This is a genomic window from Vasconcelosia minhoensis LEGE 07310 (assembly GCF_015207255.1).
In the GTDB taxonomy this organism is placed as follows: domain Bacteria; phylum Cyanobacteriota; class Cyanobacteriia; order Phormidesmidales; family Phormidesmidaceae; genus Vasconcelosia; species Vasconcelosia minhoensis.
On the sequence record NZ_JADEXG010000034.1, the window covers coordinates 1 to 51,781 of the forward strand.

The window sequence follows — 51,781 nt, forward strand, 5'->3', positions numbered from 1 at the left end:
CAGGAGCTTGGCAATTTCGCTGACATGAGCTTGCAGCTGCTGGTTTTGCTCGGGGGTCATGGCATCTATTCTCTGCGTCCTACTCCTCTATAGTGGTTTTTCTCTCGCTAAATGATGACGCACTCCCACTATCGTTCCTAGCAGTTTCATCGCCCTGCTTGCCTCGAAAAACTAAAAGCGTATCAATATAAAGACTCCTATCTTCAAGAATGGTATCTCTTTCTTCCAAAACCTCTTCTATCTCTAGCAGTACAGGCGGGGTGTGATTATCTAGCTGGGGCTGCGTTATCTCTCCGGAGTAGTTAGTCGCGTATGGTTGCGATGCCCCTGGTCGCTGACCTGCGCTCAGCACCGTAAAGGCAGTCAAGCCCACCAGCTTTGCCAGATCACGCATAGATATACTCCAGTCCTGTAATGCAATTAGCATATAGTGCTAGGTGGGGCGAAGTTATTCAGGTTTATGTAAATTTTATGAAAAAGGAGTAGTTAAAGCCCCAGCGCTTCTGCTTATGGCCATTATCGACCACGATCGCTTATTCAAAGAGCTGCTCTCGACCTTCTTCGTCGAATTTCTGGCCCTGTTTCTGCCAGAGATGATGCAGTACCTCGAACCCGAGTCCGTCACCTTCCTTGACAAAGAAGTCTTCACCGACGTCACCGCAGGTAGCCGCTACGAAACCGACCTGCTCGCCCAGGTGCAGTTCCAGGGTCAGCCTTCCTTCTTTCTGATTCATGTCGAGAATCAGGCGACTGCCCAGGCCGAGTTCGGCAAGCGGATGTTTCGCTACTTCGCCCGGCTCTACGAAAAGTATGACTATCCCGTCTATCCCATCGTCGTCTTTTCCTACGACCAGCCCAGAGCACCCGCCCCTAGCGAGTTCACAGTTGCGTTCCCAGACTTCGCCGTCCTCAGCTTCAGCTACCGGGTGATTCAGCTCAACCAGCTGCACTGGCGCGACTTTCTCAGCCAGCCCAACCCGGTCGCCACTGCCCTGATGGCCAAGATGCAGATTGCCCCAGCAGAGCGTCCCCGAGTCAAGGCAGAATGTCTGCGTCTTTTGGTCACGCTAAGGCTAGACCCGGCTCGGATGCAGCTGATTTCTGGGTTCGTCGATACTTATCTGAAACTGACGCCAGAGGAGGAGACAGCGTTTACCCTAGAAGTAGGTCAAATTGAACCGGCAGCACAGGAGCAGGTGATGGAGATTGTAACCAGCTGGATGGAAAGGGGCATTGAGCAGGGCCTAGAGCGGGGCCGCCGAGAAGGTGAGCTGAGGCTTTTACTGCGGCTGTTGAGCCGGATAGTCGGGACGCCGTCGCCAGCAGTCGAAGCCAGAATCAGAGGGCTGACCGAAGCCCAAATTGAGCAGTTGACCGACCGTCTGCCGACGTTGAGCAGCTTAGATGAGCTAGCGGGCTGGCTCGACGAATTGGAAGCATCATAGGGCATTAGGGGAGTGCGCTTTCCTGAGCAATAGGATACGTGAGGTGCAGGAGTCCTAAATTTTGTGGATGCCAAGGCTGAGCCATCATGCTGCAACACCCTTAACCCCGCCCCGCATTAAACCCCGCCCCGCATTAAAATGACGGGGCTAACCAGTTCAAACCCGCTAAAGGGGTTAAAGCCAACGCAACGGTTGCGAACCATCCAGCCACTCCCAGTCCCTTCAGCGGACTTCCCTCCATCAGCGCTGGGTTTTCAACCCGGCGCGGGGTCGCGCCACCCATCCCAACCCTACAGGCCATTGCCGATCAGAATAAACGGTGCTCAGTGGTAGGGATGCGCTAGGGCTGAGCAACCCTGCTGCAACCCTGCCCAACACCGCCCCGCATTAAAATGACGGGGCTAACCAGTGCAAACCCACTAAAAGGGGTTAAAGCCAACGCAGCGGCTGCCACCCATCCATCCACCCCCAGTCCCTTCAGCGGACTTGCTCTCAATTAGCGCCGGGTTTTCAACCCGGCGCGGGGGCGCGCCACCCACTACAGCCCATTGCCAATCAGAATAAACGGCGCCCAATAGTAAGGATGATTCAGGCTGCCCGCCTGAATCCTCGGCTCCCCCGTCTCCGTATCGAGCACCTGTATGCCCGCCCCTCGCGGCGCGCCGACCATTGTCAGGTCGTTTGCAATCAGCGCCTGCTGGGCTAGCCGCAGCGCCTCAGACTTGGCATGGCCGTTACTTAGGGCGATGTAGAAGGCATTCATCAGCGCCTGGGTGCCACCATCATCCACCTGCCACAGCGAGGAGACCACCGCCTTTGCGCCCCGGCTTTGGAACTGATAGCCCAGCCCCAGAATCTGCTCACCGTTGTTATCAAAGCCGCCCAGCCCGGTCTCGCAGGCGCTGAGGACGACCAGGTCCACGTTTGCTAGCTGCCAGCTGGCGATATCTCTCAGGTTTTGGGTTTCGCCATTGCCAAAGAGAATAAACGACTCGCTGGGGTCGCCGGGCACAAAGGCGGCATGGGTGGCAAAGTGCAGGATGTTGAAGCTGGCAATCTCATTCTCGACCGTTTCTAGATTAAAGTCGGTGTCGAAGAAAGACGTGATGTTCGAGAGGGTATCACTCAGCAGCTCGACCTCTTGACCGGCAAAGGGCAGGCCGCTGTAGCTGGTTCCCAGGACGGCATATTCGCCGGTGACAAAGGCTCCGGCTAGGACCCGGGGGTCATTCTGCGGCAGCGTGTCGAGCTTGGTCAGCGAGCGGGCAGTGATGTTGTTGACGCGAAAGCGCTCGGCCAGCCACTGGTTGCCGTCGTGCAGGGCGGCTAGGGGTATGTAGCGCAGCGCTCCGTCGGGGGAGTAGATGATCGTGTCAACCCCGGCAGCGGCGAGGTCGGCTTCGAGCGGCTCTATCAGCCAGGCATAAAGCTGCTGGGCCGGAGCTGTGGCATCGCTAGTTGGGTTTTGCAGGGCCTGACGAAACTCGGTGATGGCGGCATTCAGCTCGGCCCGCCCGACGCCTTCGACGGTGCGGCGCAGGGGTTCTGAGGTGGCGGTGGTGATGACTAGCTCGATGCGGTCATCTAGAATCAGCGGGTAGAGCAGGGCAGCATTGAGGTTGGCCAGTTTATCGCGCAGGCCGGAGAGGTCTTCCAGGTTGACCGCCTGAGTCAGCTCAGGGCGGCTGAGCTGGTCGAGCAGGGCCTGGATGTCGGCGCTGGCGACGAAGTCGTTGAACTGAGTCGCTAGCTCTCTTTGCAGGTCAATCAGTTCCACGCGGCGGGCTTCTTCTTCTTCGGTGAGGGTGCCATTTTCTCTCTTAGCGTTGAGGGTGGCGAGCTCCTGGCCCAACTCGATCGCGGGTTCCTGAGCAGCCTGGTAGCGGGCGAGGATGGTTTGCTCGGGCTGCAAGTATTCGACGCCGCTGGCGGTTTCAGCATTGCCGCGGACGGTTTGCAGGTAGTCATCGAGCTCTTGCACTTTGAGCAGGTCGAGGACGCGCTGGGCTTCGAGGATGCGGTCTTGCTGGAGCAGCAGGTCGGCGAGAGTGCGGTAGGTGTCAGATATCGATTCAGCATAGGTACTCTGAAGGTCGGAATCAAGGGTGCGGATGCCATCGCGAATAGATTCGTAGGTGTTGACGGACTGCTTCAGGAAGACTATGGCGAGTTCCGGCTGCTGTTGATTGGATAGAACCTGGCTAATGTTGCCTAACGTAATGGCACTTGTACTACGGTCGCCAACCTCTTGAAGGATAGGTAAGGCTTTTTCATAATAGTCGAGAGCCTGGCTATAGTCACCTAGGCTATAGTAGATGCTGCCAATGTTGTTGAGCTTAGTACCTTCGCCGCTGCGGTCACCGATTTCCTGACTAATGGCTAGGGCTTGTTGGTAGTAGCCGAGGGCTTGGCTATCGTCCCCTAGATTGGAGTAGACAATGCCAATATTGTTGAGGGTTATGCTTTCACCGCTGCGGTCACCGATTTCCTGACTGATGTTTAAGGCTTGTTGGTAGTAGTCGAGGGCTTGGCTGTCATCCCCTAGATTGGAGTAGACAATGCCAATGCTGTTGAGGGTTGTGCTTTCACCGCTACGGTTGCCGATTTCCTGACTGATGTTTAAGGCTTGTTGGTAGTAGTCGAGGGCTTGGCTGTCATCCCCTAGATTGGAGTAGATGTTCCCAATATTGCTGAATATCGTACCTTCGCCGCTGCGGTCACCGATTTCCTGACTAATGTTTAAGGCTTGTTGGTAGTAGTCGAGCGCCTGGCTATAGTCTCCTAGACTATCATAGATAGAGCCAATATTGTTGAGGGTTGTGCCTTCGCCTCTTTGGTAGCCGATTCTTTGACTAATGTTTAAGGCTTGTTGGTAGTAGTCGAGCGCCTGGCTATAGTCTCCTAGACTATCATAGATAGAGCCAATATTGTTGAGGGTTGAACCTTCACCTCTTTGGTAGCCGATTTCCTGAACGATAGTTAAGGCTTGCCGGAAGTATTTAAGGGCCTGACTATAGTCCCCTAAACTAGAGTAGACATTGCCAATATTATTGAGGGTTGTGCCTTCGCCACGAAGATCGCCAATTTCTTGACGGATGCTTAGGGCTTGTTGATAGTAATCGAGAGCTTGGCTATAGTCACTAAATTTATCATAGATTCTAGCAATGTTGTTGAGGTTTGTGCCTTCGAGGCTGCGGTTACCGATTCTTTGATTAATGGTTAAGGCTTGTTGGTAGTAGTCCAGGGCTTGACTATAGTTCCCTAAACTAGAGTAGATAAAGCCAATATTGTTGAGGGTTATGCCTTCGCCACGAAGATGGCTAATTTCTTGACGGATGGCCAGAGCCTGCTGGTAGTAGTCGAGCGCCTGGTTATAGTCCCCTATAATGGAGTAGACATTGCCAATGTTGTTGAGGGTTGTGCCTTCGCCACGGCGGTCACCGATTTCTTGACGGATAGCCAGAGCTTGTTGATAGTAGTCCAGGGCTTCTGGATAGTCCGAACGATTATAGGCGGCTACACCCTGCTGGTTTAGCTGGGCTGCCTCTGTCTGTCTAAGATCTGTCTCAGTCCCGATTTGAGCAGTGAGCTGATAACTGCCAGCTTGCCCAGGAGGGGCTGCTGCTCCTATAATATAGCGTCCTGCCTCTGGTAAAATTACCGTGAGCTTCGAATTGCTACTTTCACCACTGTCATCGTTTCTGGCAATTAGCTCATTATCGCTATTTAACAAAAACAATAATGTATCGAATTCCTCGCTTTCCAAAGTTATAGAAACGATTTGCCCTGCGCTTCCTTCAAAGATGTATGTATCGAATAAAGCGCCACTATCGGTACTATGATCTCCCTCTTCCAAAACTCCATTCTGCTCGAATGGAATTTGAAGTTGCTCATCAGGTGCTTGTTTCTGACGAGATAAGCGGCTGATGGCGTTACTAAACTCAGCAGAGCGAAACTCTAGTTTCCAGCTGTGGCCTATTTCATCACTTCCTAGTAATTCAGGCTGCCACTGCTGCCGCTGTTCTAAACTCAGAAGCCGTTCACCCTCTACCATCCGCTGGGCAGCATAACCCGCCTCAGCCGTCAGCACCGATAGCAGTGCAGCCAGCGACAGTCCAAACGATTTGATCATTTTCCTAGACACTAAACCGAGGTCTACAAACCAACATTGCCTACTTCAGAGCCATCGGTAGGCAACCTACATTATTTTCCGCTCAAATCAGGCGGGCGCTAACCCACCGTCACTATGACATCCAGCCTCCCCTAAACTCAATCCTCTTTACCTAAACTTCTCAACCGCCATCGCCACTGCTTCCACCGCAGCCGTCGCATTCACCAGCCCGCGACCGTAGTAATAAGCCTCCGGCGAAATCGGGTCTAGCTCGCCCTCAATACCAGAAGGCCTCACCGTAGGAATCGCTAGTGTCGTGCCAAAGCCAACCTCGGCCTGGACCCGATATTGATTGGCGTCCGCCTGAGTCAGGGTGAGCGGGGCATAGCTCGCCGTCTCTTGCAAAATCGTCGTCAGCTGCTCGCGACTGAGCTGGCGGTCTGGGTCCTGCCCCTTCATCAGCGCCAAGACGCCCGAAACCGCCGGGGCCGAAAAAGACGTCCCCTGGACGCTCACATACTGCCCTATCGGGTCCAGCGCCAGCCCCCAGGGTTCCTCAGGCCGAGCGATGCCAGTCCAAAAGCCCTCTACCCAGGTACCGCCCGTCGTTAAAATGCCTTCCCTCAGCCGTCGGGCGACTTCACCTCCAGGAGCCACCAGATCTAGCCCGGCCCCATAGCTGCTGTAGGCAGTGCGATTGCCCTCCAGATTCGTCGCCCCCACCGCAATCACCCCCGGTATCGCCGCCGGGAAGCCCACGCCATCCAGGCTATCGTTACCCGCAGAAGCGACAATCACCAGATCAGGATGCCGGTCGAGCACGGCAAACATCTGATCGGTTAGCCCCCAGTTCGGCAGCAGCGAGCCCAGGCTGAGGTTAATCACATCCACCTCCCGGGCTGCCGCATAGCCCACTGCTTCAATCAGGGCCGCCGGAGTAATCTCGCCGCCCAGGCCAAATACCCGCACGGGTAAAAATTCAGCCTCGGGGGCAACCCCGACGATGCCCTGACCATTTTGCGGCTGGGCCGCAATCACGCCAGCCGTCCAAGTGCCATGAAACTGGCTCGAAGCATAGCTTTGAAAAGTACGGCGGAGGGCATCGGCCCGCTGCTCTGCTGTGGCATTGGGATATCTGTCTTGCAGATTTTGGTCTCGTCGGGGATAGGCCGCCAGCAGAGCAGCGTCTGAGAGCACAAAAGAATTTTGAAAATAAGGCCGGACAAAATCCAGCTCGGCATTGCTGATGCGGGTGTCCGGGTCGCCCAGGGTGCAGCTGTCGGGGTCGCCTTTGGCGCAGGTGAGATCGGTATTAGAGAAATCCCAGCCGCTGACTTCGCCCGGCAGAGGATCTTCAACCGTCGCTGGCAGCGTATAAACCGTATTCGCCAGGTCAGGATGGTCCCACTGGATCAGGCTATCGATTACCGCTACCACCACCTCCTCACCGCTGTGACCCTGCTCCCAGGCTTCCACCGCGCGGATATCGGTGCGCCGATAGGGCCGAGGCCGCAGCGGCTGGCTATTCAGGTGCCACTGCAGCGGCAGCAGCGAGCCCGGGTATGGGGTCGTCTCAGCGGAGCCGCTGAGCACCTGCTGCAAGTCAATCTCCGCCGCTGGCTCCGCCCCTAACACATCGGGCACCGCCACCCGGTAGGGCAGCGACTGGACAAAGTTCGGCGTCGCCGACTGAATGCCCGGTACCGCCGTCAGCTGGTTGGCCGCGTCTAGGACGGCCTCTCCTGCTATATTGCGCCCCCGAACCAGATAGCGGCCCTCGGTGAAGCGCAGGGGCCGGATCAGCTCCAGGTTGTACTGAGCTATGAGCGATCGCGCCTGCCCTTCTGTCGTATTCGGCTCAAAGCTGACCACAATTTCCGGCGTCACCACAATCGAGTCCTCCGCCTCCGGTCGGCTCAGCACCGGCAGCGTTGCGGCGATGTAGGGCTGCTCTAGCTGCGGTCCTAGCCGCGCTGCCGGGCTGCGGGTGCCCTCAGGCAGTTCAATCAGCGCATAGCGATTGCCCAGGGGCCGCACTTCAACCCCCGCCGCGGGCTGATCGTGCAGACCGCCGCGGGTGCCCTGAGTGGCCGCTTGCAGATCCCGCTGCAGCCGCAGATAGGCGGGTTCCTGTTCGCCGCGCGTCAGCGATGGGTTTGGGCTAAATTCAACCGCGATCTGGTTCGTCCGCTCGACCAGAGGAATCCGCTGATCGTAAAAGGTGTAGTACAGATCACCCTCATCGGCAGCAGTCTGGGCCATCGCCACGGTGCGATCAAGGGGATAGCGCACCAGGTCAATCAGCCCCACCAGGCATCCGACAGTCAGCAGAGACCAGGGCAGTAAGCGCTTCAGCATAGAGATGGACTCCTCAGAAAGTGAGTTTATAGCTCTATTTTTCTACAGCTTGGGAACTTATTCACCGGGTCAGGCGCGATCGCGGATCTCGCTCCCCATTCGCAGGGCTGCGCCACTGGTCCAACTGAATAAGTTCAGCCAAGCGAGAACTACAGTCCTACAGTAGAGAGGGCATCAGCTACTCCTCCTATGACATAGGTCTGTTTAACTAGGGCGGATGGAAAGCGATGGAAAAATTATGACAGGATAAAGAGCCGACTATTGTAGATATTGAAGATTCTGTAGAGCAGCCGTGAACAGAGAAAGAAGAGTCGTCTATAAGCTACTTTTGGGAGTTAACTCTGAGTAAATTAGGGCTAGCTACCAAAATTTAGAAACAGCATCAACCAGGCTATCCAGGTTTTTTTATCCCAGCCTTGCCCTTGGCTTTCAGTCCACAAGAACCAGTCCTAGATGAGGGCTTTTGGAGCGGGTTGAGTCTCCGATGCTCACCGGAGAACAATTCCCATTTTTTTAACTTTCGTAACCCCACTTAATCTACTTGTCCGTGAAAACTTATGCCCCCATTAGTGACTCGAGCCTACCGCAAAGGGTCGGCAAAGTTTGCCTATCAACTCAGCCGCTTAAGCTATCGTAGGTGCTTGCCTCAGCTCCAACCGACCGAGCAGAGCCTGGTCAATCAGCTTAACCAAACTGGGGTGGCCGTCACCCCTATTGATCGGCTAGACCTGCCGCTCAATCCGATGATGGGCTATCAGGCCGAGCAGCTCTGTGCTCAGCTTGCCGCTCGGCCAACGATGCCCACCGATGCCAGTCAGCAGCGCTCTTGCCTCAGCCATACGACAGCGGCCAGCCCCCTCGACATTGCTAACCGCTTTCCGGCTGTCTTTAGCTGGGGGTTTCAGCCTAGCCTAATGCGGATTGCCGATGCTTACCTACAGGTTCCTGCCTGCTGCACGGCCTACTCGTTTCGACGAGACTTTGCCGCCGCTCAAACGTTTTCCCAGGCCCAGATTGGCACCCGATACTGGCACTACGACGGTGAAGACCATCGCCTACTGAGGATGATTGTCTACCTCCACGATGTCGATAGCAGCGGCGGCCCCTTTGAATATCTTGAGCCAGCCGACTCGCCACCCTACGCCCAGTTTGCGGCAATCGACTATAAAGTGACGGATGCGGTGCTTAAACCCATCGTTCCGCAGGCGCGCTGGCAAACCTGCACCGGCAAGGCCGGTACTCTAATCCTGGCTGACCTCGCCCGCGTCTTTCACCACGGCACTATTCCCCAGCGCGATCGCTTTGCCATGTTTTACTCTTTTGTCAGTCGCTGGCCCACCCAGAAGGAGAGCTGTCGCCGAGCCCTTAGGGCGGACCGGCTGGATGTTCTTAAGCAGGCCCTCCCCCCTCACCTACATTATCGACTGGGCTGTACTTACTTTTAAAGTTCGGTAAAATTCGAGGCATTGTTTGTCAGCAAGTGCGATTTGACCTCAAGGGAGCGCAAATTTTCATTACGCGGCTGCAGTTGACCGGCCAGGACGTGATATACAGTGATGTAGGAGTTTGACAACAATTTGGGGGAAACGATGCAAAAACCCGTTCTGGCTGCAACAACACTGCTGCTGTCTTTTAGTGCGATCATCGCCGCACCCAATCCAATGGCAAAAGCGGCAACCCGCATTCAGTTTCCCTCGGGCAGCTATTGCGGCTCCTATTCAGGAGACTTTTCGGGCGGTAGAGAGTTCGTTCTGGGCCTCGGTAGAGGCCAAACTTTAACCTCTCGCAATACCGGCGGCGGTACTCAATATGCTATTTATGTTTCTGGGCCAACCGGAAACCTCAGTGGCCAACGAGCATCAGAAGGTCAGATCAACTACTACATTCCAGCCTCTGGCGATTACTACATCTATGTAGAATCCAGCATTGACTACAGCGCAATCGAGTTCTGCGCCTTCTAAGTTCCACTGATTAAAGTCTAAAATCAACGTTTAATTTTCCGCTGTGCCGGGACTGATACAGGCCGCTGGAGCCTGGGGGTTCCGGCAAATTTGCGTCGATAGCCCTCTCCTAGCGACTCTGGCAGCCGCGATCGCGCGGCGAACGTTTCATGCCCGGAACCGCTAGCCGTGAATAAGTCTAGCTCATCAAGAAATATAGGTTGGAGGCGGTCATCACTGCCAATAATCGCAACTTTACGATGAGTTATAAACTATGGCTTTTTCGGCATCTTTCAACTTAGACAATCTGGACGGCAGCAACGGCTTTACCATCAATGGCATTGACCTGGGTGATAACTTAGGTTTCTCAGCCAGCGACGCAGGAGATTTCAATGGAGACGGTATCGCCGATATCATCATTGGGGCTCCCTCCGCCGATCCCAACGGTACCAGCGTTGCGGGTGAGAGCTATGTGATATTCGGAGGTGCTGGCGTAGGCAGCAGCGGCAGCTTTGACCTTGCTTCCCTGAACGGCAATAATGGCTTTGTTCTAAACGGCATTGATGCTCGTGACCTATCTGGCTTTTCAGTTAGCGAAGCGGGAGACTTCAACAACGACGGTTTTGATGATGTCATCATCGGCGCTCCCAATGCTGACGCTCTCCCCTTTGCGGGTGAGAGCTACGTCGTTTATGGCGGCCCTAACCAGGGCTTTGGCGGTAGCCTCGACCTGGCGAATCTCGATGGCGGCAATGGCTTTGTTATTTTCGGGGTTGATAACAATGACCGCTCAGGGCTCTCGGTTAGCAGTGCTGGCGATGTCAATGGCGACGGCATTGGCGATCTGATTATCGGCGCTCCTGAAGCGAGCCCCAACGGCTTTAGCTCTGGTCAAAGCTTCGTCCTCCTTGGCGGCAGTGGGATTGGCAGCGACGGTAGCTTTAACCTAGCGAATCTAGATGGCAGCAACGGGTTTGCCATCAATGGCATCGACCAGTTTGCTGACCGTTCCGGCAGATCGGTCAGCGGGGCTGGGGATGTCAACGGTGACGGCTTCGATGACCTGATTATGGGTGCCCCGGGGGCCGATCCCAATGATGTCGCGAACGCGGGCGAGAGCTATGTCGTCTTTGGCGGCCCCAACGTCGGCAGCAGCGGTAGCCTTGAGCTGGCTAACTTGAACGGCGGCAACGGGTTTGTCCTCAACGGCTTTAGCCGCAATAATCCCGCAGGCGAAACAGTTAGCGGCATTGGCGATATCAACAATGACGGCATAGAGGACATCATTGTTACCTCTCCCTCCGCTGACCCCAATGGAGTTAGCGGCGCTGGCCAGAGCTACGTGGTATTTGGCAACCCTGATGTCGGCAGCAGCGGCAGCATCGAGCTGGCTAACTTGAACGGCAGCAATGGGTTTGTCATCAATGGAATCCGCAGCTTTACCGGTTCAGGCAAAACGGCCAGCGGGGCTGGGGACATCAACAAAGACGGCGTTGATGACCTCATCGTGGGTTCGACCAATGATAATGGCAGCTACGTTATCTATGGCCGCAGCGACATCGGCAGCGGCGGTCGCTTTAATCTTGCCGACCTGAACGGCGATAACGGCTTCTTTGTTTTTAGAGACCCTCCGAGCTTTCCGGGTCGCGTCGTGAGCGGCATTGGAGACTTCAATAACGATGGGATAGACGATCTGATTACGGCTAACCCCAACGCTGGCGGCCAGGAAGGTAGAAGCTACATCGTCTTTGGTCAGGGTTCCGGTCCGGGTCAGGACAACAATGCGCCTTTAGCGGTCGATGATGCCTTCACCACCAATGAAGATGAGGCAGTCAGCGAGAATGTGCTGACCAACGATAGCGACCCCGACAGAGATCCCCTCAGCGCGACCCTCCTCAGCGGCGTCAGCAATGGCGACCTCAGCTTTAGCAGCGACGGCAGCTTTACCTATAGGCCTAACCCTAACTTTAACGGTAGCGATCGCTTTACCTATGAAGTCAGCGATGGTGCGCTCACCGATACAGCCACGGTTTCTGTCAGCGTCGGCGCGGTCAATGACGCTCCCGTTGCGGTAAACGATCAGGTCAGCACCGCAGTAGATACCGCAGTAGCCATTGACGTACTCGACAACGATACCGATGCCGATGGGGACGCTTTGAGCGTTACCGCTGTCGGTGAGGCAGCCAATGGCAGCGCTGCGATTAACGGCGATGGCACCGTGACCTATACCCCGAATGCGGGTTTCCGTGGCGACGATCGCTTCACCTATACGGTCAGCGACGGCGACCTGACGGATATGGGAACTGTTGCTGTCTCAGTTCTCCCTGACGCTAAGGGTGAACCCACTATCGACGTTCAGCAGCGGGTTGATGCCGATGGGGATGGCCTTTTTGCCAATCGCGAAGCCGCAGTCGCAGGAGGCTTGGTCACCTTTCAAACTGAAATTACCAACACGGGTGCGGTCGCCGTTACCCTAGACGAAATTGGGGACAGCGCTTTCAGTATTGCTGGCTTAGCCAGTTTAATTGGCACAACGATTGCCGCTGGAGAGTCAGTGATCGGCACGTACCAAGCGATGCTGCCGAACCCTGGAGCGACTACGGTAGGTACCGCAGATGCAGATACCCTTGAGGGTCAGCTGCTGACTCAGACGAGTCAGGTGACCGTAACGGCTTCCGATGTGAACAGCAACCGTGCAACGGCTTCAGGCAGCGCTTTTATTGAGGTGGCCCTAAATGACCTAATCGCCGGTGCCCTTGGGGATGACACCATCCTGGGTGGGGCCGGTGACGATGTGATCAGGGGCGATCGCAATTCCCGCAGCGCCCAGGTGGGCGAACCGGGCGGTAACGACATCATCTTTGGCGGTGCGGGCAATGATCGTATCGGCGGCAAGTCCGGCAATGATACTTTGTTCGGCGAGGCTGGCGATGACGCCATCTGGGGTGACGACGGCGACGACCTGCTGCGCGGTGGCCTCGGCAACGATCGGCTCGTCGGCGATAACTTCTCCGGCGGCAGCGGTAGCGACACCTTTGTCCTAGCCGCGGGTGAGGGCACCGACTTAATTCTAGATTTTGAATTGGGCAGAGATCTAATCGGGCTGGCTGACGGCCTGAGCTTAGGTGCTTTGACCTTTGAAGGGAGCAGCATCCTTTTTGAGGATGAAACCCTAGCGGTGCTTCAAGGCGTCAACGCTTCTAGCCTGACTGAAACTAGCTTTGTCACCGTCTAGTTGCCATGGGGCCTAGTCGAGGGGGACGCGATCGCGTCCCCCTTGACCCCCGATTTACAACTCCAGCTGGCTTTGTTGCATGAATGGAAAAATAGACAGGGGATGTCCCGGTCGTTTTCTATCTTCAAAGCGGTAGCTATCCGACATCCCGAGCTGCGCCATCCGGTTGAGCGCCTTGCGGTTTTCCTTTTGGGCTAGCCGGTAGAAGTACCGCACAATGAAGTGATTATCCGCCCGACAGCAAGCGCATTCTGAGCATCAGAAGACATCTTGACATATCTACTTTGGACTGATTTTGTCTGTTAGTCTAGGGCGACTTGTGGGTTAACTATTGGGTAGTTAAAGCCGATGGCGCTTTGGCGTCTCAGCTGTTCGTCGCCCTACTATCAGCCCCTCTTCAGATTGTGAAAAAGCGATCGCGGCGGTGGCGATGGAGCCTTTGCTTCATCGTCGGTTTTTTACTTCTATCGCTTAGCAGCGTTTGGCGGCTGCATTCATCGATTGCTGAGCCGACAGTGCCAGCGCTGCCGCAGGATCGCCACGTGCAGGTGTTTTTCAACCATTCTGAAGCCAATCTCTACGAAGAGCCCTACCGTCACCTGAAGCGCTACGGGGATGATCTGGAGCAGGTGATTATTGACGCGATCGCGCAGGCCCACCAGTCCATCGACATTGCCGTTCATGAAATCAACCTGCCCCGGGTGGCCCAAGCGCTAGTGGTCCAGGCGCAGAAGGGCGTCGCGGTGCGGGTGATCGTCGAAAATCAGTACAGTACGCCCTGGAGTCTGAAGGATGGGCGGGCTTTGCCGGAGGGGCGCGATCGCAGTAAATACGAAGACCTGGTCGCCCTGGCCGACACTAACCATAACGGGCGTCTGAGCACGTCAGAAATTGAGCAGGGGGACGCCCTGCTGATGCTGCAAAGGGCGCAGATTTCCCTAATCGACGACACCGCCGACGGCTCCAAGGGCAGCGGCCTGATGCACCATAAGTTTATGGTGATTGACCAGCGGCGCGTGATCATGGGCTCAGCCAACTGGACGATTTCAGACATCCACGGCGACACCCTCGACCCGGAAAGCCGGGGCAATGCTAACGCGCTGCTGACCCTGGAAAGCCCTGACCTGGCTAACCGCTACCAGACGGAATTCAACCTGATGTGGGGCGATGGTCCTGACGGGCAGAAGGACAGTCAGTTTGGCCTGCAAAAGCGCCATCGCGGCTCGGAGACCTTTCTGATTCCCGGCAGCTCGCTCACCGTCATGTTTTCTCCCCTCTCGCCGACCCAGCCCTGGCAGCAGAGCGTCAACGGCCTGATTGCCAGCACCCTCAGCCGCGCCAGCCGCAGCATCGATCTGGCCCTTTTCGTATTCTCAGACCAGGGCATCGCCAACCAGTTGGAAGCCGAAGTCAAAACCGGTGTCGCCCTCCGCGCCCTGATCGACCCCGGCTTTGTCTATCGCAGCTACAGTGAAGCCCTCGACCTGCTGGGCGTTACTCTCCCCGACCACCGCTGCCGCATTGAGGCCAACAACCATCCCTGGTTAGCGCCGATCACCACTGTCGGCTCTCCCAAACTACCCAAGGGGGATAAACTGCACCACAAATTCGCCGTCATCGACGATGCCACCGTGATTATCGGTTCGCAAAACTGGAGCAAAGCCGCCAATACCCAAAACGACGAAAACCTGCTGGTGATCCAAAACCCTACCGTCGCCGCCCACTTCAAGCGTGAATTTGAACGGCTCAACCGCGATGCCTACACCGGCCTGACACCGCTGCTTCAAAGTAAAATCGATCGGCAAAAGCAAGCCTGTGGGTTGTAAGTGAGGTGGGGGTTTGAGTTATGATTTTGAGCCAAGCCGAATTTGATGCAATTTTGCAGGATACGTCAAAAATCATTCAGACAAATATTGTCTGGCAGAAACATCCTCAGCACGAACGATTACTCAAATTTAAGGCCGAAATTATTTCTGCATCAGCAGCCTATCAGCTATCATTGCGCGGAACTTATAACCCTATACTTCATGCTTTGAGCTACCACATCATCTGTCCGCCCTATGGTAGAATTTATGGTTTAGATATGGGAAAGGATCACAAGAACCCTGATGGTCAGCTTGTAGGAGAAAAGCATAAGCATCGCTGGAGTGAGAGCTATCGAGATAAGCAGGCTTACCTGCCACAGGATATTACTGCTGCTGAGGATGATCCGGTTGGGGTTTGGCAGCAGTTTTGTGAAGAGGCTCTCATTCGCCATAATGGGATTATGCGACCTCCGCCTCCGTTGCAGCTAGGGCTATTCTGATGACGTATATGCCTTGTCAAACCATCGCCGAAACCTTAGGCAATCTATTTACTTGCACAGAGGTCAACGGGCTTACGCGGGTTCGTACTCCCTATCTTTATCCAGATGGGGATGTAATTGATCTGTTCTTTGAGGTTTCTCAGGGTCGGCAGATCATGACGGATTTTGGGGAAACGATGCGTTGGCTACTGTCCCAAACGACCAGCGAGATTTTATCGAAAAAGCAGGAACAAGCGATCCAAGATATTTTGCTTACTCATGATGTCGAGCAATATCGGGGAGCGCTGATCGTGCGAGTTGGGGCTGAGGAGACTCTAGCGGGGGCTACGATGCGCCTGGCTCAGGCCGCGATTGCGGTGAGTAATCTTTGGTTCTTATCAAGGACCCGTGTGGCATCTTCCCTTCAAGATGAGATTGCGGAATTACTTCGAGAACGAAAAATACGTTTTGAGGCAAATGAAAAGCTTGGAGGACGATCCGGACGTTCTTGGCGAATTGATTTTCACACTTGGCATCCTCAGCATAGCTCTCTGGTACAGGTGCTGAGTACGGGAAGCCGGGCGGCGGCAAATACAAAGGCCAATAGCGTTTTGGCGGCCTGGTATGATTTGTCACAATTTAAAGTTGGGGCACAGCCTCTGCGGTTTATTTCTTTATTTGATGACACGCTAGATGTATGGAGGACTGAGACAATTCGCCAGTTAGAGGAGTTGTCAGATATCGCTTATTGGTCGGAGCCGAATCGGTTTGTGGAGATGGTAGTTTCGGCTGATCGTGATTAGGAATGTGATGATCGTGATTAGGAATGTGATGACATGGCATGGGGCGTTGCTGTTTATATTGATGCAGTTTAAGAAGATTGATTGTGGAAATTAAGACAGATGAATACTATTTTTGATGTTGGCAAGGAGATTTTACAATGACGTTACAGGAAATTATTAAATCCCTTGATGAGCTGTCTGCAGAGGAGCAGGCATCTTTAATGAATGTGCTGCGCCTGAAGTTATCGCGAATATCTAGAGAAGAACAGGGAGAAGCCGCAAAAAATGAGGGTGAGACCTTTTGGCAAGGAATTTTGAGCTTTAGAGAAGCGATTGAGAAGGAGGGAATCGTTTTTACCGATGAGGATTTTGCTGATTTGAGAGATCGCAGTCCCGGCAGAGAAATTGAGCTGTGACAATCAGGTTTTTGCTCGACGCTAATGTTCTCTCAGAACCGAGTCGGCCTCAGCCCAACAGCAATGTTCTAAATCAGCTCAATCTCTATCGTTCAGAGGTAGGGGTTGCAAGCGTTGTGGTTCATGAAATACTTTACGGCTGCTGGCGCTTACCACAGTCCAGGCGTAGGGACACGCTATGGCAGTATATTCAGGTTTCGGTGCTGGGTTTGCCTGTGTTTGACTATGACCTATAGGCGGCGCGGTGGCACACCCAGGAAAGGGCAAGACTAGCCAAGATTGGTCGAACGCCAGCATTTGCTGACGGGCAGATTGCGAGCATTGCTTTTTGTAATGGGCTGACCTTGGTGACGAATAATGTGTTCGATTTCCAGAATTTTGAAGGTCTGACGGTAGAGAACTGGTTTGTAGCTGTTGACGAAAGTGGGATTTGAGCCATGAGTGGACAGCCATTCTCGTGCGCGATGCCTATACTAGCCTGACGCCGTTGCTTCAAAGCAAGCTTAATCAGCAGAAGAAGTTTGCGTCTTATCGCCATGCCCTTTGATGATGACCGTTTTGAGCTTCGTTATTAGCTTAGCCAGTGAGAGAAAGGCTACTTAGAAGAGGTCTATAACGGCTGATTTGGAATAGCCCTTACTACCGATCAAGATTATTGTTGTCGCTATTCGCTTAAAGCATCATGAGTAAGCCGAGTGTACGCCCGACCACTGCCGCAGTCGCAAAGTTCCAAGCGCTTCACTGTCAACGGTGCATTGGGCCTCAGCGGGCCACCAGGTGTCTGCTGCTTTGAGGGCAAATTTGTCGCCATGTTTGGCGGGCCGCCCGTGCCCTGGGTAAGGCGGCGGTGGCCCGTAGACAACGCGGTTTGGGCGCAGCCGCATCAGCTTGTCACAGGCAATCTCAGCGCTCAGTTGGACGAAGCGCCCGCAGCCATATTCTGAATCCCAGAGTGACAAAGGCCGATGCTCAATCCCTTCACAGACCGTTTTGAGCTGTGCTGCTGCTTTCTCTAAGGGGGTCTCAAAACTGGTGATGCGCTCGTGCAATAGGGGCAGCGCCCAGCTCCCTTGAGGTTCCGGCACACACACTAGCGTGCTGTAGCCTTGCCCAATCGTCACCGGGGCTGCTTCGGCATAGGCGGGGGGCTGGTGTTCATAGGTTCGCTCTTGCAGCGTTGGCGACCACAGTCGTGGCCAGGCGGTGTGGTCGCCCGCTAGCACCAGTTGCCCTGCGCTGGCGGTGGGCAGTTGCTCCGCGTAGAGCCCCATCAGCTTGCGACTCGGCGGCTGGCTGCGCGCCAGGCTTTTGTACAGGCTCGACCAGGCTCGCCGAAACACTGGCGATAGCGATAGCTCCGCAAAGCTGGTGATGCTACGGCTCGTCAGGACCGCATCCATCAAGTCAAATAGCCCATCACGGCCATTCCCCATCAGCTGATAGGCGCGCTATTCTCGATTCGCTCGAAAACCTGGTAGAAACGCTCGAAGCAGGTGGCCAGTCTTTTCGAGCGCGGCTGCAAGCGAGGATGCGCTCGGCTTACGTGCATCACTACCGACAGATGCTGCCTCGTCTGCTGAAGATCTTAGACTTCCGCTGTGACAGCCCTCATCTAGCACCGTTGCTCTCAGCCATCGAGCTATTGAAGAAATATGCGGATCACCCCGGTTCCACTTACCCTACTGGCGTCGAGGTGCCGGTTGAAGGCGTGATCCGCAACGATTGGCAAACCGCCGCGCAATCAGAGAATGCTGACGGCGTAATCTCGGTGGACCGAGTAGTCTACGAGATTGGCGTACTGCGGACTCTGCGAGAGAAGCTACGTTGCTAGGAAGTCTGGGTTCCCGGTGCCAAGCGCTACCGTAACCCGGCTCATGACGTCCCCAAAGACTTCGAACAACAGCGATTCAGGAAGGGCTCAACGTGGTTGAGAACTGGAACAGCGCCAACAGCTTCATCTTCTATGGCAAGAGCGGTGAGTTTGCCACCAACCGGATGGCTATGCAGGAACTGTCGATGCTCTGCTTAGATCTGCTCCAGATCAGTTTGGTCTACGTCAACACCTTGATGATCCAGCAGGTGTTAGCCGAGCAGGTGTGGCTGGAGCGCATGGGTCAAGACGAGCTGCGGGCGCTGACGCCGTTAATCTACGCCCACGTCAATCCCTATGGGCGTTTCAGCCTCGACATGAGTACCAGACTGGAGATTGAGGCAGTAGCTCCCTGATGAAGGGAGAAGCAATAACCTAAACTTATAAATTGAGGACATTTTTTCGGGTGCTGGCACCTATCCCGGTCCTTATTGCCCCTGGTGACAGCTTCGCTTCAATTACCCCTAGATCGGCTAGATGAAGCTGACCCAGCAGATGTCTCGCGAGACACTGGAGACTGCGATGAGCATCGTTCATTGCATCGCGATCGCTTAGTTTGCCTACACGTCTATGACCGGGCCGTCTTCCAGTTCAGCATCAGCGGTCGCTGTAGTCGGCTTGCGGCTGTTCAAGTAGTCTCGCACCAGCGAGGACACTTCCGTAAGCAGAAGCGTTGCGAGCACGCCATCGTCAATCCAGCCAATGATGGGAATGAAATCGGGCGCAATGTCGATCGGGCTAACCAGATAGGCTAGCGATCCGAGAATGATTAGCCAGCGATATTTAGGATTGCGCAAGGCATTCCGGTACCAGTCGTAGAAAGCTTTGGCAGGGTTTTTCATAGCGAATTGAGCTTAGTAGACGTTATTGCTAATGTTCGCAAGCTTAGCGAAGCTTTCCCAGTGGTGATATCCCCCTGCGGTCAAGACGTTTCCCCTCTGCGGTACCCCTTTTGGAATCTTTCGGGATTACTTTCGCCAGGGCCAGCGCGTCCCCATCTCAGTCAGCGCTGAGAAAATCAGATAGCCCACCAGCAGCCCCACGCCAGCTAAAAAAGGAATCCAGTCAGAATGCATCGGCGTCATGCAAATTAAGCAGGTACTTCTATCGCCTTGCGCCCTGCCAGGTCAAAGGCCGCATGCACCGCTTTTAGGGCATTTACGCCCTGGTCTTGATCCACAACGCAGCTGATTTTAATCTCTGAAGTGGCGATCATCTGGATGTTAATCTGCTCGGCGGCGAGGGCTTTGAACATATCTGCCGCGACGCCGGGGCGGTAGATCATGCCGACGCCGACAATGCTGACTTTCGCGATCGCGGTATCTACCATTACCTCACCGCAGCCCAGCTCCGCCGCCGCCGAGCGCAGAATCTCGCGGGCCAGCTCGGCCTCGGCCTGGCTGACGGTGAAGGCTATATCCCGGGTGGTCAAACCCCGATGCAGGCGGCAGCGCTGGGACTGAATAATCATGTCTACGCTGATGCCCCGGTCGGCCAGAATCTGGAAAATTCGAGCCGCCATACCGGGCCGATCGGGCACCTGGCGAATGGCCAAGCGGGCCTGATTCAGGTCCAGCGCCGCACCGCGGACCGCTGGGGTCTGAGCGGGAACGCCTTCCCCCAGCCGGGCCGGAGAGCTGGTGACGTCAAACGCCTGGCAGAGGGTGGCAATGGCGCGATCGCAGTCCTCGGCATCGATCGTGCAGCTCACCTTCACCTCGGAAGTGGCGATCATCTGAATATTAATGCCGGCGGCGGCCAGGCTGGAGAACATCTGGGCGGCCACGCCGGGGCGGCCAATCATCCCCGCTCCGGCGATGCTGACCTTAGCGATGCGGCGAGCGATCATTACCTCGGCCTGGTCGGCGGCAGTGGGGTCGAGTCTGAGGGCGGGCGCGATCGCATCGGCGACAGACTCGGCCCGAGTGAGCGAAGTGCTGTCTACTGTGAAAGCAATGTCGTTGGAGTTGCCCTCATGGATGGACTGAATAATCAGGTCTACGTTCAGCTCCTGGCTGGCAATCTCGCCGAACAGCTGCGCCGCTACGCCGGGCCGGTCGGGCACCCGCAGCAGGGCTACTTTAGCCTGGTCGGTATCGAACTCGACCGCGTCTACCGGATGGGCAATCTCCAAACCGTCTAGCGGTCGGGGCTGGGGCACCGGCGAAACCACGACCGTACCGGGGTCGTCACTCCAGCTGGAGCGGACGGCTAGGGTAACACCATAGTTGCGAGCAATCTCCACTGCCCGGGGATGCAGGACGCTCGCCCCCAGGCTGGCCAGCTCCAGCATCTCATCGCAGGTAATCTCGCGCAGCAGCTGAGCCGTCGGCACCAGGCGGGGATCGGCGGTGAGAATGCCGGGCACGTCGGTATAGATTTCACAGCAGTCGGCCTGGAGCGCCGCCGCCAGGGCCACCGCAGAAGTATCCGAGCCGCCCCGGCCCAGGGTAGTAATTTCTAAGTCGTTAGTCTGGCTGATACCCTGGAAGCCCGCAACGACGATCACCTTGCCCTCGTTGAGGTGGCGCTGCAGCCGATCGGTGCTGATGCTGAGGATGCGGGCACGGCTGTGTTCGGCCTCAGTGACGATGCCCACCTGCATTCCGGTGAGGGAAATCGCCGCCTGACCCCGCTCCTGGAGCGCCATGCTGAGCAGCGAAATCGAGACCTGCTCGCCAGTCGAGAGCAGCATATCCATCTCGCGACGGCTGGGGCGGCTGGAAATTTCGTTGGCCAGCTGCACTAGCACGTCGGTGCTTTTGCCCATGGCCGAAACGACCACGACCACTGAGTTGCCCGCCTCAACCGTGCGCTGCACCCGCTCAGCCACCGCCTGAATCCGCTCCACGCTGCCGACGGAAGTCCCCCCGTATTTCTGGACGATTAACGCCATGTCCCCATCAAAACTCAGGTCGCATTCAGTCTAAATAACTTATCAAAAAAATAGCCCAGCTTTATCTAACTTTGGAGTTTTGTAAACGCCGATTAGCAGGCGCTGAGCGCCATTCGCCGAGTTTAGCCGTGACGCTCTGGCCAGGGCAACCCCTCAAAATATAGAGAATTATTAAAAAAAAGCTGTGAAGTGTAGCGATTGTACTGGGGCTAGCCGCGCATCGAACTGTAAAATTATCCATAGAAATTTAACAATTGGTTGCATTCCCATGACGGCAGTCCTCAGCCCGCCCGTTTCAACCCCCGCCACCCAGCAGTCGCCGCACCATGTCGTCATCGTTGGCGGTGGCTTTGGCGGACTCTATGCTGCCAAGGCGCTGGGCGACGCCCGCATCAAGGTAACGCTAGTGGACAAGCGCAACTTTCACCTGTTTCAGCCGCTGCTTTACCAGGTTGCCACGGGTGGGCTATCGGCGGGGGACATTTCTTCACCGCTGCGGGCAATTTTGAGCAAGCAGAAAAACGTCCGGGTGCTGATGGGCGAAGTCGTCGATATCAATCCGCGACGGCAGCAGATTGCGATTAAAAATGGCGAGACGATTCCCTACGATACGCTAATCGTCGCTACGGGCTCCAGCCACCATTACTTTGGCCGGGATGAGTGGGCAAAGATTGCACCGGGGATGAAGACGATTGAAGACGCGCTGGAGGTGCGGCGGCGGATTCTGCTCGCCTTTGAATCGGCAGAAAAGGAAATGAATCCCGAGCGGCGGAAGGCGCTGCTCACCTTTTTCGTCGTCGGCGGTGGCCCCACTGGCGTGGAGCTGGCCGGCGCGATCGCGGAGCTGGCCTACGAAACCCTGCGGGAAGACTTCCGCACGATCAATCCAACCGAAACCAAGATTGTCCTACTAGAGGGGATGGACCGCGTCCTGCCGCCCTACCCCCCTGAGCTGTCTGTCGCAGCGGAGAAGTCGCTGCGCAAGCTGGGCGTCGAGGTGCGGACAAAGACGCTGGTGACCGAAATCGACGGCGACGTGGTGACGTTGAAAAGTGGCGATCGCGTTGAGCAAACGCAGGCTTACACCGTTCTCTGGGCGGCTGGCATTAAGGCCTCTCCCATGGGTCAGGCGATTGCTGAAAAAACCGGGGCTGAGCTCGACCGGACCGGCCGGGTGATTGTCGAACCTGACCTTAGCGTGCCGGGCTATGACAATATTTTCATCGCGGGCGACCTGGCCCACTATGCCCACCAGGGTGACAAGCCGCTGCCGGGGACGGCGGCGACGGCGATGCAGCAGGGCAGCTACCTAGCCACGTCGATTAAAGGTCGGGTTGCCGGTAAACCCACGACGGCTTTTCGCTACAAGGACAGCGGCAGCATGGCCGTGATCGGCCGCAACGAAGCCGTCGCCAACCTCAACTTTGCCAAATTCTCGGGCTTCCCAGCTTGGCTAATCTGGGTCTTCGTCCACATCTACTATCTGATTGAATTTGACAACAAGCTGCTAGTGATGATGCAGTGGGCCTGGCACTATTTCACCAGCCAGCGCGGCGCTCGCCTGATCACCGGGAATGACTCTATCCCAGCGCTCTCTCAGCAGGTGATGAATGAGATGGCTGAGGCCGAACCGGTGAACAATCCGGAAATGGTTGAAGCATAAGCTACTGGAGGGTTGATATCGGATAGGCTAATAGGTGGCGATCGCGGCTCGTATCGGTGCCATCGTCAAAGGCGAGATAGAGATACTCCTCTACGGTCATTTTGGCCGGTGACTGAGCCATGGGAGTCAAGTTTACGCAAATCTATTGCTATTATGCCTCAAGGCAGCCAGACGCATACTGGCCAGGAGTGATGCCCGTCAGCCGTTTGAAATGGCGGTTCAGGCGGCTCTGGTCGCTGAAGCCAGTTTCGAGCGCGGCGGCAGCGATGGGCATGCCGCTGGCCAAAAGCGCTTTAGCCCCGGTGACCCACAGCTGCACCAGGTAAGCGTGGGGCGGACCGCAGGATACAGGGTGCGATAGGTCCAGCCCTCTGGCCCGCCCGCTTGGCCGGTATGGACTTCGCCAGGATGAATTAGGGCCAGGCTGCCAGCGACGGCCTGGTGCAGAGCACCGCGATAGTGAAACGCCTCAATGCCAGATTCGATCAGGGCAATGACATAGCTATCGTGAGTGTGGCGGGAGTTTGCAGCAGGGATTGGCCAGACCCAGGCCGATTGAGGAGCATAGTAGTAGAGTAAAGCGTATCAGTTATGAAGAGGAGCACGGCAGGTGAGCTTGAAACGGTTGGGGCGGCTTTTGCGGGAGGCGTTGCAGGAATGGGGACGGGATAAGTCGTCCCGGCTGGCGGCGGCGCTGGCTTACTACACCGTATTTTCACTGGCTCCGCTGCTGGTGATTGTGATCGCGATCGCGAGCTTCTTCTTTGACCAGGCCGCCGCCCGCGAGCAGATTACTCAGCAAATCCAAAGCCTAATCGGTTCTCAAGGCGCAGAAGCGGTTGGTACGGTCTTGGACAATGCCAACCGGCCCGGTGAAAATACCAGTCTGATTGCTTCGCTGATTAGCATTGTGATTTTGCTATTTGGCGCCACCGGCGTTTTTGTCCAGCTTCAGGACGCGCTGAACACCATTTGGAATGTCGAAGCCCAGCCTCAAAATGCGGCTAAGGGCTTCATCCGCAAGCGTATTCTCTCCTTTGCCATGCTGCTGACAATCGGCTTCTTGCTCATTGTTTCCCTAGTGGTCAGCACCGCTATTTCGGCCCTGTCGGGGTACCTCAGCAGCGCTTTACCAGGCTTCGATGTCCTCTGGCAGTTACTGAATACGGTCGTGTCCCTCGGCATTTTGACCCTACTCTTTGCCCTGTTGTTCAAGTATGTGCCCGATGTCAAAATTGCCTGGAGCGATGTTTGGATCGGGTCGCTGGTGACGTCTGTGCTGTTTACGATCGGCAAATTTGCGCTTGGGGCTTACCTTGGCAATAGCGGTTTTGGCTCGGCCTACGGCGCCGCGGGCTCGTTTATTCTGATCTTGGCCTGGGTTTACTATTCGGCTCAGATTCTCTTCTTCGGGGCGGAACTCACTCAGGTGTACGCGCGCCGCTATGGCTCTCAGATTTTGCCCGATAGCCATGCCGTCTCTACCTTGCCTGAAACAGAAGTATCTCAAGACCAAGAATAAAAGTATGTCTAGCAAATGGCTGAGGTGAATTTACTGAAGCCTATAGACATAGAGAAAAGCTGTCCCAAGCGACCTGTAGAAAATACTGAACTTGCAACAACGCCTTTTTAATATCTAAATCTGGTATTGACTGACTGCGCTTTTTATAAATCTCAGATTGTAGAGATTACAGCCCGAGTTTGATCGCTTTCCAGTGCCGTTTACGATTGAGTCGCCGATCAAGTAGCTACTGCTCTTCAATACTGAGGGACTGAATGATTTGAACTAAGGATTCGATGAGCTGTATGTTCACCTCTGCTCACGCTTTTCCTGGGGCTACTCTGATTCAGCTGGCAGCGGCTAGCTGTCCTTCTAGGGTAACGTCAAAAATTTCTTCGAAGCAGGCTTTTTTATAGTCCAGGTTCCACAGCTCCAGGTCGCAGTTGTCGTTGGCATTAGTGGGCGTGAGAGTGATGGTGAACCGCTTTGACTTTTTGTCATAGCTGGATTGGAAAGTCGCGATCGCGCCAATCCGCCGACGGTCCATGGCGACGGCCAGCCGCAGAATCGCGCTGAGCTGGTCCACCAGCTTGCGGTCCTGCTTGGTCAGCAGATTGCTGTAGCTCTCGTGCTTTTTCTTGGGCTGGCTGCGGCGGTGGTAGCGGGCCAGGTTGGCGATAATTTCCACCTCGGTTTCGGTAAAGCCGAGCAGCTCGCCGTGGCGGATCAGGTAGTAGGAATGCTTGTGGTGGGAGGAGTGGCTAACAAAGTGGCCGCTGTTGTGGAGGATGGCGGCGGCCCAGAGGTGCTCTCGCTGAAGGTCGCCCCAGTCGTGCAGGATGCCCTGGGTTTGGTCGAATAGCTGCACGGCAAATTTAGCAATCTGCTCGGCGTGGGGCAGATCGACCTGGTACTTATGGGCGGTCTTGAATACGCTGCGATCGCGCACCGACTGCTGAAACTGCATTCGGTCTTCGATTAGCCCATGGGTCAGCATCCAGTCTACGACCACTCCTTCGCGCAGGGCACGCTCGCAGATGGTGACGCTTTCGACCCCCAGCAGCTGCATTGCCACCTGCAAAATGACCGCCCCGGCGACGATGATTTCGGCCCGTCGGGGAGACATATCTGCCAGCGCCAGCCTTTCTTTATAGTCTATCTGGCGCAGCCGATCGACCCAGCGGTTCAGGTCCTTTGCGGTAAAGCAGTAGCCGTTGAGCGGGTCAGGCTCGTAGCCGAGCTGCTCGACCGCAATCAGCATACCCAGACTCTCGATGGTGCCAGAGGTGCCGATCAGCTGGAGCGTCTCGCCCGGCTCCAGCTGTCCCTTTAGCTCATCGATGGTGGGCTCTAGCATGCCGTGGACGTAGGCCCGCAGGTAGTTATACTCTGAGTCTTTGAGCGGGTCGCTGCTCACCAGCTGCGCCGTCAGCCGCACCGCACCCACTTTGCTGCTGCTGAGAAATCGATGCGGCCCGCCCGTGCCCAGAATCAGCTCGGTCGACCCGCCGCCGATATCGACAATCACGTGGGGCTGACTGTGCAGCTCGACGCCAGAGAGCACCCCCAGGTAAATTCGCCGCGCCTCTTCGGTACCCGAAATCAGGTTGATGCTCAGCCCCACCTCTTTCTTCACCTGCTCTAGAAAAGCCTGACCGTTCTTCGCCTCTCGAACGGCGCTGGTAGCTACCGCGACCACGTCGTCGGCCTGGCAGCTTTCGGCTATTTTGAGGAACCGCTTCAGGGCCGCGATCGCGCGCTGTATGGCGTTGCGGGTGAGGTTGCCGGTCTTTTCGTGAAAGTCGCCTAGCCGAACAGTATCTTTTGCCTTTTCGACAATGGTGAAGGTCGGCAGGGCAGGCTGAATTTTAACCACCACCATGTGAATGGAGTTGGTGCCGACGTCGATGGCGGCTAAGGTGTAGGTTTCCTGATTGGCCAGGCGGCCCTGAGAAGTGGACGCCAGGGATGGGGCAGTTGATGAAGCAAGTAAACGGGTAGACTTCAGCTGGGACGCTGGGGCCGTGGTTTCAACCATTGCAGCAGGTCATTACAGTAAGTGAATGGAGCGTATCCTTATCCTACAGAGGGGCTATCCGGTTAAAAGAATGGGTCAGGGTACCTTTATCAGTACTTCAAGGCCGCTTTATGCTTTAGATTACCATCCCGGTTCCAAATATTCGCTTGGGTGAAAAAATACGCTTTCTCCAATTTTTGACACCCCATTATCCCATCCAATCACTCGCCGACCACTTTTCCATCAGGGTGAGAATTTCTGCCCCAGCGGCCTCATAGTCAGCCCAGCCCGCTTCGGCTCGGGGATCTTTGACGGCATAGACCGGCAGGCCCTGCAAAGCCGCTTTTTGAAAGGCTGAAAACCGTCGGATACCCGCTTCTAATAGCGGCAGGTTGCCTTCCTGGAGGACTGCTCTCACCTCCTGTCCGGCTTTACTCGGCGCCGGCGGAATAGCAGTGAGCAAAATTCGGTAGTGGTTTGCACGAAGGGCTTTGAGGTATTCAACGGTGAGTACCAGCGCATCTAGGGCGAGGACATCGGGGGTGGTGGGCAGCACCAGCAGGTCGCAGGTTTGGGTCAGGCTGGCCAGGTCATCGGGCACCGGCCGGGCTGGGGTATCGATCACAATGTGGTCGTAGGGATAGGGGGTCTGCTCAGCCTGCCATTCATCGACGACGGCAAACGGCAGCTCGCCCCGGCTGGCCCAGCCCAGGGCAGACCGGTTGGGGTCGGCATCGATCAGCAGCGTTGCGGCATACCCCTGTAAAAAGGCGGCCAGATGAATGGCGGTGGTCGTTTTGCCGACGCCGCCCTTAAAGCTCGCAACGGTGATGATCATGGTCCTAGCGTAGGCGGAGGCGCTGATAATTAGCGCTACAGTTGGGGGGAAGAGTAACTGACTTGGTCACTATGATGCAACGGTCAGCCGTTTTTGACCTCCCCGATGTCGCCAGTACGCACCGGCTGGGCTGGCAGCTGGCGCAGCAGCTGGTGCGGGGAACGGTCCTGCTGCTGGAGGGAGACCTGGGCAGCGGCAAAACTTCCTTGGTCAAGGGACTGGGGGCGGGATTGGGAATTACCGATACGATCGACAGCCCCACCTTCACCCTGATCAATGAATACCTGGACGGTCAGCTGCCGCTGTATCACGTTGACCTCTACCGGCTGACGCCCGCCGCTGCCGACCAGCTGTATCTGGAAACCTACTGGGAAGGCGTGGAAGTGGAGCTAGGCATCGTCGCCATTGAGTGGCCTGAGCGTCTGAGCTATCTGCCGCCTGATCCCCTGCGGCTCTCACTGAGCTATAGCGCGACGGGGGGACGGCAGGCCAAATTCATGATTCCAGAAGGTCTGGCTTCAGCCCTGAACCTTACCGTACTGACCAAACCGATTTGTTAACGTGTCTTCTTCTATAGCCTTTGTCAGAACCGTAAGGATGCTAAAGGGAGATGGGCAATACCGCAAAGGGTATGTGCGAGATCGAACTGACGAGGCCCAAAAGGTTCTATATAATAATCTTCTGATCAATGTACTGAAGATTGCATTACTAGCTATCGAGATATAGCCAGTTTCACAAGCATAAGGTTAGACACAACCTTGTCAAATCAGTGTTGCAGCGCGCGCTGTTCTTTGTAATTATGAAAATGGCTATATCCGTCTGATCGGCTCTCACCGAGGCTAAGTAGTTGAACAAAACTAATTGCACATTTTTTACAAAGGAGAGCCTGATGTCATGCCGTATAGCCCAAGGGGCATGAGCCGGCGTAGCCGCTCTGAAAGAGCAACCTGTCGAGGCATCTATCCCAGAAGCGTCAGTGGTTAAGAGATTCCACCCTGCGGGAAGCCGCAAGCGTCTACGCTATGCTCGGAATGACAATTCCTTCTATGTAAATTTCAATGCTTAGGTACTTAATTGATTAAATCAGGCTATATGTTCACAATGGTACTGACCTTTTTAAAAAGCTACGACATAATTTAGGTATGTTCCAGAAAAGTTTCAGCGGCAGCCGATAGCAATTTAATCTTAGATGGTAGAGGTTAGATGCTAGAGAACGGCTGTAGAGGGAGCGGTATCAAACAGCCTGCTTTGCCGTTTGGCTAAAGCTAATTCGCCAGTTCGCGCTGTCTGTAAGAGGGCTGTCTTGCAATAGGGTTCCTCTCCAAATTTCTGCTTTAAAGTTAGGGTAAAACCTGGTTAAATTTGAGGTTAATGCCGTGGTACAGCTCAATCGGGCTATTGAAAGAGCTGGATTTTTCGACTCGGAAAGAATTCTTTGTTTTTATGTCAATACGACTGGTCGGACTCAGATTATTCGAGTTACTCTAAACGCTGGTTTTTATTGGGAAAAAGTCGAATTTCCGCTTCAGAAAATTTTCTTTGAAGCTTCTGAAGCAGCCAGCTTAGAAGTCCATGTGGGTCGCCAGGGTGAGAAAACTTTGATAGATCTGATTCCCTGTCAGCAGCTGAGAATCAGTCAAGGCTCAGGCGTGGCAAGCTGATGAAAATCTATCTGAACAATAAGAAACCTATGACCCATCGCATTGTTACGAAAGCCAGCATACAGCTCGGAATTCGCGATCGCGAACGCAGAGCTATCCTCGACCTGACGCTGCGGCCCGTCGAAGATGATACCGGACGGATCGTACTGGTCGCTTTAGAAGGGCTCGATATCAGCGATCGTAAACGCTTAGAAACGCAGCTGCTCCGCTGCCAGCGCTTAGAAACGATTGGCAGCCTAGCGGGTAGCATCGCCTGTAACCTGATTAATACACTCGCGCCCATTTCGGGCGTAGCTAAGCTTCTGCGGCTCCAGTTGACGGCCATCGACGATGATACGCATGAAATGCTTCAGCTTCTAGAAAGTAGTGCCAATCGCGCCGATGACTTAGTTCAGCAAATCGTTTCTTTCTTACAAGGAGGCGAAGGAAACCGCACGCTTCTAGGCATAAAGCAGCTACTATCAGAAGTCCAGCAGCTGATGCAGGCGACCTTTCCCGCCTCGATTGAGATTCAAACCTGCTTCTCCCTCGATTTATGGCCGATTGAGGGCGATCAAACCCAGCTCTACCAGGTGCTGCTAAATCTCTGCTTGAATGCCCGTGATGCAATGCCAGAGGGCGGCATTCTGAGACTGTCGGCTGAGAATCTCAGGGTCAATGTCCCCAATCATCTCGGGGACGCTTCATCGGGTCGATATCTGGTCATAACCGTTTCAGATACGGGTTCTGGTATTCCGTCCAGGACATTGGATAAAATTTTCGAGCCTTTCTTCACCACCAAAGCCCCTGATCAAGGAACCGGGCTGGGGCTATCCAAGGCGATGGACATTGTTGAAAGTCATGGTGGATTTATCGATGTGTTTAGTGCTGAAGAGGCCGGTACGCAGTTTGGGGTTTTCTTACCAGCACTGATGCCGACGGAGCCAGTTGCCGCCCCCAGCTAGAAGCCCAGGTAGAGGCACAGCTGGCAGAGGCCTCGACCGGGCTGAGAGAAGCCATCGCCTTGATCGCCCACATTTTTGCTATTCTGTCAATGCGTAAGTCTCAATATCTCAATACAGATGCAAGGCTGGCCCCTGGCTCTATGCCCAAATGGTTTAACACCGCTGGCCCCTGCAAAGCGGATATTCACCATATGCTGCCGCCGCTGGCCCGGCTGCCCCAGCTCGACCGGCTGATTGCGCAGCAGGGATATTTTGTCATCCATGCCCCACGGCAAACGGGCAAAACCACTGCGATGCTGTCTGGACAGGAATTAGGAGATATTCCCAACGACGATGTTCAGTTTTTGATCGATCTGGGCCTATGCCGGCTGCGACCAGAAGGCGGGTTGGCGATCGCAAATCCGATCTATCAAGAAGTCCTGCCTCGGGTCTTGAGTCAGACGCCCCAAGCCGCTCTACCCCAGATCGCGCCGAGCTGGCTGACTGACCAGGGCAGCCTAGATCCGGACAAACTTCTACAGGCGTTTCTAAAGTTTTGGCGTCAGCACGGCCAGCCTCTGCTAAAAAGTGCGCCCTACCACGAGATTGCGCCCCATCTGGTGCTGATGGCGTTTTTGCATCGGGTGGTGAACGGCAGTGGCACGCTAGAGCGAGAATATGCGATTGGCTCGGATCGGATGGATTTATGCCTGCGCTATAGCAAGGTTACCTTGGGCATGGCGTTAAAGGTCTGGCGGGAGGGCCGACCAGACCCGCTCCAAGCGGGTCTGGAGCAGCTCGACCGCTACCTGACCGGATTGGGACTCGCGTCAGGATGGCTGATCATTTTCGACCAGCGCTCAGGGCTGCCGCCGATTGCAGCGCGGACAACGACAGCGCAGGCCGTGACGCCAGCGGGTCGCAGTGTTACGGTGATTCGAGGATAATTAGTCTATCGTCGTGGATGATTACTATGCAGTACTGGCTGATGAAGTCTGAGCCCAGCGTCTATGGGATTGCCGATTTGGAGCGCGATCGCACCGAAATCTGGGACGGCGTCCGCAACTATCAGGCCCGCAACTTTCTCAAGTCGATGGCGGTAGACGACCTGGCCTTTTTCTACCATTCCAATACCAAGCCGCCGGGGATTGCCGGGCTGATGAAAATTGCCGAAGCGCAGGTGGTTGACCCGACCCAGTTCAACGAAGACAGCCCCTACTACGATCCCAAATCGACGCCAGCGGAGCCCCGCTGGCACACGGTCAAGGTCGCCTATGTCGAAACCTTTGAAACCTACATTCCCCTGGACCTGCTGAAGGAAAATTTTGACCCGGAGGAGCTCCAGGTGGTAAAGCGGGGGAATCGGCTGTCGGTGATGCCGGTGGAGACGGGGGTGGCGGAGCGGATTATTGCGATCGCGCAGTCGGCCTGACTTGGCCAAACGGATGGCCCTTCCCTTTATGGAAACCACGAGGCATCCAGCCATGGGCCTGAAGCCGCTGGCCCAGGCGGTGCAGGCCCTGATGCCGGAGATGCAGGTCTATAAAAATCTGCTGCCGTTCCGAACCGCGCTGTAGAGCTATCTGGAGTAATGTTGTCAAAAAGCAGACAGCCGTCGATTAAGCTGTTCTATTTGAGAGAACTTTACTACCCACAACAATGCTGACGTCAAATCCTTTAACCCAACAAACCGCCCTGATCACCGGGGCTGGCGCGAGATTAATCCTCGCGGCCCGGCGCAAGGCAAAGCTGCAATCGATGGCCGACGATCTCCAGCGAACCGAACAGCCCATGTCAACCTCAGCGAAATCTATCTGATGTCTACCGACCCGTCTTCAGGGATGCTAATCCACCGGAGCCCGGCATGACGACCGAGCAAATTATCCTGCTCACCGCCCTTTTGGCCGCTTTTGTTCAGGGAACCGCCGGATTTGGCTTCGCTCTGGTAGCCATGCCGGTGCTGTCAGGGCTGATTGGCATTGAGGTCGCCACTCCCCTAGTAGCGCTGACGATGCTGACGAACAATACCCTGCTCGGCCTCTACTACCGCCGCGCCTGTGACTGGGCCGTGGTTAGGCAGCTATTGGTGGGGTCGGTGCTGGGCATCCCCTTAGGCTTTTTGGCGCTGCGATATATCCCGGCAGCGGAGATGCTGACGGCGCTGGGACTGCTGATTGTGGCCTATGCCCTCTATAGCCTGATCGGTCCAGTCATACCAGCGCTAAAGGGTAGGACATGGACCTATGGCACCGGCTTTCTGGCTGGCATCCTCATCGGCAGCTACAATTTGCCGGGGCCGCCGGTGGTGCTGTACGGCGACAGTCAGGGCTGGAACCAGGAAACATTCAAAGGCAATCTCACCAGCTTTTTTTGGGTGAATGCCGTTATTGTGATTCTCGGTCATGGGCTCCAGCATCGGCTGTCTGAGCAGATATTTAATCAATATTTGCTCACCATTCCCAGCCTATTGCTAGGACTGACGGCTGGCGTTGCGCTGTCCAAATTTTTCAACCCTTTGCTATTTCGAAGGCTCGTTCTGGGGGGATTGATTGTGATTGGAATTCACTTAATTATAGTGGGGGTTAAAACTCAATAGAAGAGGAGCCAGAAATGGCCAGAAAGCTGAATAAGGCTCAAAGTCCCTCTCCCCGGGGCTGCCGTGTATACACAACTGAAAGACAATGACCGAAAGTATTGATATTCCTTGGATTCGCCTACTCTGCGAGAAGCCACTTTGGCGTCTACATCCTAAATCCTTCTCCCGTAGAGCTTTGCTCTTCTCGCAGAGTGGGCTTCGAGAAGTGGCCTAATTCTCAGACTTGTGTATACACAGCAGCCCCCAATAATCTTGCTTTAAATTTATTCTTTGTTGCTTTATAAAGGCTGACTTAAACCTTACTTTCATAAGCAAAAAGACAATCGTATCTTGATATACACAACCGGCATTTGTGATTGGTTATATAGTTAAAATACGCGCTTTCTTGAGATAATTATGTAGACTATTTATCGAGAGTTTTTGTTTTCTATCAGAGGTCATTTTCAATGGTTGCAAGTCTGAATCCGAACAGAACCGACTTAGGAAAAATGGATACCGAGTCGCTGTGGCATGCCATGGTGCAGCACCGGCCATTTTCTGAGAAGCCGCCTAAATGCATGAAGCGCGGGGTTGGCTGCCACGTCACCGACGCCGAGGGCGTCGAGTACCTAGACGGCGTTTCTGGCCTGTGGTGCGTCAACGTGGGCTATGGCCGTCAGGAGCTAGCGGATGTCGCCTATGAGCAGATGGTGGAGCTGGCCTACTCTCCCCTCACCATGAGTCATGAGCCGGGCATTCGGCTGGCCCACAAGCTGCTGGCGCTGCTGGGCTACGAGGGCAAAGTCTTCTTTTCTACCAGCGGTTCCGAAGCCAACGAGACCGCCTTCAAAATCGCTCGCCAGTACCATGCTCAAACCGCTGCGGCGGGGTCTGGTCCCCGCTATAAGGTCATTTCTCGCTACCGGGGCTACCACGGCCACACCATGGGCGCCCTCAGCGCCACCGCCCAGGCCGAGCGCAAGCTGAAGTATGAGCCGCTGGTGCCGGGCTTCCTCCACGTCAGCCCGCCCTACGCCTACCGGTTTGGCGAGGGCCGGTCAGAGGCGGTCTACAACGCCGCCTGTCTGCGGGAGCTAGAGCAGACCATCCTGTACGAAGGGGCGGAATCGGTGGCGGCGGTGATTGTCGAGCCGATTATCTCGGGCGGCGGCGTGATTGTGCCGCCAGAGGGCTACCTGCGCGGGGTGCGGGAGATCTGCGATCGCACCGGCATCCTCCTAATCTACGACGAAGTGGTCAACGGCTTTGGCCGCACGGGCCGCATGTTCGGCCATCAGCACTGGGGCGTACAGCCCGACATGATCTGCTTTGCCAAGGGGCTGACCAGCGGCTACATGCCCCTATCCGCCACGGTCGTCAAGCAGCCTGTCTTTGAAGCCTTTATGGGCGAACCGGGCAGCGACAGCCACTTCCGCCACATCAGCACCTACGGCGGCACCCCCGTCTGCACCGCCGTCGGCCTGCGCAATATCGAAATCCTGGAGCGCGAAGGCCTGCCGGAACGCGCCGCCGAAATGGGTGACTATCTGCTGGGACGGCTGCAAGAGCTGCTCGACCATCCCAACGTCGGCGACGTCCGCGGCAAGGGATTACTGCTGGGCATCGAACTGGTGAAAGACAAAGAGAGCAAGACTCCCTTAGAAGACGCTGGCATGAAGGCCGTCCTCAAGCAGTGCATGGACCATCAGGTGATCATTGGTCGCAACACCAACACCATCCCCGGCTTCACCAACGTCCTCATCCTCTGCCCGCCGCTAGTCGTCACCCGAGAACAGGCCGACCACCTGGCCGATACCCTGCACAAGGCAATATCTACCCTCCACGCTAGGGGATAAAATAGACCCACCAACTGCCTCCAAAGACAGCGATGGCGCGATCGCGAAAATCAAACCAGGCCATAGACCTCTCCGCCCGGTCGTTCTGGCCCAAGTCAACGGAGCTGGTTGGCATGGAATTTACCATCCGCTCTCCCACCGACTGCGCCCTCTATCCGCAATATACGATCGGCCTGCACGCCTGGTTTCTCGACCAGATCCGCCAGCTCGACCCGGAGCTTTCGGCCTACCTGCACGACGGCGAGTCTGAGAAGTCCTTTAGCCTATCGGGCCTGAGCGGTCAGTTTGTCAGCCACAGCCAGACCCTTCAGCTGCTGGCCGGTCAGCCCTATCGATGGGGCGTCAGCGGTTTTTCCAAGCCGACGGTCGAGGGGCTGGCCCGCTGGCTGCGACAGCTGCCGGATGAAATTAGTCTGAAAAACGCCCCGTTGCAAATTGATTCGGTGCGGCTGGCGCAGCCGCCGATGACCTATACCAAACTGCTGCGTCAGGGCAAGCAAGCCTCCGGCAGCGTTAGCCTCAGCTTCACCAGCCCCACCAGCTTTCGGCGCAAGGGCCACCATCTGCCGCTGCCCTGGCCTAGGAATGTGTTTCACAGCTACCTCAGGCGCTGGAACCACTTTGCCAGCAAGCCCGCCGACCCGGATGCGTTTCTGGCCTGGGTGGATGACTACGTGATGATTCAGCGCCACCAGCTGGAATCGGTGAAGGTAGCGGCGGGTAAGCGGGGCTCGGTGACGGGCTTTGTCGGAGCCGTCACCTACGGGCTCGACCGCCGCGCGGCTGACCAGCCGGAGTTTCAAGCCCTGTTCTATGCGCTGACCCAGCTCGCCCCCTACTGCGGCACGGGCCATAAAACCCCCTTTGGCCTGGGTGAAACGCAACCGGGCTGGCAGTCGGATCGGGCTGCGCCAGAGGTTCCCTCGATGCAGCAGGTGCTAGCAGAGCGGATTGACGAGCTCACCAAGCTGTTTGCGGCCCAGCGAAAACGCCAGGGCGGCAGCCGGGCCAAGGATACGGCTGAGAAATGGGCGACAATTTTGGCCCGGCGGGAGCAGGGCGACTCGCTCCAGGATATTTCCGACGAGATGCAGCTGCCCTACGAGACGGCCAAGACCTACTCTAAGCTAGCCCGGCGAGCAGCCCAGGAAAGCCATAGTCCTTAACCATCAACTTTGCTACGATCGTCCTAGCCCAGAGCCCTGCGATCATATTTTTTGCCTAAGCCTTTGATCAGCAGATGCCGTCCCAAGCCGATGTGCTAGCGCCGCTATTTACAGTGCTCATCGCAGCTTAATCACGAAACCGATTAGAAAGGATCAGACTTATGGTCAGCAACCCTCTTTCCAGCCCGCCCGCTTCTGGACAATGCCCCTTCCGGGGAACCCGCGTGGGTGGTGCCCTCGGCTCCAAACCGCAAACCGATGATTGGTGGCCAAACCGGCTACAGGTCGAGCTGCTTCACCAAAATCCGCCCCTGGCCAACCCGCTACAGGATGTCGATTACAAAGCAGCCTTTGAGCAGATCGACTACGAGCAGCTGAAGCGCGATATCAAAGCGCTGCTGACAGATTCAAAGGACTGGTGGCCAGCCGACTATGACAACTATGGGCCGCAGATGATTCGTATGGCGTGGCATTCCGCCGGCACCTACCGGATTGCCGACGGTCGCGGCGGCGCGAGTCGGGGTATGCAGCGCTTTGCCCCGATCAACTCCTGGTGGGATAACGGCAATACGGATAAGTCGCGGCGACTGCTCTGGCCGATCAAGAAGAAATACGGCGCGGCTCTGAGCTGGGCCGATCTGATGATCCTGGTGGGCAACTGCGCCCTGGAGATTATGGGTTTTAAGACGTTTGGCTTCGGCGGCGGTCGCATCGATGCTTGGGAGGCGGACCGCGCTACCTACTGGGGGCCTGAGTTCTGGAACGGTCAAGCGTTCGGCGAAAATGGCGCTCAGCACGCCGGCCATCCCGATGAGATGGTGACCCGCGATATTCGCTGGGTCGGCCAGCCGGACGAGGAATACTACGACCTCGAAAACCCGCTGGGGGCAACGCATCAGGCGCTAATTTACGTCAATCCAGAGGGGCCGAATGGCGAAGGCGACCCGGTCGGCTCGGCCCGTGACATCCGCGAATCCTTCGCGCGGATGGCGATGAATGATGAGGAAACGGTGGCACTGATTGCGGGCGGTCATGCCTTCGGCAAAAGTCACGGCATGGTCTCGTCGGACAAGATCGGCCCAGCGCCGGAAGGTGCGCCGATTCAGGCGATGGGCCTGGGGTGGCAGAATCCCGAAGGGACCGGATTTGCCGAGTATACAATGACAAACGGGATCGAAGGCTCCTGGACGCCAAACCCAACCCAGTGGGACAACAGCTACCTAGAAAATCTGTTTAAGTACGAGTGGGAGCAGACCAGTAGCCCTGCCGGTGCGATTCAGTGGAAGCCGAGTAATCCTAATGCGCCGAAGACGCCAGACGCCCACCGTCAGGGTGTTGATCACAGTTTAATGATGATGACCTCGGACATTGCGCTAAAGGTCGATCCGGCCTATCGCGAGGTCTGTCAGCGCTTTTTGGATGACTTTGACGCCTTTAGCGATGCCTTCGCGCGCGCCTGGTACAAGCTAACCCATCGGGACCTAGGCCCGAAAACGCGCTATCTCGGCCCAGAAGTTGCGGAGGAAGATCTGCCCTGGCAAGATCCAATTCCGGCCCTCGACCACGATGTCGTTGACGCTGCCGATATTGACTCGCTTAAGCACAAGATTTTGGCGAGCGGGCTCTCCGTCTCGGCGCTCGTGTCGGCTGCCTGGGCGTCGGCGTCGAACTACCGCGACTCCGACAAGCGCGGCGGCGCGAACGGTGCGCGGGTTCGCTTAGATCCCCAGCAGGACTGGGAGATGAACCGCCCGCAGCAGCTCAGTCAGGTTCTATCGACCCTTGAGCAAATTCAATCGGAGTTCAACGGGGCTCAGTCAGGTCGCAAAAAGATCTCAATGGCGGACCTGATCGTCCTCGGCGGCTGCGCTGCGGTCGAGAAGGCGGCGCAGGACGCTGGGGTTTCCATTACGGTCCCCTTCACCCCGGGCCGGATGGATACCACCCAGGAGCTGACCGATGTTGAAAGTTTTGAATGGCTGAAGCCGGTCTCGGATGGTTTCCGCAACTATCACAACGAGACGATTGGCTACAAGGTGAAGCCAGAGCGCATCTTCCTTGATCGGGCCCAGCTGCTGACGCTGACCGCGCCCGAGTGGACGGTTCTGGTCGGCGGACTGCGCGCCCTCGATCAGAACTGGGATGGTTCGCAGCACGGCATCTTTACCGATCGGCCCGGCGTCCTCACCAACGACTTCTTCCAGGTTCTGACCAGCATGGACTACGAGTGGAAGCCGGTGGACGAGCGGGAGATGCTGTTTGAGATCTGCGATCGCACAACCGGCGCAACAAAGTTCACGGCAACCCGCTGCGACCTCATCTTCGGCTCAAACGCGGAGCTGCGTCAGGTGGCCGAGGTCTACGGCGCTGATGACGGTCATGAGCGGATGGTTAAGGACTTCGTCGCAGCCTGGAACAAGGTAATGATGCTCGATCGCTTCGACGTTCAAGGGTGATTTTCAAATCGCGTTGGACGAGCCTGGCGAGAGCTAGGCTCGTTAAGCTTTACTCTTCTATTGCTGCCTCAGCTTCTAAAAAGGCAATAATTTCTCGATAAAAAGGCAGGCCCTTTCCTCGGCTGTCAGCAGCCGTAACTATAGCGGATAGCGTTTCAAACAGTGACGCTCGCGCTGCGTTAATGACAAGTTCAAGCAGCAGCGACAGATCGCTGTTCGATTGCTGTGCGTAAACCAGCGCCTCAATATAAGCGACACGCTGCTGGTTGGAAATCACGACAATGGGAAAACCCGCTCTCAACAGCAGCAAATTCATCAGCAATCTTCCCGTTCTTCCATTGCCATCGCGAAATGGATGAATTGAGACAAGTCGATAGTGAGCCTCTGCCGCATACTCAATCGGATGCAGGTTCTCAGACGAAGCCGCTAACCACTGAGTAAACTCAGCCATCAGCTCCGACAGCTGATAGTGCGGTGGGTAAACATGCTCTGTTCCAGCCGCTTTCACGTCGAGCTGCCGATAGCGGCCCGCCTCCATCGGCGAGATTCTTCGCATCACTAGGCTGTGGATCTGCCGAATCTCCCATTCACCAATCTGAGTTTCACTCTGGGCCAAGGTTTCGATGTAGTCAATCGCCTCTTTGTGGCCAATAACCTCTAGGTGTTCTATTAGCGTTTTCCCACCAATGGTAATACCTTTGGATAGAACAAGCTCGGTTTCGCTCTGAGTCAGAGTATTGCCTTCGATAGCGTTAGAATTGTAAGTGAACTGAACGTCATAGCGCTGCTTCAGCTCTGTTAGGGCAGTAGGGGATAGAGGCCGAAAGCTATCCAGCCAGCCTTTCATCCGATCAATCTGTGCTAAGTCAGTGGGCATGTTTATTTCACAGCTAGCGGATAGCATCTGAGCTAAGATTGAGTCTATTCGCCTATCAGGATACGTCTTTAAGTGCTGCAGCAGGGTATCGTACCGCTGAGTTGCTGAGGTCTTTTGTTCAGGGCTAATTTTAGCAGGTGATTCCATTTCAACAACTCATTCAAAAGCCAGTCCCTAGCTTGAGCATCCCATATAATTGATGCATTGCGCTTCCCTATGACGCCATGGTAACGCTACAGCTCCGACAGCTTCAGGTCCCCCCCGGTCAGCGATTGCTGCTCCACGACATTAGCTGGGCTGAATTTGAGGCGATTTTAGAGGAACTCGGAGAGCATCGTGCGGCTCGTGTTGCTTATAACTCTGGCATATTAGAAATTATGGCTCCGCTCCCCGAGCATGAGTATTTCAAAGAAACTATTGGCGATGCAGTTAAAGACATTGCCGAAACGCTAGAGCAGAACTACGAAAGCTATGGTTCGACGACCTGGCGGCGGCAGGCTGAGCAGGCTGGGCTAGAACCAGACAACTGCTTTTACTTCCAAAATGAAGCCTTGGTTCGCGGTAAGCTACATTTTGACCTCAGCCAAGACCCGCCCCCAGACCTAGCGCTTGAGATTGACGTGACTAACAAATCTCTCGATCGCTTTCCTATCTATGCTCGGCTCGGGGTTCCAGAGATTTGGTGCTATGACGATGGAACCCTCAGCATCTATCTGCTTCAGCAAGATCGGTATGCGCAAGCTGAGCAAAGCCAGACGTTTCCATCTCTGAAAGTTCAGGAGCTGCCCCAGCTGATTGAGGGGTATCGCGATCGCGGCAGACTCGCCCTCCGCCGAGCTGTCAGAGAATGGGTTAGGGAGCAAAGCTAATGGTAACGCTACAGCTCCGACAGCTTAATATTCCTCCCGGTCAGCGCCTGCTGCTCCGCGACGTCAGCTGGGCCGAGTTTGAGGCTATCTTGGGAGAACTTGGGGAGCATCGCGGTTCGCGAATTGCTTATGATAGCGGGGTACTAGAAATTATGGCACCGCTGCCCGAACACGAAGCGGATAAGGAAATCATCAGCGACTTACTGAAAGCTTTACTGGAAGAGCTGAATACCGAATTCCTTACCCTGGGTTCAACCCCGTTCAAAAATACAGAAATGCTCAAGGGCATCGAACCCGACCAGTGTTTCTACATTCAGAATGAGGCTGTGGTACGGGGTAAAAAGCGCTTAGATATGGCCACAGACCCGCCGCCCGATCTGGCTTTAGAAATAGATATCACCTCTCGCACCCATCCAGAAACCTATGCAGCGCTAGGCGTACCAGAACTTTGGCGACGGGCCGGTGAAAGGATTCAGATCTATCAGCTCCAGGCAGGTCAATATGGAGAGGTTACTGAGAACCCTGCTTTTGCCGGTTGACCGCTGCCAGCCAAAATTCCTGCCTATGTCGAGCAAAGTCGGATAGAAGGGCGAAATCAGGCCATAAGCGCGTTTCGGCAATGGATAAGGCAGCAGTTAAGCACAGTCGAAAGAACCACTCCACCTGAAGATAAATAAAGGAACCACCCACTACCCACCACCCCACAATGCTCTCTCCCTTTCCCGGCATGGACCCCTATCTTGAAAACCCAGAACTATGGTCATCAGTCCATAGCCGACTAATTGTTGCAGTTGCAGATGACCTCGTAGATCATCTGAGCGAAAAATACCGGGTTGAGGTGGAAAAGCGGGTTTATTTCAGCAGTGACAGCGAAAGTGTGCTGGTCGGCATTCCTGATGTGGCCGTGGCAGCCGGACGCTCGGCGGCGAGCGATGCGGGTACAATGACTTTGCCAGCACAGCCAAAGCAGGTGACGGTACCCTTAGCCGAAGAAGTAACCGAGCGCTACCTAGAAATTCGCGAAGTTGCGACCGGGATGGTGGTAACGGTGATTGAGCTGCTGTCGCCCAAAAATAAGCGGCCGGGCGAAGGACGGATCGCCTATCTGCGAAAGCGAAACCGGGCGCTGGCTAGCCAATCGCATCTGATTGAGATTGATCTACTGCGGGGCGGACAGCCGCTGCCAATGTCGGGCCAGCATCCGAGTGATTATCGAATTTTGCTGTGCCGAGCCGACCGACGACCGACGGCTGACCTATATGGGTTTAACCTGCAACAGCCAATTCCGCCGATTCCGGTACCGCTGATGCCGGGGGAGGCAGAGCCCGTTTTGAACTTGCAACCGCTGTTGAATCGGGTCTACGAAAAGGGACGGTACCATTTGGCAATTGACTACGGCCAGCCAGCCTTGCCGCCGCTAACGCAGGATAGCAGGAAGGAATGAGGTAGCTCATTGCCCAGGGTTGAGACGCGATCGCGCTTTGGATTAGCTATCGTTATGATGCCCTAACCCAGCTAGCAGTTCAGCGAGCCGGCAAAATAGCGATCGCTGTTTGTCGTTTCCTAACTTGCAGGTTTTATGGGCATTTATACACCCTGAAATTATGGCTTGTTGGTTGGGGCTGAGCGCGATCGCGTTTGCTTGATATCCCCAAGCCTTGAATACGGATTAGTAAGGCTATTAGCTGCGAGCGCTGACTGAGCCATATTGAGCTAGTCATCTTGAGGAAATTAGGGCTGAAAGCCGCAGTTCATCGCTTCTAATTAACGGTAATAGAAAATGAGGTTTCCGTCCCCTTGCGGGGAATTGGGTTTGAAACCCCTCTCTGAGGAGTCCTTGCCCAGCAAGCCATTCAGGCTGCGAATCCACACTTCAGAAAATAGCATAGTAAACGCAGCTGAGCAACCCCTGATTTGGCCAAATTTAGAAGCTAGAGCCCTGACGGAATCAGGGCTCCACACTTCACGACGAAAGAATGCGGTTTTCAAGATTCTGGCTGGAGTGGAGCGAGCGCCCTGCTGACCCCTAAAATAACCGGCATCCTGACGACTATCCTAGGCTTGAAACATTAGTTCACTCGTTTTAGCCCAGTCTGTAGCATAGAGCGCTTTCGCCTATTGAAAGCTGCGCCTATGATGGCGTCATGTTTGTGAGGCGCTGGGGCCATGGTATTTTCGCGACGGCGGCTGCTGCGGACCACTGGCGGGCTGGGGCTCGGGGCATTCACCCATGCCGCCCTGGCTGGGCGGAGCCTGGTAAACCCCCAGGCGGCAGAGGCGACGATGTCGCTGAACATGCAGCTCGACTGGAAATTTAACGTGCAGTTTGCCGGGCTGATGCTGGCCGCAGCCGCAGGGCTCTATACCGAGAAAGGGCTCGCCGTCGAACTGATGCCCTGGGAGTCGGGGCTGGTGGTGACCGATGCGGTGATTGAAAATCCCATGACCCTGGGCTGCGCCGAGCAAAACCTGATTCTGGATGCACAGGCTGCCGGTGCGCCGATTCGCGCGATCGCGACCATGTTCCAAGCTTCCCCCCTGGCGCTGATGGCCCTCCCCGATAGCGGCATCACCCGGCTGAGGGATTTGGTCGATCAGAAAGTCGGCGTCCATGCAGACGGCCTAGCGGTCATGGCGCTGGTGCAGGGCGTCAGCGGACTGGAAGAAAACGCGATCGCGGTGACTGAAATTCCCTACGAAGCCAAAGCCGAGCGGCTGCTCAGTGGCGAATACGCGGCTATCCAGTGCTACGCCATCGATGAGCCGATCGGCTTTGCCGCCGAAACCGGCATAGAACCGGTGGTGATTAGCCTCAACGACTACGGCTATGAAGCCTACGCCCAGGTGATCTTTGCCCATGCCGAGCTGCTGGCCAATACGCCGATGCTGGTACAAGATTTTCTCACCGCCACCTTTGCCGGCTGGCGGCTGGCCCTAGCCGATATTCCGGCCGCGGCCGAGCGGGTGGTTTCAACCTATGTGGAGGCCGATAGCCCCTACGCCGACCTGGATTACCAAACCCAGTCGCTGGCGCTGATTGCCGACTACCTGCTGCTCGATATCGAGCCCTCGCAGCTGGGCTCCATCTCTCCCGGCCGCTGGATGCGGATGGCACGGCGCTTCGCCGACTACCGCCTGATTGCCCAGGTACCCGAGCTGACTCACTCGCTGGCCCTGAGCAGCTGGACGGAGCGGTAGCTTATTTGCCGACTTTGACAGGCTCAGCGGGTTCCGCCGACTCTAGCTGGCGCAAAAACTGCTGGAGCTGCGCTTCGATATTGTCTTTGACAACCTGGCGAAAATCGATAAAGTGCTCCGCCTGGGCGCAGACCGAAATGTAGTTGGTCGCGACATGGGGATAGCGCCAGAGCATACTGGCCAGATTGCCCCAAAACCGCCAGCGGGTGTTTCGCACCAGTCCCTGCCGCCAGCAGATGATCAAAAACGCCCGAATCGTCACCCAGTCAATCTCCGGGCTGCCCGCCGAATTTCGACTGGCGGCGTTCTGTTTCTGGCCCTCTCCCAGCATGAGAAAATGGCGATAGGTGCGGTTGAGTACCGTCATCGGCTCGTAGAGATGCCAGAAGGCATCCACATATTCTCGGGCAATCTCCTCAATCGGTCGCGTCGGCACAAAGTTCATCAGGGTGACCTGATTGATATCGGCGCTTTGGTTCAGCAGTCGGCCTTCGCGCTGGAGCCGATGCCACAGGGCCGTGTCGGGCAGCGCCTGGAGCATACTGAACAGGGCCGTCGGAATGGCGGTTTGCTCAACGAACTGACAAACTCGCTGGCCGGCGCCGGCCTTTTCGCCGTCAAAGCCGATGATAAACCCGGCCATCACCCGCAGGCCGGTGCGCGCGATCGCGACGACCGATTCCGCCAGCGGGTCGCGAGTATTCTGAAACTTCTGAGTCAGAGAGAGACTCGCTTCGTCTGGCGTTTCGATTCCTAGAAAGACGGTGCCAAAGTTGCAGTCCACCATCATCTGCATCAGCTCCGGGTCCTGGGCCAGGTCCACCGAGGCTTCCGTTGCAAAAGAGAAGGGATAGTGATGGTCTTCCATCCAGGGCTGCATTGCCTTCAGCAACCGCTTGACGTTGCGCTTGTTGCCGATGAAGTTGTCATCCACCATAAAGATGCTGCGCCGCCAGCCCAGGTCGTAGAGGCACTGGAGCTCCGCCAGCAGCTGTTCCGGTTCCTTGGTGCGGGGCTTGCGGCCGTAGAGCACGATGATGTCGCAAAATTCACACTGAAAGGGACAGCCCCGCGAAAACTGTACCGACATCTCGGCGTAGGCGTCCATCTCCAGCAGGTCGTAGCGGGGAATGGGAGTCGTCGTCACGTCCGGCTTTACTCCGTCGGAGCGGAAGGTACCGCTCAGGTCGCCCCGCTCGACCGCTGCGACAAACAGCGGCAGGGTGATTTCGCCCTCGTCCAAGATTAGATAGTCGGCCCCAGCCGCGATCGCGTCTTGGGGAATTGCCGTCGGGTAGGGACCGCCAACCGCCAACCGCTTGCCCCACTGCTTGGCGGCGGCAAGCGTGGCCAAAAAGTCAGGTTTCTGCACGATCATCGCCGACACTATCACCAGATCGGCCCACTGCCATTCGGCATCGGCTACTGGGCGTACATTGCGGTCCACCAGCTGATAATTCCAGCTATCCGGCAGAATGGCGGCCACGGTAATCAGCCCCAGGGGCGGTAGCTGAGCCTTGAGGTTGACCAGCTCCAATGTCTGATCAAAGGACCAAAAGCTTTGGGGAAAGCGGGGATAAACCAGCAGGATATTCATCAGGCTTTGGCTCAGGAAATTGGCGGGATTGGAGCCATGCTAAGCAGTTTGGCGGCAATAAGCAAGTTTATGGCCGATTGCCGCCGGTTTGGGTCGGTGGGCACCGGCTGGGAAAATTGCGATCGCGCCCATCTTGCCCCATGCAGAACCAGGAAAAGCTGTTAGCGGAACTTAACTCCGATAATAACTGTCATTCTGCAGACAGTGGCTTTGCAGACAGTGGCTTTGCAGACAGCTGCTGTCCTTGCTTGAATTCGAAGCCGGAGTTCGAAACGAGCTGAGATATATTGTGTATCTTAAAATTTAGCCCCTGGATGAAGCCTATTTTGTGGAAATTGAGAGTTCCATGTTATAAATATCTTTAAAATGGGTAATATTTACAGGGAGATAGCTTCAGCATTCTTAACGCCAAGCTTGCCGATGAACCTATTTCTTACCAAGCTACGCTTTCAGGTTTCATAGTTAATGCGGTGCATCAGTCAGTGCTAATGTCTCAACCGGAAGAAAGTTTCGGGGGCTTTACCCCAGACTATTTTAAATTTGTTCGTTCGAGGCTTTCTTTAGAGGACTCGGACCTATTGCTATTTTATTTAGCGGTCAAGACAATTAAGCTTTCGGGGCATCGCTACGGCAGCTTCTTGAAGGCCGCCCGGGCAGCGGCAGAATATGCCGTCTATATCACCTACTTAGAGCAAGGAAGAACGCTGAGAAAGACCGGGCTTTTACACCACATTGAGCCGAAGCGGGTCAAGGCGATTGTTAGAGAGGTCGAAGCGGCCGTTTCAAACGGCCAATCGCTCAGGATAGTTGGCTCGCAGGAGCCCCAGTATCTGATTCGGATTCCCTATTTGTGGAAAGAGCGGTTTCCCTGGGAAGCGGGAAACCCGAGGATTTCGCTGACGAGCCTGACGCCAATGGAAAGGGCTGAGATTGAGTCCAGCGTCCCTCCAGAGGCACCAAACGCTCTGATCATCGCCGAGAGCGCGCTAAGTGAGCTTGTCCAAGAGGCACATCTTGAATATCAAGATTGTCTAGCTGAGTCTGAGAAAACGCCCTTTAGCGAATCTCTGGCTGAGCATATTAAGTACCGGCTAGTTCATTCTGGAACCGTCCGCAAGCTTGACTCTCCCCATACGGACATCTCCCTTTACGCCTTGGCTCAGTCCAGCTATGCTCCCAAAGGTCATACGGCTCGTCTACAGACGATGTTTGATGACGTCGATCGCTATGTTGGGCTGCTCGACCAGTGGGTAGACACCGACCCCGACGACCCCGTTGTGTTTAGAGGCTTCGAGACTTTAGAGATTCCTCAAGACCAGCAGTCTGTTGCCTTCAAAGAGCTAGATGTCCTTTTACGGGCCTGGGCCGATCGGTTTCACGTCCAGGGTGCCCATCCCATCGTGATTCAGGTTGCGGCGGGTCCAGAGCAGATGGCGGAGCCCGGACCCCAGCCGCTTTAGGACGTCAGCCGGCCAGACCCCCGACCTCTACCGCACGGCGGGTCAACGGCGGCGAAATTTGGGACTAGACAGGATGATATCAGCATGGATTTTCTCCTCTTCGTTGCTTTCCTGAGCGCCGTCTGCGCTCAGTAGGGACAATTTAGCTAAACCCGGTTAGGCTGGCTGAAAAAGAGGAGCCATTGGACCGAATAGATTGACTTTTGAAGAAAAGAATGGTAGAAATTCCCCAAAAAGGCTCAAACTAAACCCAAAAAGGCTCAAACTAAAAAGGTTCAAACATGCGGGTCTCAATCTGCCGCCAATGTTCGGTCGAGACGAGCATGGCGGCCTGCTGACAGTCGATCATCAGCTGGTTGCCCTTCACGTAGGCGAGGAACTGCTTGAGCTCGTCTGGAGAAAGCTTGACCTGGTTCTCCTCAAAGCGAAGCGTGGCGAGCCATAGCCGGTAAACATAAGTCTTGACCAAAGTTTTGAGCTTGTCTGACGCCTTCTGCCGACCGAGCTTTGCCTTCAGCCGTACTAGCTTAGAGATGAGCTTAGCGAAGTCAATCTCAGGCAAAACCTCTGCCTTCCTGACCTTCTTGGCAATATTGATGGCAACGTCAATCACCACCGCGAGTTCGAGCACCTGGACGAGTTTGGCATCGAGGGAAGGCTTGATCTGCAACGCTGGATCGAGGAGGGTCATCAGCTTTCTAACTTCCCGTTCATTTCGCAGGGCGCTGAGATAAGAGAACTGATTGCCAAATAAAAGACTGACCTCAAAAAATAGGAGGATCGCATAGGCTCGCTTTAGGGCAGGTCGATAGGCTGAGGACTGGGCGGCCCTTTCTGACCAGTGAAGGAGATACTTGAGCCTGTCAGTCTTGAGATTATGGCGGTTTTTGACTTCCATCTTAGCGAGCAGGCCATCGGCGTTTTTCATTCCCGCAATCAGGATAAAAATTTCTCGCCAGCGGGGCCTATTGAGACAGAGATCGATGACCTGCTCGAGTCTGGAGTCTTCTCGAATAATGTAATGTACGGCTAGGGTTTTCTGGAGGGCACTGTGGGAGAAGGAATAGACGCCGTCGATTTCTTCGCGATGGCTGGTCAATACGCCATTCCGCAGCTCTACCTCCCTTAATACGTCGCGTCCGCTTACCGACTTTTCCTCGGGCGTCAGCTTCGATAGAACTTTTTCTATTTTTAGCGAGAGATCGTTTTTAGAGAAAAGAAGCTTGTTTTCGACAAATGACTTGCAGGCAATTTCAGATAGCATGAGTTCTTTCGTTTTTGGGTCTAGGGAAGGGTAGGTCGGGATATAGGCTGCTCCTTTTTCCATATTCCAGTCTTCCAGTAGCAGCCTCAGGGCGGCTTCGTGAAAGATAGACAGGTTATACAGATTGCGGTCGAAGCGCTCATACAGGATGCAGAGCAGCGTCAGCAGCAGCGGCGTTTTGCACAGCTCCTGCGAGGAGCGATACTTGGGATGTTCAAGATATTCGACTAGGGTACAGGCCTGCTCGGGGCTATGGCTGAACCACTGGTTAACAAAAATTTGAATTTCTTGGGCGCTAAATCGAGGAATTCTCAGGTCGGTGAACCGACGGAGATTGTATTTGCGAGTCGTCGCTCGGCAGGAGACGATAAAATAATTTTTGTCGTAGGTGTCTACAAAGTCCTGCACCTCTGAAACCACTCGCCTAGACTTATTCGAGGGCACCTCATCCAGCCCATCTAGCAGGATCAGCAGCTTGCCCTTTTCTAGAACGGACTTCGAAAACTTCTCGTAGTCCGGGAATCCGCACTGCTGGAACTCTTCGGTAATCAGATCCTCAATGCTCAGGTCTTTATTCTGAAGCTTGATCAGCCGGACAAAGACTGGGATTAGCATGTCCTTTTGATTGCCAAACCCCTCCCGAAGAATATCAAGGCCAATTTTCTTCATCAAAATTGACTTTCCCGCTCCAGGTTCCCCCGTCAGCATTAGGTAACGCTGCTTTTTGATCATTTGGACCCCGCTCTCCTGGGCCGTTTTTAGGAGCTTTCGGTGTAGCATTGGCTCGGCCTGAAGTCGCTCCTGGGGTCCCTCACCTTCTCTTAGGAAGCAGGTTGACACGTAGACCGACTCAATCGGCATGAAGCGCCTCATCCCCAGAATCTTGATGATGCCATGTCTTTCTAAGTAGTTGCGATTGTATTCATCAGAAGCATCGAATATCTTCTGCTCAACCGATTGGCTGATATTCTTCCAGGCTTCACCGCGCGTATTCCATAGCGAAGAAAAAATATGGAATACTAGGTTCAAAAAAAAATCAGAGGTAAATACGGTCATCTTGACAGGCATAGGACGAGAGGACCCGGCGGTATTTATGAGACGTTGGGCTGGCCTTCATCGGTTAGGATTTCATAGGTGGGAGGCGCAGCAGGTGACGGCGGCGGCGATGCGACTTTCGATCTGCGATTGTTGATCTGAACGCAGTAGGGCGTAAACAGAAAAATGCCGTCGCTAATTCTCTCCAGATTGCCGTCCAAGCTGTAAGTTCCTCCAGCAATGAAGTCGATCGAGCGCTGGGCCTGGCTATGATCCATCTCGGAGAGATTGAGCACGACCAGTTTTTGACTTCTCAAGGCCTCAATCCCTTCGGTCATATCCTGGAATGAGTCGGGCTCCATAATGATCACTTCAACGGACTGGCTGCTGGGAATTGTCTGGGCGCTAGACGAGACTGGCTGGTCTGAACTGGCAGGTCGTCGCAGCGTCTCCCGGCGAGCCCGGCTGACAAACTGGGCCGGTGGATTCGAGGGCTGGCGAAAAGGAACGGTCTGGAACCGAGACTGGGCCGAGCACTGGGGCTCACGGTCATAGTCCGGCGGCAGCTGCTCATCGGCATCGTAGCCCTCATAGTCGTAGTCGGTCGCCAGCTCAGCAGTCAGATTCTGAGAGCTGAAAACGCTGGGGCGGGTATTGTTCATGGTCATCACCTTATGAATAGGAAAACAATTCAGACGGCAAGCCGTCAAATCAGAGCACTCGTTGACTCGCTCACGGCAGCCGTTAATAATGGGCTGACAGGCGCACCGGCAGCCTCACCCATTTTTGAATGTCAATATTCGGGTGATTTTGTCCCATGTTGCTGGGCTGGGGCGGGTATAAGGCCTGCAACTGGGTACTGCCTGGCGGGGCTGCCGCACTGGTACCCATAGGGACTGCCATGGAAACCGGTGCCATTGACTCAGCAGCTTCTAGCTGGCTGGCTTTATCCTGCTCAGCCTCATGCTCGGCGTCTTCGAGCAGCTGACGGCAGACAATCGAAGCAAACGTGTAGTCAAAGTGATGATTGGGCTGGCCGCGAAATCCCCAATATTCCAGAATTCGGTTGACCGAGTTGACCTTATATCTACCCTGGTAGATCGCTTCGACGACGGCTGCCATCACCCATTTGCTGGGATATAGGCTGAGCCAGTTGTTAGCGACCTGTTCGGGTTCTTTACCCGAGAGCTCAAAGCTGTAGTTTTCGAGCAGCATAGAGGTGGATACCGCTGGATTCTGCATTGTTTTTCTCCAATCTAGAGGGTAGGAGCGAACGTTAGGAGGCAGACGTCGAGGCTTGTCTATCTGCTGAGTTGCGAAATTAAAAGGAGAGTTTGAAGCGGATTCGACCTAGCTAATTCTGAGCCGATGAACCAGAATAGAAACGACTTCGTTGGGTTTGCGCCCCGGCTGAATGGCGCTCCAGCCATCGGCACTGGCATAGCCCAGCGTATGCAGTTTGACGATCGCGCCTTGAACAGCTTTCTTGGATCCGACCAGCAGCAGCTTGCAAGTCTCAGGCCGGCTCGCCTGATTGAGAGCTGAAACTCGGCCTGAGCCGCGACGGTCAGCGGCCTGAGCCGCCTGGGCTCGGTTTCGCTGTTTTTGAATGGCCAGCATGATTTCTTGGGCTGAGTAAAACCGGGTTTCGTTCCAGCAGGTGGGGCGGCATTGAAAGTAGGTGGCCTGCTTACCCTGAATCTTCTTCTCAACTTCCCACCAGTAGCCGTCTTTAAAGAAGCGAACCGACTGGGATGACTTCTCGGCTGGGGGCGAAGCAATTAGCTTTTTGGGATGGACCTGTTTCTGAGGCTGGGCAGTCGTTTTTAACGGCATGGGGTTAACTCCATTGGTGACCTGGGCGGATTGAAAGGAAGGGAACGGTGAAATGGTCTCTTGATGATTAATCTACATCAGCCGTAGATTAATGTCAACATCAAACGTAGATAAAACCTGTTTGAGACGTAGATCATGCGCCCGGATATTACACTGATTACTGATTGAGGTGGCTTACAGGCATGAGGGGGCGCTGTGATTCGATGGAAGCTGAATGAGGTAATGGCTAAGCGCCGGATCCGGAATAAGGATTTGGCGGCGGCATTGGAGATTACCGAGAACTCGGTTTATCGCCTGCGCAAGGCGACCGAGATGCCGCGGCTGACGCCCCAGCGGCTGGAAGGCATTTGCATTGCGCTCGGATGTCAGCCGGGAGAGCTGTTGGAGCGGGTCTCGGAACTGGGCGAACCGACAGTCGGAATCGTTCCTCAAGGCGTCCTGCCGGCACCGGTGCTGGTGCAAAATAACGGGGTGAATGCTCATGGCGCGATCTCGCAAGCACCTCTACAGCGTTTGACTCAGTTTTATCCACAGATTCTGGCGCTCTCTTGGCGTGGCTACCGACAGTTTGGTCCGGGGGCAATTATTTTTACGGCGCTGCGGGATGGAGGACAGATTGCCTATGTTGAAAAAGACAAGCTCTCTGATCCGAACTGCCGACGCATCATTGAACAGAACAGACCCGAAATTTCCGCCGTTGTTCTCTACTACAAGAGTGATGACTATTCGACGGGAGACTATGAAATCCTGACGCTGACGGGACCTAAGTCGCCGCCGGAATGTGCTGATTTGTTAGAGGGTACGCCCCTTTAGCTGAAGTCTACGGACCGGCAATGTCGGCGAGCTCAGGCTGAGCCTCTGCCTGGGATGCAGCAGGCTGGATGGGGGCCATGGCCTGCTTTTGAGCATAGGTGAAGTTATCGGCATACTGGGTCAGCCGCTGCTGCGCGATCGCGTAGTGCGGGCTGTTCTGTGAAACCAATCGCATGAGCGAAAGCGCCTCGAGCCACAGCTGTCCGACCTGCCGCCAGTCCTGGACAGTTTTTGCCTGCTGGGTCAGCTCAGCGGCCAGGGTCGCTGCATTGACCCCTTCTCGAAAGGTGTCAATGGCGGCTTTAGCATAGGTTAGGTTTTCTTGATAGGCCTGAATTTTAGCCTGTGCTTTGGGGTAAAACCGACTATTGGTCGGAACGGTTTGGAGGGCCGCGATCGCGCGCCGCCAGTAGACAATGGTAAGGCGCCACTCTTCCGGCGTCCGGGCTGTATGGGCCGACTCACCGGCAAGTGCCGCAAGATTAACTCCCTGACTGAAAGCTTGATGCCCTGGGTCAAAGCGATTTTGAATCGCTTCTGCCGCCGCCCCGAGCTGAGCTTGAATTGGGTTTAGCAGCTGACTGCCAGAGGGACAGGTTTCGGTCGCGCTGCACTGTTTGACGTAGCGATCTGACAGCTCTAAAACGGTCATGACGCCCAGGAAGATAGCGACCGCTTTCAGAAGGCGAGATTGGTAAAGCGGTTTTGGGCCGGTCAGCGACTGACGGAGCTGGGGCGGAATCAGCGGGCGCTTAGGCAGGCGACCGAGCGGCTGGGCCGGCCGGGGGGGAGACTGACGGGGCGAGGTCGCATGAACCGCAGGTTGGGCTGACGGGGGG

At 55.4% G+C, this 51,781-nt stretch carries 40 protein-coding genes and 6 pseudogenes; 29 read left to right on the forward strand and 17 right to left on the reverse strand.

The features are described 5' to 3' along the window. Positions 1-79 precede the first annotated feature (79 nt). A complete protein-coding gene (locus IQ241_RS14510; RefSeq protein WP_193908397.1) occupies positions 80-394 on the reverse strand; it encodes a hypothetical protein in 315 nt (104 codons plus the stop codon). Positions 395-515: 121 nt separating this feature from the next. Between IQ241_RS14510 and IQ241_RS14515 the strand changes: the two genes are divergently transcribed. Then, positions 516-1,445, forward strand: a complete 930-nt coding sequence (locus IQ241_RS14515; RefSeq protein WP_193908483.1) for a DUF4351 domain-containing protein — start codon at positions 516-518, stop codon at positions 1,443-1,445. A gap of 538 nt (positions 1,446-1,983) precedes the next feature. Here the strand turns inward: IQ241_RS14515 and IQ241_RS14520 are convergent. Together IQ241_RS14520 and IQ241_RS14525 are read right to left on the reverse strand one after the other, a co-directional pair. Next, positions 1,984-5,577: a tetratricopeptide repeat protein gene (locus IQ241_RS14520; protein WP_193908399.1), complete on the reverse strand. Its 3,594-nt coding sequence runs from the start codon at positions 5,575-5,577 to the stop codon at positions 1,984-1,986. Positions 5,578-5,724: 147 nt separating this feature from the next. Beyond that, entirely contained in the window at positions 5,725-7,914 is a 2,190-nt protein-coding gene (locus IQ241_RS14525; protein WP_228021732.1) for a S8 family peptidase, read from the reverse strand. 557 nt (positions 7,915-8,471) lie between these two features. On the opposite strand from IQ241_RS14525, the gene IQ241_RS14530 reads away from it, so the two are divergent. The 8 genes and pseudogenes from IQ241_RS14530 to IQ241_RS26585 all read left to right on the forward strand — a co-directional run bounded on the left by IQ241_RS14530 (position 8,472) and on the right by IQ241_RS26585 (position 17,005). Further along, positions 8,472-9,359 (forward strand): phytanoyl-CoA dioxygenase family protein, encoded by an 888-nt coding sequence (locus IQ241_RS14530; protein ID WP_193908401.1) that lies wholly within the window; start codon positions 8,472-8,474, stop codon positions 9,357-9,359. 144 nt (positions 9,360-9,503) lie between these two features. Next, a complete protein-coding gene (locus IQ241_RS14535; RefSeq protein WP_193908403.1) occupies positions 9,504-9,875 on the forward strand; it encodes a hypothetical protein in 372 nt (123 codons plus the stop codon). A 253-nt stretch (positions 9,876-10,128) separates the two neighbouring features. Then, on the forward strand, positions 10,129-13,089 hold the full coding sequence (locus tag IQ241_RS14540; RefSeq protein ID WP_193908405.1) for an Ig-like domain-containing protein: 2,961 nt from the start codon (positions 10,129-10,131) through the stop codon (positions 13,087-13,089). A 317-nt stretch (positions 13,090-13,406) separates the two neighbouring features. Continuing rightward, positions 13,407-14,915 (forward strand): phospholipase D-like domain-containing protein, encoded by a 1,509-nt coding sequence (locus tag IQ241_RS14545; RefSeq protein WP_228021733.1) that lies wholly within the window; start codon positions 13,407-13,409, stop codon positions 14,913-14,915. Positions 14,916-14,941: 26 nt separating this feature from the next. Continuing rightward, positions 14,942-15,394, forward strand: coding sequence for a DUF6978 family protein (locus tag IQ241_RS14550; protein WP_193908407.1), 453 nt, complete (start codon positions 14,942-14,944; stop codon positions 15,392-15,394). Then, complete coding sequence (locus IQ241_RS14555; protein WP_193908409.1) at positions 15,394-16,176, forward strand: DUF1828 domain-containing protein; 783 nt, start codon at positions 15,394-15,396, stop codon at positions 16,174-16,176. The genes IQ241_RS14550 and IQ241_RS14555 overlap by 1 nt, the downstream gene beginning before the upstream one ends. A gap of 137 nt (positions 16,177-16,313) precedes the next feature. After that, positions 16,314-16,571 carry a hypothetical protein gene (locus IQ241_RS14560; RefSeq protein WP_193908411.1) on the forward strand — a complete coding sequence of 86 codons (258 nt, stop codon included), beginning with the start codon at positions 16,314-16,316 and terminating at the stop codon, positions 16,569-16,571. After that, positions 16,568-17,005: pseudogene (locus IQ241_RS26585) on the forward strand (PIN domain-containing protein). The gene IQ241_RS14560 and the pseudogene IQ241_RS26585 overlap by 4 nt, the downstream one beginning before the upstream one ends. A 246-nt stretch (positions 17,006-17,251) precedes the next feature. Here the strand turns inward: IQ241_RS26585 and IQ241_RS14565 are convergent. After that, positions 17,252-18,004, reverse strand: coding sequence for a transposase (locus IQ241_RS14565; RefSeq protein ID WP_193908412.1), 753 nt, complete (start codon positions 18,002-18,004; stop codon positions 17,252-17,254). 95 nt (positions 18,005-18,099) lie between these two features. On the opposite strand from IQ241_RS14565, the gene IQ241_RS14570 reads away from it, so the two are divergent. Both IQ241_RS14570 and IQ241_RS14575 read left to right on the forward strand, forming a co-directional pair. Continuing rightward, positions 18,100-18,402, forward strand: a complete 303-nt coding sequence (locus IQ241_RS14570; protein ID WP_193908414.1) for a hypothetical protein — start codon at positions 18,100-18,102, stop codon at positions 18,400-18,402. 74 nt (positions 18,403-18,476) lie between these two features. Continuing rightward, positions 18,477-18,797 (forward strand): annotated as a pseudogene (locus tag IQ241_RS14575) (Tn3 family transposase); the annotation flags it as partial. Between the two features lie 204 nt (positions 18,798-19,001). Here IQ241_RS14575 and IQ241_RS14580 read toward each other — a convergent pair. Continuing rightward, positions 19,002-19,283 (reverse strand): YkvA family protein, encoded by a 282-nt coding sequence (locus IQ241_RS14580; protein ID WP_193908416.1) that lies wholly within the window; start codon positions 19,281-19,283, stop codon positions 19,002-19,004. A gap of 248 nt (positions 19,284-19,531) precedes the next feature. After that, positions 19,532-21,337 (reverse strand): aspartate kinase, encoded by a 1,806-nt coding sequence (locus IQ241_RS14585; protein ID WP_193908418.1) that lies wholly within the window; start codon positions 21,335-21,337, stop codon positions 19,532-19,534. Between the two features lie 268 nt (positions 21,338-21,605). Between IQ241_RS14585 and IQ241_RS14590 the strand changes: the two genes are divergently transcribed. Next, the gene (locus tag IQ241_RS14590) at positions 21,606-23,000 is read left to right on the forward strand and encodes an NAD(P)/FAD-dependent oxidoreductase (protein ID WP_193908420.1); all 1,395 of its coding nucleotides are present in this window, start codon (positions 21,606-21,608) and stop codon (positions 22,998-23,000) included. Between the two features lie 151 nt (positions 23,001-23,151). Here the strand turns inward: IQ241_RS14590 and IQ241_RS25615 are convergent, their stop codons facing one another. Together IQ241_RS25615 and IQ241_RS26590 are read right to left on the reverse strand one after the other, a co-directional pair. Further along, entirely contained in the window at positions 23,152-23,319 is a 168-nt protein-coding gene (locus IQ241_RS25615; RefSeq protein ID WP_390622465.1) for a helix-turn-helix domain-containing protein, read from the reverse strand. An 83-nt stretch (positions 23,320-23,402) separates the two neighbouring features. After that, positions 23,403-23,537 (reverse strand): annotated as a pseudogene (locus tag IQ241_RS26590) (AraC family ligand binding domain-containing protein); the annotation flags it as partial. 73 nt (positions 23,538-23,610) lie between these two features. Here IQ241_RS26590 and IQ241_RS14600 point away from each other — a divergent pair. Then, positions 23,611-24,522, forward strand: a complete 912-nt coding sequence (locus tag IQ241_RS14600; RefSeq protein WP_193908422.1) for a YihY/virulence factor BrkB family protein — start codon at positions 23,611-23,613, stop codon at positions 24,520-24,522. A 325-nt stretch (positions 24,523-24,847) separates the two neighbouring features. On the opposite strand, the gene IQ241_RS14605 is transcribed toward IQ241_RS14600, so the two are convergent. Together IQ241_RS14605 and IQ241_RS14610 are read right to left on the reverse strand one after the other, a co-directional pair. Continuing rightward, entirely contained in the window at positions 24,848-26,539 is a 1,692-nt protein-coding gene (locus IQ241_RS14605; RefSeq protein WP_193908424.1) for a Ppx/GppA phosphatase family protein, read from the reverse strand. A 187-nt stretch (positions 26,540-26,726) separates the two neighbouring features. After that, positions 26,727-27,356, reverse strand: coding sequence for a ParA family protein (locus IQ241_RS14610; protein WP_193908426.1), 630 nt, complete (start codon positions 27,354-27,356; stop codon positions 26,727-26,729). Positions 27,357-27,427: 71 nt separating this feature from the next. On the opposite strand from IQ241_RS14610, the gene tsaE reads away from it, so the two are divergent. The 10 genes and pseudogenes from tsaE (at position 27,428) to katG (ending at position 37,993) form a co-directional block, all read left to right on the forward strand. After that, positions 27,428-27,916, forward strand: coding sequence for a tRNA (adenosine(37)-N6)-threonylcarbamoyltransferase complex ATPase subunit type 1 TsaE (tsaE, locus tag IQ241_RS14615; protein WP_193908435.1), 489 nt, complete (start codon positions 27,428-27,430; stop codon positions 27,914-27,916). Between the two features lie 816 nt (positions 27,917-28,732). Continuing rightward, on the forward strand, positions 28,733-29,017 hold the full coding sequence (locus IQ241_RS14620) for a DUF1830 domain-containing protein (RefSeq protein WP_193908437.1): 285 nt from the start codon (positions 28,733-28,735) through the stop codon (positions 29,015-29,017). Positions 29,018-29,046: 29 nt separating this feature from the next. Then, positions 29,047-29,961: a two-component system sensor histidine kinase NtrB gene (locus IQ241_RS14625; protein WP_193908439.1), complete on the forward strand. Its 915-nt coding sequence runs from the start codon at positions 29,047-29,049 to the stop codon at positions 29,959-29,961. Positions 29,962-30,254: 293 nt separating this feature from the next. Continuing rightward, positions 30,255-30,887, forward strand: a pseudogene (locus IQ241_RS14630) (ATP-binding protein); the annotation flags it as partial. Between the two features lie 26 nt (positions 30,888-30,913). Continuing rightward, on the forward strand, positions 30,914-31,372 hold the full coding sequence (locus tag IQ241_RS14635; RefSeq protein ID WP_193908447.1) for an EVE domain-containing protein: 459 nt from the start codon (positions 30,914-30,916) through the stop codon (positions 31,370-31,372). Between the two features lie 13 nt (positions 31,373-31,385). After that, on the forward strand, positions 31,386-31,517 hold the full coding sequence (locus IQ241_RS25995) for a hypothetical protein (RefSeq protein WP_265579897.1): 132 nt from the start codon (positions 31,386-31,388) through the stop codon (positions 31,515-31,517). 287 nt (positions 31,518-31,804) lie between these two features. Further along, the gene (locus tag IQ241_RS14640; RefSeq protein WP_193908452.1) at positions 31,805-32,536 is read left to right on the forward strand and encodes a sulfite exporter TauE/SafE family protein; all 732 of its coding nucleotides are present in this window, start codon (positions 31,805-31,807) and stop codon (positions 32,534-32,536) included. Positions 32,537-32,982: 446 nt separating this feature from the next. After that, positions 32,983-34,371, forward strand: a complete 1,389-nt coding sequence (locus tag IQ241_RS14645; RefSeq protein WP_193908454.1) for an aminotransferase — start codon at positions 32,983-32,985, stop codon at positions 34,369-34,371. Positions 34,372-34,403: 32 nt separating this feature from the next. Then, a complete protein-coding gene (gene cas6, locus IQ241_RS14650) occupies positions 34,404-35,537 on the forward strand; it encodes a CRISPR-associated endoribonuclease Cas6 (protein ID WP_193908456.1) in 1,134 nt (377 codons plus the stop codon). A 161-nt stretch (positions 35,538-35,698) separates the two neighbouring features. Further along, on the forward strand, positions 35,699-37,993 hold the full coding sequence (katG, locus tag IQ241_RS14655) for a catalase/peroxidase HPI (RefSeq protein ID WP_193908458.1): 2,295 nt from the start codon (positions 35,699-35,701) through the stop codon (positions 37,991-37,993). A gap of 49 nt (positions 37,994-38,042) precedes the next feature. Here katG and IQ241_RS14660 read toward each other — a convergent pair whose 3' ends face one another. Next, positions 38,043-38,870 (reverse strand): Fic family protein, encoded by an 828-nt coding sequence (locus tag IQ241_RS14660; RefSeq protein WP_228021734.1) that lies wholly within the window; start codon positions 38,868-38,870, stop codon positions 38,043-38,045. Between the two features lie 224 nt (positions 38,871-39,094). On the opposite strand from IQ241_RS14660, the gene IQ241_RS14665 reads away from it, so the two are divergent. The 4 genes and pseudogenes from IQ241_RS14665 to IQ241_RS14680 all read left to right on the forward strand — a co-directional run bounded on the left by IQ241_RS14665 (position 39,095) and on the right by IQ241_RS14680 (position 42,937). Continuing rightward, positions 39,095-39,739 (forward strand): Uma2 family endonuclease, encoded by a 645-nt coding sequence (locus tag IQ241_RS14665; RefSeq protein WP_193908462.1) that lies wholly within the window; start codon positions 39,095-39,097, stop codon positions 39,737-39,739. Continuing rightward, positions 39,739-40,416 (forward strand): annotated as a pseudogene (locus IQ241_RS14670) (Uma2 family endonuclease). The gene IQ241_RS14665 and the pseudogene IQ241_RS14670 overlap by 1 nt, the downstream one beginning before the upstream one ends. 29 nt (positions 40,417-40,445) lie before the next feature. Beyond that, positions 40,446-41,183: a DUF4058 family protein gene (locus tag IQ241_RS14675; protein ID WP_193908464.1), complete on the forward strand. Its 738-nt coding sequence runs from the start codon at positions 40,446-40,448 to the stop codon at positions 41,181-41,183. 722 nt (positions 41,184-41,905) lie between these two features. Further along, a complete protein-coding gene (locus IQ241_RS14680; protein WP_193908466.1) occupies positions 41,906-42,937 on the forward strand; it encodes an ABC transporter substrate-binding protein in 1,032 nt (343 codons plus the stop codon). Position 42,938: 1 nt separating this feature from the next. Here IQ241_RS14680 and IQ241_RS14685 read toward each other — a convergent pair whose 3' ends face one another. Beyond that, positions 42,939-44,534 carry a B12-binding domain-containing radical SAM protein gene (locus IQ241_RS14685; protein ID WP_193908468.1) on the reverse strand — a complete coding sequence of 532 codons (1,596 nt, stop codon included), beginning with the start codon at positions 44,532-44,534 and terminating at the stop codon, positions 42,939-42,941. A gap of 578 nt (positions 44,535-45,112) precedes the next feature. Between IQ241_RS14685 and hetR the strand changes: the two genes are divergently transcribed. Continuing rightward, positions 45,113-45,994: a heterocyst differentiation control protein gene (gene hetR / locus IQ241_RS14690; RefSeq protein ID WP_193908470.1), complete on the forward strand. Its 882-nt coding sequence runs from the start codon at positions 45,113-45,115 to the stop codon at positions 45,992-45,994. Positions 45,995-46,259: 265 nt separating this feature from the next. On the opposite strand, the gene IQ241_RS14695 is transcribed toward hetR, so the two are convergent. The 4 genes from IQ241_RS14695 to IQ241_RS14710 form a co-directional block, all read right to left on the reverse strand. Next, entirely contained in the window at positions 46,260-48,326 is a 2,067-nt protein-coding gene (locus IQ241_RS14695; RefSeq protein WP_193908473.1) for an NACHT domain-containing protein, read from the reverse strand. A 23-nt stretch (positions 48,327-48,349) separates the two neighbouring features. Beyond that, complete coding sequence (locus tag IQ241_RS14700; protein WP_193908475.1) at positions 48,350-48,955, reverse strand: cell division protein SepF; 606 nt, start codon at positions 48,953-48,955, stop codon at positions 48,350-48,352. 82 nt (positions 48,956-49,037) lie between these two features. Further along, the gene (locus IQ241_RS14705) at positions 49,038-49,535 is read right to left on the reverse strand and encodes a hypothetical protein (protein WP_193908477.1); all 498 of its coding nucleotides are present in this window, start codon (positions 49,533-49,535) and stop codon (positions 49,038-49,040) included. Positions 49,536-49,643: 108 nt separating this feature from the next. Next, positions 49,644-50,129 (reverse strand): hypothetical protein, encoded by a 486-nt coding sequence (locus IQ241_RS14710; protein ID WP_193908479.1) that lies wholly within the window; start codon positions 50,127-50,129, stop codon positions 49,644-49,646. A 222-nt stretch (positions 50,130-50,351) separates the two neighbouring features. Between IQ241_RS14710 and IQ241_RS14715 the strand changes: the two genes are divergently transcribed. Further along, positions 50,352-50,942: a helix-turn-helix domain-containing protein gene (locus IQ241_RS14715; RefSeq protein WP_193908481.1), complete on the forward strand. Its 591-nt coding sequence runs from the start codon at positions 50,352-50,354 to the stop codon at positions 50,940-50,942. Between the two features lie 7 nt (positions 50,943-50,949). Here IQ241_RS14715 and IQ241_RS14720 read toward each other — a convergent pair. Continuing rightward, a pseudogene (locus IQ241_RS14720) lies at positions 50,950-51,781 on the reverse strand (hypothetical protein); the annotation flags it as partial.

What these genes read in the sequence shown, in the direction of transcription:
- IQ241_RS14530 (WP_193908401.1), top strand. Translation starts at nt 8,472, where the DNA reads ATGCCCCCATTAGTGACTCGAGCCTACCGCAAAGGGTCGGCAAAGTTT.
- IQ241_RS14700 (WP_193908475.1), bottom strand. Translation starts at nt 48,955, where the DNA reads ATGAACAATACCCGCCCCAGCGTTTTCAGCTCTCAGAATCTGACTGCT.
- IQ241_RS14715 (WP_193908481.1), top strand. Translation starts at nt 50,352, where the DNA reads ATGGCTAAGCGCCGGATCCGGAATAAGGATTTGGCGGCGGCATTGGAG.
- IQ241_RS14555 (WP_193908409.1), top strand. Translation starts at nt 15,394, where the DNA reads ATGACGTATATGCCTTGTCAAACCATCGCCGAAACCTTAGGCAATCTA.
- IQ241_RS14565 (WP_193908412.1), bottom strand. Translation starts at nt 18,004, where the DNA reads ATGGGGAATGGCCGTGATGGGCTATTTGACTTGATGGATGCGGTCCTG.
- IQ241_RS14635 (WP_193908447.1), top strand. Translation starts at nt 30,914, where the DNA reads ATGCAGTACTGGCTGATGAAGTCTGAGCCCAGCGTCTATGGGATTGCC.
- IQ241_RS14640 (WP_193908452.1), top strand. Translation starts at nt 31,805, where the DNA reads ATGACGACCGAGCAAATTATCCTGCTCACCGCCCTTTTGGCCGCTTTT.
- IQ241_RS14675 (WP_193908464.1), top strand. Translation starts at nt 40,446, where the DNA reads ATGCTCTCTCCCTTTCCCGGCATGGACCCCTATCTTGAAAACCCAGAA.
- IQ241_RS14610 (WP_193908426.1), bottom strand. Translation starts at nt 27,356, where the DNA reads ATGATCATCACCGTTGCGAGCTTTAAGGGCGGCGTCGGCAAAACGACC.
- IQ241_RS14590 (WP_193908420.1), top strand. Translation starts at nt 21,606, where the DNA reads ATGACGGCAGTCCTCAGCCCGCCCGTTTCAACCCCCGCCACCCAGCAG.
- IQ241_RS14520 (WP_193908399.1), bottom strand. Translation starts at nt 5,577, where the DNA reads ATGATCAAATCGTTTGGACTGTCGCTGGCTGCACTGCTATCGGTGCTG.
- IQ241_RS14645 (WP_193908454.1), top strand. Translation starts at nt 32,983, where the DNA reads ATGGTTGCAAGTCTGAATCCGAACAGAACCGACTTAGGAAAAATGGAT.
- IQ241_RS14680 (WP_193908466.1), top strand. Translation starts at nt 41,906, where the DNA reads ATGGTATTTTCGCGACGGCGGCTGCTGCGGACCACTGGCGGGCTGGGG.
- IQ241_RS14510 (WP_193908397.1), bottom strand. Translation starts at nt 394, where the DNA reads ATGCGTGATCTGGCAAAGCTGGTGGGCTTGACTGCCTTTACGGTGCTG.
- IQ241_RS14540 (WP_193908405.1), top strand. Translation starts at nt 10,129, where the DNA reads ATGGCTTTTTCGGCATCTTTCAACTTAGACAATCTGGACGGCAGCAAC.
- IQ241_RS14535 (WP_193908403.1), top strand. Translation starts at nt 9,504, where the DNA reads ATGCAAAAACCCGTTCTGGCTGCAACAACACTGCTGCTGTCTTTTAGT.
- IQ241_RS14685 (WP_193908468.1), bottom strand. Translation starts at nt 44,534, where the DNA reads ATGAATATCCTGCTGGTTTATCCCCGCTTTCCCCAAAGCTTTTGGTCC.
- IQ241_RS14585 (WP_193908418.1), bottom strand. Translation starts at nt 21,337, where the DNA reads ATGGCGTTAATCGTCCAGAAATACGGGGGGACTTCCGTCGGCAGCGTG.
- IQ241_RS14625 (WP_193908439.1), top strand. Translation starts at nt 29,047, where the DNA reads ATGACCCATCGCATTGTTACGAAAGCCAGCATACAGCTCGGAATTCGC.
- IQ241_RS25995 (WP_265579897.1), top strand. Translation starts at nt 31,386, where the DNA reads ATGGCCCTTCCCTTTATGGAAACCACGAGGCATCCAGCCATGGGCCTG.
- tsaE (WP_193908435.1), top strand. Translation starts at nt 27,428, where the DNA reads ATGATGCAACGGTCAGCCGTTTTTGACCTCCCCGATGTCGCCAGTACG.
- IQ241_RS14605 (WP_193908424.1), bottom strand. Translation starts at nt 26,539, where the DNA reads ATGGTTGAAACCACGGCCCCAGCGTCCCAGCTGAAGTCTACCCGTTTA.
- cas6 (WP_193908456.1), top strand. Translation starts at nt 34,404, where the DNA reads ATGGCGCGATCGCGAAAATCAAACCAGGCCATAGACCTCTCCGCCCGG.
- IQ241_RS14560 (WP_193908411.1), top strand. Translation starts at nt 16,314, where the DNA reads ATGACGTTACAGGAAATTATTAAATCCCTTGATGAGCTGTCTGCAGAG.
- IQ241_RS14695 (WP_193908473.1), bottom strand. Translation starts at nt 48,326, where the DNA reads ATGCCTGTCAAGATGACCGTATTTACCTCTGATTTTTTTTTGAACCTA.
- IQ241_RS14570 (WP_193908414.1), top strand. Translation starts at nt 18,100, where the DNA reads ATGCGCTCGGCTTACGTGCATCACTACCGACAGATGCTGCCTCGTCTG.
- IQ241_RS14705 (WP_193908477.1), bottom strand. Translation starts at nt 49,535, where the DNA reads ATGCAGAATCCAGCGGTATCCACCTCTATGCTGCTCGAAAACTACAGC.
- IQ241_RS14710 (WP_193908479.1), bottom strand. Translation starts at nt 50,129, where the DNA reads ATGCCGTTAAAAACGACTGCCCAGCCTCAGAAACAGGTCCATCCCAAA.
- IQ241_RS14665 (WP_193908462.1), top strand. Translation starts at nt 39,095, where the DNA reads ATGGTAACGCTACAGCTCCGACAGCTTCAGGTCCCCCCCGGTCAGCGA.
- IQ241_RS14580 (WP_193908416.1), bottom strand. Translation starts at nt 19,283, where the DNA reads ATGAAAAACCCTGCCAAAGCTTTCTACGACTGGTACCGGAATGCCTTG.
- katG (WP_193908458.1), top strand. Translation starts at nt 35,699, where the DNA reads ATGGTCAGCAACCCTCTTTCCAGCCCGCCCGCTTCTGGACAATGCCCC.
- IQ241_RS14660 (WP_228021734.1), bottom strand. Translation starts at nt 38,870, where the DNA reads ATGCCCACTGACTTAGCACAGATTGATCGGATGAAAGGCTGGCTGGAT.
- IQ241_RS14525 (WP_228021732.1), bottom strand. Translation starts at nt 7,914, where the DNA reads ATGCTGAAGCGCTTACTGCCCTGGTCTCTGCTGACTGTCGGATGCCTG.